This window comes from Ruegeria sp. YS9, from assembly GCF_024628725.1.
GTDB classification, from domain to species: Bacteria; Pseudomonadota; Alphaproteobacteria; order Rhodobacterales; family Rhodobacteraceae; genus Ruegeria; species Ruegeria atlantica_C.
The window spans coordinates 56452-113620 of sequence record NZ_CP102410.1; the positions used below are offsets into that span (position 1 = coordinate 56452).

51 protein-coding genes (2 of these 51 running past the window's edge) are annotated in these 57169 nt (G+C 59.2%); 21 read left to right on the forward strand and 30 right to left on the reverse strand.

Features of this window, described 5'->3' with window-relative positions; genetic code table 11:
• Positions 1-1539 carry the 3' portion of a Na/Pi cotransporter family protein gene (locus NOR97_RS16690; protein WP_170346848.1) on the forward strand. 126 nt of this gene lie to the left of the window's left edge, so only the last 1539 of its 1665 coding nucleotides appear in the window; its start codon lies beyond the left edge, outside the window; its stop codon occupies positions 1537-1539.
• Positions 1540-2088: 549 nt separating this feature from the next.
• Here NOR97_RS16690 and NOR97_RS16695 read toward each other — a convergent pair.
• On the reverse strand, positions 2089-2556 hold the full coding sequence (locus NOR97_RS16695; RefSeq protein ID WP_257601402.1) for an Lrp/AsnC family transcriptional regulator: 468 nt from the start codon (positions 2554-2556) through the stop codon (positions 2089-2091).
• A gap of 127 nt (positions 2557-2683) precedes the next feature.
• On the opposite strand from NOR97_RS16695, the gene NOR97_RS16700 reads away from it, so the two are divergent.
• On the forward strand, positions 2684-6139 hold the full coding sequence (locus tag NOR97_RS16700) for an indolepyruvate ferredoxin oxidoreductase family protein (protein WP_257601202.1): 3456 nt from the start codon (positions 2684-2686) through the stop codon (positions 6137-6139).
• 292 nt (positions 6140-6431) lie between these two features.
• Here the strand turns inward: NOR97_RS16700 and NOR97_RS16705 are convergent, their stop codons facing one another.
• The 15 genes from NOR97_RS16705 to NOR97_RS16775 all read right to left on the reverse strand — a co-directional run bounded on the left by NOR97_RS16705 (position 6432) and on the right by NOR97_RS16775 (position 21128).
• Positions 6432-7127 (reverse strand): RraA family protein, encoded by a 696-nt coding sequence (locus NOR97_RS16705; RefSeq protein WP_257601203.1) that lies wholly within the window; start codon positions 7125-7127, stop codon positions 6432-6434.
• Positions 7124-7819 carry an alpha/beta fold hydrolase gene (locus NOR97_RS16710; protein WP_257601204.1) on the reverse strand — a complete coding sequence of 232 codons (696 nt, stop codon included), beginning with the start codon at positions 7817-7819 and terminating at the stop codon, positions 7124-7126. The genes NOR97_RS16705 and NOR97_RS16710 overlap by 4 nt, the downstream gene beginning before the upstream one ends.
• Positions 7816-8940, reverse strand: coding sequence for a cobalamin-independent methionine synthase II family protein (locus NOR97_RS16715; protein ID WP_257601205.1), 1125 nt, complete (start codon positions 8938-8940; stop codon positions 7816-7818). The genes NOR97_RS16710 and NOR97_RS16715 overlap by 4 nt, the downstream gene beginning before the upstream one ends.
• Positions 8941-8950: 10 nt before the next feature.
• A complete protein-coding gene (locus NOR97_RS16720) occupies positions 8951-9553 on the reverse strand; it encodes a trans-aconitate 2-methyltransferase (protein WP_170346854.1) in 603 nt (200 codons plus the stop codon).
• Positions 9550-10515, reverse strand: a complete 966-nt coding sequence (locus tag NOR97_RS16725) for a cupin (protein ID WP_170346855.1) — start codon at positions 10513-10515, stop codon at positions 9550-9552. Before NOR97_RS16725 ends, NOR97_RS16720 begins: the two co-directional genes overlap by 4 nt.
• A 191-nt stretch (positions 10516-10706) precedes the next feature.
• A complete protein-coding gene (locus NOR97_RS16730) occupies positions 10707-11696 on the reverse strand; it encodes an ester cyclase (protein WP_257601206.1) in 990 nt (329 codons plus the stop codon).
• Positions 11693-12736 (reverse strand): LacI family DNA-binding transcriptional regulator, encoded by a 1044-nt coding sequence (locus tag NOR97_RS16735; protein ID WP_216600343.1) that lies wholly within the window; start codon positions 12734-12736, stop codon positions 11693-11695. The genes NOR97_RS16730 and NOR97_RS16735 overlap by 4 nt, the downstream gene beginning before the upstream one ends.
• Complete coding sequence (locus NOR97_RS16740; RefSeq protein WP_257601207.1) at positions 12736-13500, reverse strand: SDR family NAD(P)-dependent oxidoreductase; 765 nt, start codon at positions 13498-13500, stop codon at positions 12736-12738. The genes NOR97_RS16735 and NOR97_RS16740 overlap by 1 nt, the downstream gene beginning before the upstream one ends.
• Positions 13500-14552 carry an ester cyclase gene (locus tag NOR97_RS16745; RefSeq protein WP_257601208.1) on the reverse strand — a complete coding sequence of 351 codons (1053 nt, stop codon included), beginning with the start codon at positions 14550-14552 and terminating at the stop codon, positions 13500-13502. Before NOR97_RS16745 ends, NOR97_RS16740 begins: the two co-directional genes overlap by 1 nt.
• Complete coding sequence (gene hisD, locus NOR97_RS16750) at positions 14549-15880, reverse strand: histidinol dehydrogenase (protein WP_170346860.1); 1332 nt, start codon at positions 15878-15880, stop codon at positions 14549-14551. The genes NOR97_RS16745 and hisD overlap by 4 nt, the downstream gene beginning before the upstream one ends.
• Positions 15881-15891: 11 nt before the next feature.
• Entirely contained in the window at positions 15892-16422 is a 531-nt protein-coding gene (locus tag NOR97_RS16755) for an ester cyclase (RefSeq protein ID WP_257601209.1), read from the reverse strand.
• A 127-nt stretch (positions 16423-16549) separates the two neighbouring features.
• The gene (locus NOR97_RS16760; RefSeq protein WP_171170237.1) at positions 16550-17704 is read right to left on the reverse strand and encodes a carbohydrate ABC transporter permease; all 1155 of its coding nucleotides are present in this window, start codon (positions 17702-17704) and stop codon (positions 16550-16552) included.
• Between the two features lies 1 nt (position 17705).
• The gene (locus NOR97_RS16765; RefSeq protein ID WP_257601210.1) at positions 17706-18728 is read right to left on the reverse strand and encodes a carbohydrate ABC transporter permease; all 1023 of its coding nucleotides are present in this window, start codon (positions 18726-18728) and stop codon (positions 17706-17708) included.
• A gap of 66 nt (positions 18729-18794) precedes the next feature.
• Entirely contained in the window at positions 18795-20006 is a 1212-nt protein-coding gene (locus NOR97_RS16770) for an ABC transporter substrate-binding protein (RefSeq protein ID WP_257601211.1), read from the reverse strand.
• A gap of 75 nt (positions 20007-20081) precedes the next feature.
• A complete protein-coding gene (locus NOR97_RS16775) occupies positions 20082-21128 on the reverse strand; it encodes an ABC transporter ATP-binding protein (protein WP_257601212.1) in 1047 nt (348 codons plus the stop codon).
• Between the two features lie 164 nt (positions 21129-21292).
• Here NOR97_RS16775 and NOR97_RS16780 point away from each other — a divergent pair, with 164 nt between their 5' ends.
• Both NOR97_RS16780 and NOR97_RS16785 read left to right on the forward strand, forming a co-directional pair.
• On the forward strand, positions 21293-22294 hold the full coding sequence (locus NOR97_RS16780) for a nuclear transport factor 2 family protein (protein WP_257601213.1): 1002 nt from the start codon (positions 21293-21295) through the stop codon (positions 22292-22294).
• The gene (locus NOR97_RS16785; protein WP_257601214.1) at positions 22291-23163 is read left to right on the forward strand and encodes an amidohydrolase; all 873 of its coding nucleotides are present in this window, start codon (positions 22291-22293) and stop codon (positions 23161-23163) included. The genes NOR97_RS16780 and NOR97_RS16785 overlap by 4 nt, the downstream gene beginning before the upstream one ends.
• A gap of 97 nt (positions 23164-23260) precedes the next feature.
• Here NOR97_RS16785 and NOR97_RS16790 read toward each other — a convergent pair whose 3' ends face one another.
• Genes NOR97_RS16790 through NOR97_RS16805 form a run of 4 tightly spaced genes read right to left on the reverse strand, consistent with a single transcriptional unit; the run spans position 23261 to position 28870 of the window.
• The gene (locus tag NOR97_RS16790; RefSeq protein ID WP_257601215.1) at positions 23261-24298 is read right to left on the reverse strand and encodes an ACP S-malonyltransferase; all 1038 of its coding nucleotides are present in this window, start codon (positions 24296-24298) and stop codon (positions 23261-23263) included.
• Complete coding sequence (locus NOR97_RS16795) at positions 24295-26484, reverse strand: thiamine pyrophosphate-dependent enzyme (RefSeq protein ID WP_257601216.1); 2190 nt, start codon at positions 26482-26484, stop codon at positions 24295-24297. The genes NOR97_RS16790 and NOR97_RS16795 overlap by 4 nt, the downstream gene beginning before the upstream one ends.
• Positions 26485-26495: 11 nt before the next feature.
• The gene (locus NOR97_RS16800; protein ID WP_170346870.1) at positions 26496-27698 is read right to left on the reverse strand and encodes an acyl-CoA dehydrogenase; all 1203 of its coding nucleotides are present in this window, start codon (positions 27696-27698) and stop codon (positions 26496-26498) included.
• A complete protein-coding gene (locus NOR97_RS16805; RefSeq protein ID WP_257601217.1) occupies positions 27695-28870 on the reverse strand; it encodes a pyridoxal phosphate-dependent aminotransferase in 1176 nt (391 codons plus the stop codon). The genes NOR97_RS16800 and NOR97_RS16805 overlap by 4 nt, the downstream gene beginning before the upstream one ends.
• A gap of 89 nt (positions 28871-28959) precedes the next feature.
• On the opposite strand from NOR97_RS16805, the gene NOR97_RS16810 reads away from it, so the two are divergent.
• Entirely contained in the window at positions 28960-29865 is a 906-nt protein-coding gene (locus tag NOR97_RS16810) for a LysR family transcriptional regulator (protein ID WP_257601218.1), read from the forward strand.
• Between the two features lie 44 nt (positions 29866-29909).
• Here NOR97_RS16810 and NOR97_RS16815 read toward each other — a convergent pair whose 3' ends face one another.
• Complete coding sequence (locus NOR97_RS16815) at positions 29910-30785, reverse strand: LysR family transcriptional regulator (RefSeq protein ID WP_257601219.1); 876 nt, start codon at positions 30783-30785, stop codon at positions 29910-29912.
• A gap of 131 nt (positions 30786-30916) precedes the next feature.
• On the opposite strand from NOR97_RS16815, the gene NOR97_RS16820 reads away from it, so the two are divergent.
• The 11 genes from NOR97_RS16820 to NOR97_RS16870 all read left to right on the forward strand — a co-directional run bounded on the left by NOR97_RS16820 (position 30917) and on the right by NOR97_RS16870 (position 40066).
• Positions 30917-31882: an NAD(P)-dependent oxidoreductase gene (locus NOR97_RS16820; protein ID WP_257601220.1), complete on the forward strand. Its 966-nt coding sequence runs from the start codon at positions 30917-30919 to the stop codon at positions 31880-31882.
• Between the two features lie 35 nt (positions 31883-31917).
• Entirely contained in the window at positions 31918-32130 is a 213-nt protein-coding gene (locus tag NOR97_RS16825; RefSeq protein ID WP_257601221.1) for a hypothetical protein, read from the forward strand.
• Positions 32131-32228: 98 nt separating this feature from the next.
• A complete protein-coding gene (locus NOR97_RS16830; RefSeq protein WP_257601222.1) occupies positions 32229-33260 on the forward strand; it encodes a sterol desaturase family protein in 1032 nt (343 codons plus the stop codon).
• Between the two features lie 237 nt (positions 33261-33497).
• Positions 33498-34244 carry a PaaX family transcriptional regulator C-terminal domain-containing protein gene (locus tag NOR97_RS16835; protein ID WP_257601223.1) on the forward strand — a complete coding sequence of 249 codons (747 nt, stop codon included), beginning with the start codon at positions 33498-33500 and terminating at the stop codon, positions 34242-34244.
• Between the two features lie 233 nt (positions 34245-34477).
• Complete coding sequence (pcaF, locus tag NOR97_RS16840) at positions 34478-35680, forward strand: 3-oxoadipyl-CoA thiolase (protein WP_170346877.1); 1203 nt, start codon at positions 34478-34480, stop codon at positions 35678-35680.
• 15 nt (positions 35681-35695) lie between these two features.
• Positions 35696-36673, forward strand: coding sequence for a 1,2-phenylacetyl-CoA epoxidase subunit PaaA (paaA, locus tag NOR97_RS16845; RefSeq protein WP_152460123.1), 978 nt, complete (start codon positions 35696-35698; stop codon positions 36671-36673).
• Positions 36674-36696: 23 nt separating this feature from the next.
• The gene (gene paaB / locus NOR97_RS16850; RefSeq protein WP_050604311.1) at positions 36697-36981 is read left to right on the forward strand and encodes a 1,2-phenylacetyl-CoA epoxidase subunit PaaB; all 285 of its coding nucleotides are present in this window, start codon (positions 36697-36699) and stop codon (positions 36979-36981) included.
• Positions 36981-37739, forward strand: a complete 759-nt coding sequence (gene paaC, locus NOR97_RS16855) for a 1,2-phenylacetyl-CoA epoxidase subunit PaaC (protein ID WP_170346878.1) — start codon at positions 36981-36983, stop codon at positions 37737-37739. The genes paaB and paaC overlap by 1 nt, the downstream gene beginning before the upstream one ends.
• 6 nt (positions 37740-37745) lie before the next feature.
• On the forward strand, positions 37746-38204 hold the full coding sequence (gene paaD / locus NOR97_RS16860) for a 1,2-phenylacetyl-CoA epoxidase subunit PaaD (protein ID WP_170346879.1): 459 nt from the start codon (positions 37746-37748) through the stop codon (positions 38202-38204).
• A gap of 13 nt (positions 38205-38217) precedes the next feature.
• Positions 38218-39291, forward strand: coding sequence for a 1,2-phenylacetyl-CoA epoxidase subunit PaaE (gene paaE, locus NOR97_RS16865; RefSeq protein WP_257601224.1), 1074 nt, complete (start codon positions 38218-38220; stop codon positions 39289-39291).
• Between the two features lie 13 nt (positions 39292-39304).
• Entirely contained in the window at positions 39305-40066 is a 762-nt protein-coding gene (locus NOR97_RS16870) for a Phenylacetic acid catabolic protein (RefSeq protein WP_170346881.1), read from the forward strand.
• A 254-nt stretch (positions 40067-40320) separates the two neighbouring features.
• Here the strand turns inward: NOR97_RS16870 and NOR97_RS16875 are convergent, their stop codons facing one another.
• The gene (locus tag NOR97_RS16875; protein ID WP_257601225.1) at positions 40321-41412 is read right to left on the reverse strand and encodes a zinc ABC transporter substrate-binding protein; all 1092 of its coding nucleotides are present in this window, start codon (positions 41410-41412) and stop codon (positions 40321-40323) included.
• A gap of 57 nt (positions 41413-41469) precedes the next feature.
• Between NOR97_RS16875 and NOR97_RS16880 the strand changes: the two genes are divergently transcribed.
• Genes NOR97_RS16880 through NOR97_RS16890 form a run of 3 tightly spaced genes read left to right on the forward strand, consistent with a single transcriptional unit; the run spans position 41470 to position 43522 of the window.
• On the forward strand, positions 41470-41982 hold the full coding sequence (locus NOR97_RS16880; RefSeq protein ID WP_170346883.1) for a Fur family transcriptional regulator: 513 nt from the start codon (positions 41470-41472) through the stop codon (positions 41980-41982).
• A 2-nt stretch (positions 41983-41984) separates the two neighbouring features.
• Entirely contained in the window at positions 41985-42725 is a 741-nt protein-coding gene (locus tag NOR97_RS16885) for a metal ABC transporter ATP-binding protein (protein WP_170346884.1), read from the forward strand.
• A complete protein-coding gene (locus tag NOR97_RS16890; protein ID WP_257601403.1) occupies positions 42725-43522 on the forward strand; it encodes a metal ABC transporter permease in 798 nt (265 codons plus the stop codon). Before NOR97_RS16885 ends, NOR97_RS16890 begins: the two co-directional genes overlap by 1 nt.
• 117 nt (positions 43523-43639) lie before the next feature.
• Here the strand turns inward: NOR97_RS16890 and NOR97_RS16895 are convergent, their stop codons facing one another.
• From NOR97_RS16895 to NOR97_RS16930, 8 genes are all read right to left on the reverse strand, one after another.
• Positions 43640-44713 (reverse strand): BMP family ABC transporter substrate-binding protein, encoded by a 1074-nt coding sequence (locus NOR97_RS16895; RefSeq protein WP_170346885.1) that lies wholly within the window; start codon positions 44711-44713, stop codon positions 43640-43642.
• A 31-nt stretch (positions 44714-44744) separates the two neighbouring features.
• Positions 44745-45665: an ABC transporter permease gene (locus tag NOR97_RS16900; RefSeq protein ID WP_257601226.1), complete on the reverse strand. Its 921-nt coding sequence runs from the start codon at positions 45663-45665 to the stop codon at positions 44745-44747.
• Between the two features lie 3 nt (positions 45666-45668).
• Positions 45669-46751, reverse strand: coding sequence for an ABC transporter permease (locus tag NOR97_RS16905; RefSeq protein ID WP_170346887.1), 1083 nt, complete (start codon positions 46749-46751; stop codon positions 45669-45671).
• A gap of 63 nt (positions 46752-46814) precedes the next feature.
• Positions 46815-48332: an ABC transporter ATP-binding protein gene (locus NOR97_RS16910; protein ID WP_170346888.1), complete on the reverse strand. Its 1518-nt coding sequence runs from the start codon at positions 48330-48332 to the stop codon at positions 46815-46817.
• Positions 48329-49264, reverse strand: coding sequence for a xanthine dehydrogenase accessory protein XdhC (gene xdhC / locus NOR97_RS16915; protein ID WP_257601227.1), 936 nt, complete (start codon positions 49262-49264; stop codon positions 48329-48331). The genes NOR97_RS16910 and xdhC overlap by 4 nt, the downstream gene beginning before the upstream one ends.
• Positions 49264-51666 carry a xanthine dehydrogenase molybdopterin binding subunit gene (xdhB, locus tag NOR97_RS16920; RefSeq protein ID WP_257601228.1) on the reverse strand — a complete coding sequence of 801 codons (2403 nt, stop codon included), beginning with the start codon at positions 51664-51666 and terminating at the stop codon, positions 49264-49266. The genes xdhC and xdhB overlap by 1 nt, the downstream gene beginning before the upstream one ends.
• Entirely contained in the window at positions 51663-53024 is a 1362-nt protein-coding gene (xdhA, locus tag NOR97_RS16925; protein ID WP_257601229.1) for a xanthine dehydrogenase small subunit, read from the reverse strand. The genes xdhB and xdhA overlap by 4 nt, the downstream gene beginning before the upstream one ends.
• A 180-nt stretch (positions 53025-53204) precedes the next feature.
• A complete protein-coding gene (locus tag NOR97_RS16930) occupies positions 53205-53369 on the reverse strand; it encodes a hypothetical protein (RefSeq protein ID WP_257601230.1) in 165 nt (54 codons plus the stop codon).
• On the opposite strand from NOR97_RS16930, the gene dnaE reads away from it, so the two are divergent.
• Both dnaE and NOR97_RS16940 read left to right on the forward strand, forming a co-directional pair.
• A complete protein-coding gene (gene dnaE, locus NOR97_RS16935; protein ID WP_257601231.1) occupies positions 53368-56871 on the forward strand; it encodes a DNA polymerase III subunit alpha in 3504 nt (1167 codons plus the stop codon). The genes NOR97_RS16930 and dnaE overlap by 2 nt on opposite strands.
• 85 nt (positions 56872-56956) lie before the next feature.
• Positions 56957-57169 carry the 5' portion of a hypothetical protein gene (locus NOR97_RS16940; RefSeq protein ID WP_257601232.1) on the forward strand. It continues 6 nt past the right edge of the window, so the window shows 213 of its 219 coding nt (coding positions 1-213); it begins with the start codon at positions 56957-56959; the stop codon falls past the right edge of the window.

Genomic DNA, 57169 nt, shown 5'->3' on the forward strand with positions numbered 1-57169 from the left:
CAGCGCAGTTACCTTCAGGCCTCGGTGGTCGGGTTGACGATGGCGGTCGTGCTGCAAAGCTCGGCGGCTGTTGCTCTGTTGACCTCGGGATTTGCGGCCAGTGGAATGCTCAGTTTTCCTGCCGGCCTTGCGATTGTACTTGGTGGCGATCTGGGTTCGGCACTTATCATCCAGATCCTTTCGTTCCGGCTGGACTGGCTTGTTCCTATGCTGTTGGCGGTTGGGGGGTATCTGTTCGTAAAGACCGAAGCCAAGAAGACGCGGCAGCTGGGGCGCATCCTGATGGGTGTGGCCTTTATCCTGATCTCGCTTCGGTTCCTTCGCGAGGCGATGGATCCCATTCGGGACAGCGCGTTTCTGCCCGCGGTGGCGGATTATCTGGCGCGCGATTACATCACCGCGTTTTTGGTCGGGGGCGCCTTGGCTTTCATCATGCATTCCTCGGTGGCGGCCATCCTCATGTGTGTGACCCTTGTTCAGATCGGAGCGATCCCGTTTGCCGCCGGGATGTCTTTGGTATTTGGCGCGAATTTCGGCTCTGCCTTCATTCCGGTCTGGCTCACCCGTGCCATGCCAGTCCAGGCCCGGCGCATTCCCTATGCCAACCTGGCATTGCGTGGCAGTTGGGCCTTGCTGAGTTTGTTTGCGGCCAACATGGCTCTGCGGACCGGGTTGTTAGGAGACCCGCAAGGCGGGCAGATGCTGGTCAATGTGCATGTTTTGTTCAACCTGTCACTGCTGCTTCTGGCCTTGCCATTTTGCGGGAAGTTGAAAGATCTGTTCGAAAGGTTCTTGCCGGATCAGAAGCAAGAACTGGTTCCGCAACCGGCACGACCGGCCAGCGCATTGGACATAGGCAATGTGGCCAATCCCAGCCAGGCCCTGCCAAGCCTCAAGCGAGAGCTGCTGCGGATGAGCGACCTTGTCGAAACCATGTTCCGGCCTTGTCTGGAATTGTATCGCAGTGGCGACAAACAACAGATTCGAGCGGTGCAAGCCATCGACGAGGACGTGAACAATTGCCTGTCCGGGATCAGGGCATTCGTTTCGGCGATTCCACCGGATGTATACGAAAAAAAGGATGAAAAATCCGCGCGCGACCTTATGGAATTCGCTATCCGGCTGGAGACGGCCGGTGATGTCGTGGCCAAACGCTTGACCGTGTTGGCGGGTGAAATGCGGGCCAAAGGCTCGAGCTTTTCGCAGGAAGGCTGGTCGGAACTTGTTCAGATGCACGAGGGCATTCTGGCCAACATGAAGCTGGCATCAAACGTGCTTATCTCGGACGATCTGGAAAGCGCGCGCCTGCTGAGCCTTGAGAAGACCGAAATCAAACGGGTGGAACGTGAAAGCCGTAAACGACATCTGCGCCGATTGCAGCACGGGTCACGCGAGAGTTTCGAAACCAGTGATATTCATCTTGAGACCTTGCGGGCGTTCCGGGAGTTCAACAGCCATATCGCATCTATTGCGTACCCGGTGCTGTACCAGAATGGCCAGCTTCTCGAGACGCGGCTGATCGACGAAATTGCGAAATAGCCGGAAGGTTCTCTGACAAAAATCTGAAAAAGAAAAGGAACGATGCTACACTCGGGATGACGGCAGCGAACAGGAGCCGGACCCGATGCAAGCCCGGGAAAAGAAAACAGGAAAAACGAAATTCGAAGCAAAAAAGTGGCCTCAGTTTCGAAACTCGGTTTTGAGGCTGTTCGGCGTCGAGGAAAGCGTCCGTCCAAGGCGCGGGGCAGGAGATCACCTCGATTCCGGTGAACCGGTTCGTTCCACAGTCGAGGCCAGTTCTTCGGGGGCCCGATCGAACAGACCAGAGCGCGGCGCAGAAGGCGGAATCCAAAACGTTGCGGTCGAAAAGGCAACCACGTTTTACCTGCCTTGATGATGAAGCCGGCGACGGTTTTTTGGGGGCGTTCCCAAACCTGATCCGGGAAAAAACCAATGAACGGCGACGCCGTGGGGTTTCGCGGGCCTCATCGTCGCTTCGGAACCTGTTCGAATGGATCTTTCGCTTGGTGCGTTCAAAGTTTTGCAACAAAGCCGATACCAGACGGCAAGTACCCCCGGGAACCGATATCAAAAGGAAGGTATGGGCAGGGCGTTGCTGCGTTTGATTTCGCGCAGAACGACATTTGTTTGCGCGCTTTCTACCGCCGGCAGGCGAAACAGGAATTCTTCCAGGAAAACGTTGTAAGCCCCGATATCTTTGCAGATCACCCGCATGTGGTAGTCCGCCTGCCCGGTCGTTGCGTAGCATTCCATGACTTCCGGGCGCTTCTCGATCGCTGCGATGAACTGCTCCAGATGTTCCGGATTGTGCCGGGTCAGATGAACATGCACCTGGGCCTGAAACGAAAGCCCGGCGTGTTCAGGCGACAATTCGGCCCGGTACTGCGAAATCAGGCCGGCCTCTTCAAACGCGCGGACTCGACGCCAGCAGGCAGAAGATGACATGCCCACCCGTTCAGCAAGGTCAGCGTTTGAGATGCGGCAATCATTCTGAAGCAGCGCGAGAAGTTGGCAGTCACGTGAGTCGAGAAGCATCCGAGAAAAATACCCCATATCGCGACAAAAGAAGAGAGGATTTTTCAAAAATATCCGGAAATGGCGGGAAGGTAGAACAGATTCCTCAGAAAATTCCGGTAAAATACCCAGAAAAGGCGAGGCATCCATGACTGACCAGTCCCTGAAATTCGATACTTACGCCCTGTCGGACCGATACAAGGCCTCGGAGGGTCGTGTTTTCCTGACGGGAACGCAAGCTCTGGTGCGCATCATGTTGGACCAGGCCCGCAGGGACGCAGCAGCAGGAAACAACACGGCCGGGTTCATTTCCGGATATCGGGGGTCCCCCCTTGGTGGTCTGGATCTGGAGCTGTGGCGAGCGAAAGAGGAAACCGAGGCGGCCAGGATCACATTCATGCCTGCTGTAAACGAAGACCTCGGCGCCACAGCGGTTCTTGGTGCCCAGCAGGCCTCGCTTGATCCCGATTGTGAGGTCGAGGGCGTGTTTTCGATGTGGTACGGGAAGGGCCCCGGAGTTGACCGTTCAGGGGACGCGCTGCGCCATGGCAATGCCTATGGCTCGTCGCCGAAAGGCGGGGTTCTGGTTGTCGCGGGTGACGATCATGGCTGTGTGTCTTCTTCAATGCCGCATCAGTCCGACGTCGCCTTCATGACCTGGTTCATGCCAACGCTGAATCCGGCCAACGTGGCTGAATACCTGGAATTCGGTGAATACGGGATCGCGCTGAGCCGGTATTCAGGCACCTGGGTCGGGTTCAAGGCGATTTCGGAAACCGTGGAAAGCGGGCAATCCGTGCAGTTGAGACCGGACCGTGCATTTACCATGCCGGAAATAGATCTGCCGTCGGGCGGCTTGCACGTGCGCAGCGCCGATTTGCCAAGCCCGGCCATCGAGACGCGGATCGAACACAAGTTGCGGGCGGTCGAGGCTTTTGTCGAAGCCAACCCGATCGACCGGCGCATCTATGATATCAAGGATGCCCCATTCGGGATTGTCACAACGGGCAAAAGCCATCTGGACCTGATGGAAGTGCTGCGTCTTCTGGGGCTGGACGAAAGCGGATGCCGCCGTTTGGGCATCGACATCTACAAGGTCGGGATGGTTTGGCCTTTGGCACGGCGCGATGCGCTGTCTTTTGTCCGTGGCAAAAAAGAGGTTCTGGTCGTCGAGGAAAAACGCGGGATCATCGAGAGCCAGTTCAAGGAATATTTCTATGACTGGCCGGGGGACAAACCCGAAAAGATGGTCGGAAAACACCGCGCAGCAGGCGATCCGTTGATTCCCTGGACCGGAGAGTTGAGCCCGTTGAACCTGATTCCGGTCGTTGCAGAGCGACTCAACCGTTTTTTTCCGGAAGAGGGATTCCTGGAAAAGGCGAAGGCGCTGACGGACGAACCGCCATCCGTGCTTAATGTTCCAGGTGCGGTCAGGGCTCCGTACTTTTGCTCGGGTTGCCCCCACAACACATCCACCAAAGTCCCGGATGGAAGCACGGCTGCGTCAGGCATCGGCTGTCACGTGATGGCAAGTTGGATGAATCGCAACACGGTCGGTTATGCGCAGATGGGCGGCGAGGGTGTGCCGCATGTTGTTGCCTCGAAATTCAATGGCAACAAACATATCTTTCAAAACCTTGGCGAGGGTACCTGGTATCATTCCGGGTCGCTTGCCATTCGCCAGGCCGTGGCGGCGGGCACGAACATCACCTACAAGATCCTTTACAATGACGCAGTGGCAATGACGGGGGGGCAGCCTGTTGATGGCCCTATCAGCGTTTCCGGGATCGCCCAGACCTGTCGCGCAGAAGGTGTGGACCGGATCGCCTTGGTTTCAGACGATATAACAAAGTTCGATTCCGGCGATTTTCCGGCACGAACCAGCTTTCACCCCCGGGAAGAGATGGATGCCGTGCAGCGCGAGCTGCGTGACATCCAAGGTGTTACGGTTTTGATCTACGAGCAGACCTGCGCCACCGAGAAACGTCGTCGCCGCAAGCGTGGCAAAACAGAAGACCCCAAGCGGTTTGCGTTCATCAACCCCGCGGTGTGCGAAGGCTGCGGCGATTGCTCTGTCGAAAGCAACTGTCTGAGTATTGAACCATTGGAAACCCCATTGGGCCGCAAGCGAAAGGTCAACCTGAACTCGTGCAACAAGGACTATTCCTGCCTGAACGGGTTTTGCCCCAGTTTCATTACGGTGGAAGGGGCGATGCGGCGAAAAGAACCCAAGCAGAAACTGGATATCCCGTCGCTTCTTGCCAAGGTTCCCGACCCGCAGCTTCCTGACCTGCACGCGCCGTACGATCTTTTGGTCGGTGGGGTCGGTGGTACCGGTGTCGTAACGGTGGGCGCCGTTCTGACGATGGCGGCGCATTTGGAAGGCAAAGGCGCCAGCGTGCTGGATTTCACCGGGTTCGCCCAGAAATTCGGTACGGTTGTCGGCTATGTTCGCATTGCCCGTACGCCCGACGAAATCAATCAGGTCCGAATTGAGGCCAAAAGCGCCAATGCCGTCATTGGGTGTGACGTGGTCGTGTCTTCGGCGCCCAAAGCCTCGGTTCACTATCGCAAGGGCACAAAAGTCGTGCTGAACCGTGCGGAAATGCCAACAGGCGATCTTGTTCTGCGCCGCGATGCCCAGCTCAAGGTCGATGAACGAGAAGCGTTGATACGCCGGACCGTCGGCGAAGAAAACGTTTTCGGTTTGGATGCAAACCAATTGGCCGTGGATTTGCTGGGGGATTCGGTCTTTGCCAATACCTTGCTGTTTGGTGTCGCATGGCAGTTGGGGAACATTCCGATCAGTGAAGTTGCGATCAAACAGGCGATCAAGCTCAATGGAACCGCGGTCGAGGCCAACATAAGGGCCTTTGATCTCGGGCGGGTGATCGCAGCAAACCCACAGATGCTGAATGCGAAGGAAAAGAGCTTCTCGCAAGAATCGGCGCAGCAGATAATCGATTACCGGTCCGACGAATTGGCGACCTATCACGATGACGCTTATGCGCAACAGTACCGGGATCGCCTGGCCCGTCTGTCCGCAGCACTGCCTGACCAGATTCGCGAGGAAGCGCTTTCGCTTGCGGCAAAATCCCTGTTTCGCCTCATGGCAATCAAGGACGAATACGAGGTTGCCCGGTTGCTGACATCGCGACAATTCGAGAAACAACTGCGGTCCGAGTTCGAAGGGGATTTTCGGATCAAATACCACCTCGCCCCTCCGGTTTTAGGTGGTCAGAAGGATGCACGCGGGCGACCGCGCAAGCGAAGCTATGGTGGTTGGGTGACCCCCGTTCTGAGGCTCCTTTCGCGTGCACGCAGGCTTCGCGGCGGCTGGCTTGATCCGTTCCGGTTTTCAAGGGACCGCAAGCTTGAAAACGAAACCCTGGCCTGGTTTCTGGGTGTCCTGGATCGCGTCGAAGACACGGACCTCGAGGCGGAAACCTGCCTGAAAATCCTGTCAGCCCCGCTGGATATCCGCGGCTTTGGCCCGGTGCGCGAAGCTGCAACACAAACCGTACGCGCGGATGTAGATGCCATGCTGAACGTGATCGGAGAACAGCGAAGGGATGCGCAGGGCGCCGCGTCTCAAAAGGCCTGAGTGCTTTTTCCGGAACCTGTCCGGAAACGCGGATTTCAGGCGGGGCTGAACGGATCTGAACCCCCGCACATCCCAATGAAATGGGCTGCTGTCTGCGTAATGGCGCGACATAATTCTGATCACGTTCGGACGCCACCGGCAGCGGCGCGACGCCGCCACCGGATAGACGGATGTGGGTAACCCTTCGTCACGGGCATTGCGTTGGCAGAGGCTGTCTTGCTCTGGGTTGACGAGCAAGGGACCTGTGGGTGCTTTTCACCCAGCCGGCTTTCGGTGTCTCCGACCCCTGCGATCAGACCCTTGCTTTTTCAAAGGCGGCCCAGGCGGTTTCGAATGCTTCGAAATCAAACGTGGGCTCGCGGGCTGCGTCCAGAACAATACGTTCTGTCGCCAAAAGCTTTTGGATTGCACCTTCCAATTGATCGACGACATCATTCGGTATGACCAATGCGCCATGACGATCGGCGTGAACCAGATCACCGGGCTCAACTGTCAGACCAAAAACCGAAACCTGAGTGTCAATCTCGCGGATGTGGACGAAACCGTGGCTCGGTCCGATGGAACCAGCGACAACCGGGAACCCTTGGGGCAAATCCCCCAGATCCCGCATGACACCATTGGTCAGAGCACCCGACATGCCGAAACCCTTGTGAACCGTCGTATTGATCTCACCCCAATAAGCGCCGATGCATTCGGGATAATCCAGATCCTCGACAACGGCGATTGAAGGGCCCGGTGCCTCGGCCATGTACTTGTAATAGGCCATACGTCGGGCTTTGATGACTTCGGGCGGCTCGGTCGGGGGATTGACTGCAGCGATCTTGGCAGTGCGCGCATAGCCGACGATGGCAGGCCCTTCGGGGGCCGAGCTTAGCATGGTGCCACGCGTGAACCTGTCGAACCCACGCCTGCCCTGTGCCACCTCGATGGCATTGCAGACAGTTGGCGTATCGACCTTGCGAAGCAAAGACAAAAGGGACGGTGTCATGTGTCCTCCAGCCAGCGGGACAGCGCCGCTGTTGTTTTTTCAGGTTGTTCCAATGTCGGGAGATGGCCCGCGTCGCCGATGATCTCAAGCGCGCTTCGTGGCAGCAGGTCATGCATAAGTCGGTGGCGTTCAACAGGGCAAAGCCGATCTTCGCGCCCACACAAAACCAGAACCCTTCCGGTATAAGCCGTCAGAGTCTTGCTTTGGTCCGGTCGGTTCATAAGTGCCTTGGACTGACGTATGAAAACGTCAGGGCCCAGGTCGGTGGCCATTGCCATGCACAGATCCAGGACCGCCCCCCGGTTCGGTCCGTCAGCCAGATAACCGGGCTTCATCTCGTCACGCATCACGGTCCTCAGCTGGCCGTTGCGCACGGCGGACATCTGCGGCGTTCGACGCGCTTTTACCTCTGGCGTTTCAGCCAGTGGATTGGTGTCAAGCAAAGCCAGACGCGAAACACGTTCGGGGGCTTGGCGCGTGACTTCCATCGCCACGATACCCCCCATGGACAGCCCGGCCAGCGCGAAGACCGGTGGCGCATTTCCAAGGATATCCCGGGCCATGGCCTCTATGCTGTCGTGATGAGACAACGGAAAGGTCATCACGGGCATTCTGCCCGACAGAGCATTAATCTGGGGGCCAAAAAGCCGGGCATCACACATCATGCCCGGCAACAAAATCAGAGGTTTCATGCCGAGGCCAGCTTTGCCCCTTCGGACAACGCCGCCAGCTTGGCATAGGCGATCTGGGGATCGACGGCGCCGAATCCCGCAAAAGTGCCAAAGCCGCAATCGCTGCCCGCGATCACCCGGTCCGGCCCCACGATTTCCGTGAACCGGTCAATCCGTTGGGCCACAAGTTCGGGATGTTCGACGAAATTGGTCGTGGTGTCGACCACGCCGGGCACCAGAACCTTGTCATCGGGAATCTCGGCCTTGCGGTCCCGGAACACTGTCCATTCATGGGCATGCCGCGGATTGGACGTTTCGAACAGGACATAGCGCGACTTGGTCGCCATCAGGGTGCTGAAGACCTTGTCCATGGCGATGTCACAGCAATGCGGGCCTTCGTAGTTGCCCCAGCATATATGTACCCGTACGCGATCCTGCGGGACGTTCTGAAGCGCGTGGTTCAGGGCCTCGACATGCATGTTAGCAATCTTGATGAACTCATCGTCCGACAGGTCGGTGAACAGCATGTGGCGCGACAAGGCGAGATCGGGGCAATCCAGTTGCAGGTCCAAACCGGCGGCGACGATGGTTTCGTATTCGTCCTTCATCGCGTCGGCCAATGCAGCTAGGTAGGCCTCGCGCGTTGGGTAGAAATCATTCTGCAAAAACAGCGAGATCACTCCGGGAGACGCTGCATTCATGAAACCGCGCTCGGCCCCGTGCCGCGCCATGGCCGCCTTGAGGTTGGCGATGTCCTTTTGCAACTCGCCTTGCCCTTTTGATCGCACCTCACCCGTGCACATCGGCCTTGCGTATTGTGGCGTACCGCCGTCATCGGCCAGTCTTTGCAGAAAGCCGGGGAACATTTTCAAGTCTGCCGGCGCGTTACGAGGGCTGTCGCCCGAAAACCCGGTGTAGCGATCCTTGACATAGGTCGCATAGGAGATTTTCGAAGTTTCGCCGTCGCTGACGATATCAACACCGGCTTCGACCTGTTTGCGCACCGTTTCGGCCACGGCGTTGGCCATGCAGGCATCAAAGGCGCCTGTGTCATAGGGTTCATCGTTTTCGCGGGCAAAAATAAAATCCACGACGTCCTGCGTTCGGGGCAGAGAGCCAACATGTGTTGTTTTTACGGTCATGGGGACCTCCTTAAATTTTTCGTGCCATCAGGATCGTGTGGCTTTGGGCTTCTGGGTCCTCGGCCAGGTATCCGGTCATTTGCAGCCCGTTTTCTTCGAGACACCCAGCGTAACCGGCCGGGGACAGCGAGGCGTGGTAGACAAGCTCTGATCCGACTGTGCCGCTGACCTCTCCGGCACGAGGTCCGACGGTCAGCATGAGCATTCCCTTGGGCCGCAAATGGCGCGCCATCCGGGCGATACAGTCTTTCTGCTCATCCGCCGTAAGGTGGAAAAAGCTGTTCCAGGCGATGATGCCGTCGAACTGTTGATCCAGTTCAAAGTTCCGCATATCTGCGTTGCGCCAGTCCCCATCGGGCCAACGGTCGCGTGCAATGGCAAGCATTGCGTCGGAAAAATCGATACCCGTGACGTCAAACCCTTCGGCCATGAACCAACGTGCGATGGGGTCGCCCGAACCACAGCCCAGGTCTAATACGCGGTCACCCGGTTTCAGGCTGGCCGTGAAGCGCGCCAGCCAGCGCGCTTCGAACAGGGCCTTGGAACGGCGCCTGTCATATTCGGTGGCCTGCCGTTCATAAACCGCGTGGGTGTCATTCGGGTCCGCGTTCATCCTGTCCAGGTCGCTCCTGCCGGGTCATCGGTTGCGGTGATGCGGTACAGGCCCGCCTGTCCGGTCATCGACGGTTGAATGCCGTAGGTTTCGCCGGGAAGAACCAAGGCCGTGTCGCCCACCGAGATTGTTGTCTCGTACCCGTCGATCGCAACACGCCAGTGACCGCTGGCCGGCATCAGAACCACTGGTTTCTCGGCAGCGATCGGTTGCGTCACCGCGGACCCGCGCCCCAGAAAATCGACCTCGAATCCGGGTTTGTCCTTGATCAACGCGTTTTCGCCAATCACCTTCGCGGGCTTATTGGCCGACAACGCCATCAGATCCCAATACCGCGCAACGTATTTGCCAACCACGTCCTCGACAGGAACTTCGGGATAGCTTTTCAGTTGTTCTTCGGTCAGCACAGGCATCGGGCGGACATTGTGGGGCAGGTCCTGGCCCAGTTTGGAGTCGTACAGAACGCCATTGTCGCCCAGCATCAGACCATGTGCCTGCGCATCTTCGATCACCTGAGGCGCCCATGTGACGCCGCCGCCCGCATCGTCTCCGCCCAGGATCGACATGATCATTCCGTAATCCTGTCCGACATTCTCAAAGCCCCGGAAAATCCCGGTTGGAATGTTGAAGATGTCTCCTTCCTCGGCGATGAATTCCCCGGCCGTGCCATAGCGGCCCCAGAAAAACCGCCAACGACCCTTGGCAACGAAAAAGACCTCGGCCGTGGTGTGGCTGTGCAGTGAGTTGCGGCATTTCGGCGGCTGCCCGGCCGCTCCGATGTTGAAGCCGATCTTGTCGGAGATGTGGACATGCTGGTCCGGAGATTCCGAGACGCCGCCGCCGATTATCGTGAAATTCTCTTTCTGATCGCTGCCGGGAGTATGGGCATCGATGAAAGCGGTTTTACAGGGTTGAAGCTCGCCATAGCGGACGATGCGGGAAGGGATGGGCGATTTTGTCATGACGTAGGATCCGATATTACGTTTTTGGAAAGAAAGCTCGTGTGCCCAAACAGGACACGCCCTTGCTTTCCGGGCGGGCGCAGGTTCAGTCGCCGCGCCCTCAGGCTTTGACGGTACATATGGAAACGCCGAATGGCCCGCGGCTCGGACAGACCGCCCGACAGGATGCGATATGAGACCGGGCGGCCCACTCAGACCTCGCCGTTCTGCAACAGGATCTGCTTCCAGACCGAGGTTTCATCGAACAGGGTGTATTCACGGCGCAACTGCGGCTGCCCCGTTATAAGCGCGCCGAATTCAGCGTGGCTGATCCCGAGGACATAAACCTGTGCACCAGTCGGCGCCCCGAACACACCCCAGCCGTCATGCTTGCCCCAAAGGCTCCAGCGAATGGCCGCGCGCGGAGGCATATCAGGGTCATCTCGCCCGATCTGATGCTCGATCTTGAATTCTGCATTCGGAAAACTCGCCCGCAGACCCATCCAGAAACGGTCGACGGCATCCCGGCCATGCCCTGTTACGCCGCCCACATATTCTGACTGAACAGCGCGGTCATATTCTGAACCGATCACGCCCATATCTGCGTTCATGATCCGCGTCAGAATGTCGGCGTAGCGCTTCCCCCATTCATTCTCGTTGCCGCGACCTTTGTAGGGACCAGGCTGATCGATTTCGGGGGTCAGGGGTTTGACGCAGTTTTCCTTGCCGCCTTCCCGGGCAATCAGATCGGCGGCGTATTCCTTGGGATCCCAGCCCATCTGGCGCACAATCGCGCCCTGATCGCGGATCAGCCATTCATCGTTGATCTGATTGTCGATGGCGTGGCAATCCGCAAGAATCCGGTAACGCAGCTTGGTGCCGGTGGGCTTGCCATAGACGCCCTCGGCCAAATGCGTGGCCGTTGAAATGATGCGGTGAGAGCTCAGCATGCCCTTTTCCGGCGTGCCGGACCAGATCACGTCTTCGCCCAGAAGCTGCCGGTCCGGAAACTCGGCCAGCGTTGCCATGGTTGCGCCGATCACACTCTGATTGCCCAACACCACCGAACCGGGTGAACGGACCACGATGTCATCGCTGTAATACTCATGCAGCGTGGCGATCCCCCGGTCTTCCCAGATCTCCTTGGTGATGCCGATGATGTAATCCGGAAAATCACGGAATTTCGGATCGAAGCCTTTCATGTCTCTGTCCTTTGTGGGGCCCATCCCTTGGGCAATCGAGCCGATGTGCGCACGATCAGCGGCCCATCAATGGCGACTTTGCGCGGTTCGGCTTTCGCCGGGGTGTCGATATGTTCGAAAAGGGCGGCAACGGTTTCGGCCACCATAAGGTTGGCCCGCTGCCGGATCGTCGTCAAATTGTAAGCTGGCCAACCGGCCGGCGGCACGTCGTCATAGCCCACGACCGAGACATCCTCGGGGACGCGCAGGCCAAGTTCAAAACGGATCACATCCATCGCCGCCAATGCCATGTGATCATTGGCCACAAATACGGCATCCGGCCGTCGTTCAGGGGCGACATCGAACATCCGACGGGCTGCTGTACGGGCGTTTTCCGTGTGAAACTCCCCTACTTCGTGTGCAAACAGTTCCTGCCCGGCCTCGGCCAGTGCGGCGCGATACCCGGCTTCGCGGTCCCGCTGCGTCGAGGCCCCTTGCCAACCTGCGATATAGGCAATCCGTTGGTGCCCACCGGCTAGCAGAAATTCCGCGACTTTGCGGCCCCCGGCATAGTTGTCGGACGTGACCGTGGTGATGCCCTCGATGTCCTGGCTGCGGTTGAACAGCACCACTGGCACCCCGGCCTGTTGGCAGCGCATGGCGATATCCGACGACATGGGCACCGAGGCCAGGATGACGCCATCCACCTGGTAATCGAGAATCTCTTCCATCACATCGTCGATGTTCCCGGCCGATCGTGAGGCCATGAAGATCAGCACGTGATAGCCTTGCTCCTGAAGGGCGTTTGACAGCTTCTCGAGCGCTTCCGGATAAAAATAGTTATCAAGGTAGCCCACCACCAAACCGATAATCCGGCTTTTCCCGGACACCATGGCGCGGGCCAGAACGTTTGGACGATAGCCCAGTTCAGCGGCGGCTTTGCGCACTTTCTCCTCGGTCTTTTTACTGACCGAGGCGCCGGGCGTGAATACGCGGCTGACGGCGGACTGGCTGACACCCGCCAGTTGGGCGACCTGAAGGGATGTAACTTTTTCCGCCATCAATCTGCCGTCCAACCCCCGTCAATCAACATCGAAGTACCGGTGACCAGAGCAGAGGCGTCTGACGCGAGATACCGCACCGCGCCCATGATGTCTTCGACCTCTCCGACCCGGTTCAGCTTGATCTTTTCCATGATCCACGCGGCACGTTCAGGATTGTCGAATGTGGATTGGGTCAGCGGCGTTCTGATGAAAGTCGGGCAGACAGTGTTGATCCGAATGCCTTGTTTGCCCCATTCGATGGCCATGGATTTGACCATGCCTTCCAGCCCATGTTTGGTCGCACAGTAAAGCGCCCGGTCGACCCCGCCGACATGCCCCATCTGGCTGGAGATGTGGATGATCGATCCCGGCTTTGCTGCCTTGATCAAAGCGCGGGCGGCGTAGGCGGACAGGAAATAGGCGGAACGCAAATTGACATTGGTGACAATATCGAAGTCATCGGGCGTGGTTTCGATGGCCGGGCTGTGGCGTGCGATCCCCGCCGAATTCACCACGATATCAAAGCAGCGCGATGCAAAAAGCTGTTCCAATGCGCGCAGATCACCCTGATCCATCACAAGCGCTTCGGCAGACCATCCCTTCTCTTTCAGAGCGGATACTGTCTCATTCAACCGATCCGCCCCTCTGGCCGCGCAAACAACATGTGCACCCGCCTCGGCCAAAGCCACTGCACAGCCCTGACCTATGCCAGACGAGGCTCCGGTAACGAGGGCGGATTTCCCGTTCAGGGAAAACGAAGGGGTGCGTGGCAATTCCGTCATCAGCTCATTCCATCCGGTATTTCAATGCGGCCCATATTCCGGGCCTTGTTGAATTCCCGCAGGCGGGCAAAAACGTCAACGCCAAGCTGCCGGTAGGCATCCAGCAAATCAACCAGCACCCAGTTTTCCCGGATCCTGCCGTTTTCCAAACGCCAGAAATCGAGGCTGCGCATGGTGATCTTCTTGCCTGACGGAGCGATGCCCATCCAGCCATCATCGGTGACGGTCTGGATCATGTTGGGCCAGCCCGTCACGGCCGCGTAATCCCCATCCCCGAAAAAGTGATAGGTGATGTCGTCCACGAACTGCCCGCGATCCGGCATTCCGTTCAGGAACGGGATCTGGTGCCAGTTGCGGAACCCTGCATACCCGCGCCCGGTGCCGATGCCCGAAGGGCCGTACCAGTTCATGCGGGGGTGCCAGAACCGCTCCATCTCCATCACTTCGGGGCCACCTTGGGACGGGTGTTTCTTGAGATGCTCCAGCATGTCGATGATGTGCTGGCAGGTCCGTTTGCCCTTGGCTTCATCATAAGGGCCGGGGACAAACCCGTCCTGGGTGGCAGGGCCGGGGACGTGCCATTCACGGCCCAGACTTGGCGCCATCGGCCAGGCATTTGCCTGCATCATGACTTCGGGGATGTCCCACAGGGCCTGCATCTCGACGATCTTGCCGTTTTCGAAGCGGTAGAATTCATGAAACCGCATCGTAACCTGATGACCCGTCGGTGGGATGTCCAGCCAGGGGGCGGTGAAAACACCGGTGTAATAGCCACCACATCCGATCCAATCTGCGCCGAACTCATCCGGGCCGGCCATGACGATATAATCCCGCCGTTCAAGATCGGGCCAGGCCGCCAGCAAGTCTTTGTAGCCAGTGTCATAGAAAGCATCACTGCCGATGCTGTCCCCAAAGGGATGACACAGACGGAACACGGCATCCGGTGACGTGATATCCGCGAAAGCCCGACGTACATCCGCCTCATTGAAATCGTACATCGCAGCCCTGAGCGGTTCGATCAGGGCTTTGTGATGCGTGTGTTTGTCACTCATTCAGCAGCGTCCCGGTAAGGCGCCGGCGCACCGTAGGGAACATTGATTCCGCCATATCGGCGCACACGAAGGTTGCACTGTTCAGCGTGACCAACGAACCCTTCGAGCATGCACAGGCGCGATCCATACTCGCCGATCAGCGTTGCGGCCTCATCGGTCAGAACCTTTTGATAGCTGTGCGTCTTCAGGTATTTACCAACCCAAAGACCACCCGTGTATCGCCCGGCCTTTTTGGTCGGCAGCGTGTGGTTGGTGCCAATCACCTTGTCCCCGTTCGAAACATTGGTGCGCGGCCCAAGGAACAACGCCCCATAGCAGGTCATGTTTTCAAGGAACCAGTCGTCTCGGTCGGTCATCACCTGCACATGTTCCGAGGCGATGTCATCGGCCACTTGCAGCATCTCATCATAGGTGTCGCAAACGATCACTTCGCCGTATTCTTCCCAAGACACCTTTGCGGTATCCGCGGTTGGCAGGATGCCCAGCAGCCGGTCGACCTCGGTCATGGTGTCATTGGCCAGATTGCGTGAGTTGGTCAGCAGAACGCAGGGGCTGTTGTATCCATGCTCGGCCTGCCCCAGAAGATCGGTTGCGCACAGTTCAGCATCTGCGGCGGTCTCGTCGGCAATGACCATCGTTTCGGTCGGCCCTGCAAAAAGATCGATCCCGACACGACCGAACAACTGACGTTTGGCTTCCGCGACAAAGGCGTTGCCGGGGCCAACAAGCATGTGAACCGGATCGATTGTTTCGGTGCCCAATGCCATGGCCCCGATGGCCTGAATGCCGCCCATGACATAGATCTCATGCGCGCCACCCAGGTGCATGGCGGCAATTACCGCTGCATTGGGTTTGCCCTGAAACGGGGGCGTGCAGGCGATGATGCGCGGAACACCGGCGACCGAGGCGGTCGCCACCGACATATGCGCCGAGGCGACCATCGGGAACTTGCCGCCCGGAACGTAGCATCCAACCGATTGCACCGGGATGTTCTTATGCCCCAGAATGACGCCGGGCAGGGTTTCGACCTCGATGTCCAGCATTGAATCCCGCTGCGCCTGCGCAAAGTTGCGCACCTGTTCCTGCGCGAACTTGATATCGGCCAGCTCACGATCGGACAATTGCCCGATCAGGTCATCAATTTCCCGCTGGCTCAGGCGGAACGAGGCTGGCGAGTAGTTGTCGAACTTCTCACTCAACGCACGCACTGCGGCATCCCCACGGGTTTCGATGTCTTTCAGTGTCGCTTCAACCACGGCGCGGGTCTTGGCATCATCCTCTGCCCGATCCGCATCGGATTTGCCGCGTTTAAGATACTCGATTGCCATCTTTCCAATCCTCAGTTTTCCGGCCGGGGCGGAGTCTTCTCGCCCCGGTCAAATGCTTCCCAGCCTTCGCCGTTGAACAGGTCCACGCCCAGCTGAGCCGCAACGTGGGCAAAGTCGACATTCACCCAGTTGTCGACGATCTTGCCGTCGACCACTTTCCAGAAGTCCATGTACCTGATCTCGACACGCCTGCCCGTGGGGGCGATGCCCAGAAACTCGCCGGAATGCGTGGCTTCCTGACGGCCAAACGCGGCGGCCCATTCACCCATGTAAAGGCGCGCTTCGTCAACGCAGACCTTATCCGAAAACGCGGCTTGAAACGGGCGCTGCCAATTGTCCTGAAACTCTTGCAGGCCGGTCTTGGTGCCGCAGCCCTGATTGCCCATCCAGCGAAAACCTTCGGCGAAGAATTCACCGATGTCATCGATGCGGTGGTCATTCAGACCATCCACCATTGTTTCGATCACGCGGCGCGTGTCGTCGGTTTTGCTCATGTCCGTGTCGCGGGTCAGAACCGCTTGTTCGGGACGGGAACCTTTCATCTTTCTATCCTTTCAGGTTGCCGAGGGAAGGGATTGGGACGTGCGGCCCCAATGCTCAGAAAGTCCCTTGGCATCCTGTTCAGCGCCGGGTGGCGCGACATGGCGTTATGTCGGGCGTTCTTGCTCATCAGCCTTTCACCGCCCCGGCTGTCAGACCGCTGACGATCTGGCGTTGGAAAATCAGGACAAGGAAGATCAGTGGCGCGGTGATCGACACGGCAGCGGCAACCGCAACGACCTGATCGGTTGTCGTGGTCTCGCGGTTGAACATGCCGACGATGGCGGGAACCATGGTCTGGTTCTGCGCATCAAGCAGCAGCGCGGTGACCAGAAAATCGTTGTACGCCAGCAGGAAGCTGAACAGCCCTGTGGTTATGACACCCGGCCACATCACCGGCATGATGACACGGCGGAAGGCCTGAAAGTGGCTGCACCCATCCACGCGGGCGGCCTCGTCCAATTCGGCCGGGATGTTCTGGAAGAACGAGCGTAGCATCCAGATCGTGAAGGGCTGATTGATCGCGACCAGCACCGCGATCACAGCGAAGGGTTTGCCGTACAGGGTTGGTGCGTTTTCCCCCAGGATCGGGCTGAGCCATTCGGCCGAATTGATGAAAACCGGCAGATAGCCCGCCACCAGAACCGAATGTGGCAGGGCTCGGAACACCAGTGCAACGATCAGGATCCAGAAGGCCAAAGTCGACCCTGACCGGGCCAGACCGTAGCCTGCCAACGTGCCCACGGTCAGCGACACGGTCACCACGCCCGTTGTGACAATCAGCGAATTCTTGAAGTTGTTCGAAAAGCCCCGGTCGATCCAGACGGTTTTGTAATGCTCGGTCGTCAGACCAAGCACATCCCGTCCCAGCGGGCCAAACAGCGGGTTCAACACGTTCAGGAGTGCAGGCAGGACGACGAAGAACACCAGCAGGAAACCCACCAGCACGGCCAGCACACCGATCAGCCAGCCGAACCATTCCTGTCCGGGTTTGCTGTAGGACCTGACCATTGAAGGTAACGTTCGGGTCGCCACGAGGATCGTGCCCCAGATGACCGCGATGCCCAGAATGATATCCAGCAGTGACAAGCCCTTTCCGACGCTCAGCGTGGCCGGCCCGAAGATCACGTTCAGCGCGTTGCCGTCGAACGCATCGACGGGTGATTTGAAGCTCATCACCACGATCCAGAAGATCGGGAAGGCCGCGATCAGGCACCAGAGCGCAAGGAAGATGTTCGAGGTCAACCGCAGGCTGAAGGGCTGGCGAAGCGCACGCGAGGACATGTCAGTGACCTCCTTTATGGTCGCGCCACGTACGGCGCAGCGGCAGGATAAGCAGGATGACGACACCGATCATGGTCAGCATCGAGTTGGCGGACGCCCGGCTGATCGACCGGTTGCCGGCCTGATCCGGCGTCAGATAGTCGAAGGTCAGCCATTGCAGCGAGATGACGTAGCCCTGGCTTGAAAAACCGACGATCTCTTCGAACACGCGGTAGCTGTCCATCAGGTGGATCATCGACACGAAGATGATCAGCGGCATCAGGTGTGGAATGACGATGTATTTCAGGCGCTGCCATCGGGTCGCACCGTCAATCACGGCACTTTCCAGGCTGTCCTGATTGACCGTTTGCAGCCCGGCATAGAAGACAATGGCGGCAAAGGGTGCCACGTGCCAGACGCGGTAGAGCATCATCAGTAACTCGATGGTCCAGGCTTGGGCGAACAAGGCGATGTCCCGGTTCAGCCACCATTCCATCATAGCGGTCAGGATACCGTCGCCCCGAAACAGCCAGTTGATCGACAGCACACCGATCACGGGTGTGATGATGAAGGGCAGCAGGGACACAAAGATCACAGGCCCGCGGATGGACCGCGCGGCATTGTTTATCAGGATTGCTATTCCAAGCCCGCACCCGACCACCAGCGGCAGAGTGATCAAGGTGAAGGTCAGGGTGAACCGAAGCGCCTTCCAGAAGTTGATCGTAGACAGCACATGCCAACTGCCGTCGCTTATGGCGCGCCATGCGCGTTCAGGCTCCAACACGTTGCGATAGCTTTGCAAGCCGACATATTGGGTTTGGGTAATGACCTCGCCATGTTCGTCGAGCTTTGGCTGCGAAACCATCTCGGTCACGCAGGTCTGCGTCAGGAAACCGGGCGTGCAGGTTTCCTTTTCGACAGTCTCATAGATCGGCTGGGTGACATAGAAACTCTGCTTGAACACGCTGATCAACGGGAACGCGATGAAGAGAAGCATCATAAAGACAGAGGGGCCGACAAACGCGGCAAATGTCCGGTAATTCATGGCTCTGCCTTTCTCATGACTCTCGAGGGGAAGGGGCGGGAGGGCCGTAGCCCTCCCACGGGAGGATCAGTTGCTGATCAGACCTGCTTCTTTCGCGGCAGTGATGTAATCCGCCTCGATATCGGCCAGCGTTGTCTGAGCATCCTTGGCGCCGGTCAGGTAGTCGGCCAGACCGTTGCCCAGGGCAGTGTGCATGATGCCCATCGGGCCAGATGCCGGGTACGCCTTTGCACCCGCTTCAGCCGAAGCTGCTGCTCCTGCCGCCAAAGCACCCGCTGAATAGGCAGGGCTCAGCCAAACAGCGACGTCGTTGTTTGCGCTGACCATCTCGCTGTCCATGCCCTCAAGCGCGACGCGGAATGCGGCATCTGCTTCTTCGTCGCTCATGTTCGACGCCAGAACGATGCCATCCCACCAGATGGTGGTTGCCGGCGCTGCCGAACCCATAGGAGCGGCTGCCATGGTGACTTTGCCAACGACCTGGCTTTCGGCCTCGTCATTCATCGCGGCTGCACGGCTGGCCCAAAGGTTCGCCATGGCGATCTTGCCCTGCTGGAACTGTTGCTGAACATAGGTCGAGTCAGAAACCAGATATTCCGGATCCATGTACTCGGTCATGGCTTTCAATGTCTCAAGTGCCGCAACGCCCTGTTCGTTGTTGATCGCGGGCATGTTGCCATCGCCAAAGAACGAGCCGCCTTCGCCAAGGTACATGTTGACGAATTCCTGGCCGAGGTTCCAACCGGTCTTGAACGTCCCACCAATGGGATAGTCCATGACACCGGCTTCCTTGATCTTGGCAGCCGCGGCCAAGACGTCATCATAGGTTTTTGGTTCTTCGATGCCCAGTTCAGCCAGAACATCATCGCGATACATCAGGTGCTGCGCATTCACCATCATCGCAATGGCCATGGTCTTGCCATCGACCTTGATCAACTGGTTGGGCAGCAAATCCTGACCGTATTTTTCAACCAGATCATCCAGCGGGCGGATCGTGCCTGCGTTCAGCAACGGCACCAGGGTCGCGTTCGATACACCGCCAATCTGATAAAGTGCGGGATCCGCAGCAAATGCTTCGGGTTGCTTTTCGCGGAATTCCTGATCCAGCGATGCGCTGAAATTGCCGCATTCTGCCATCGCATCGGTGACCGCCTTCCAGGCTTCAAAACCGGCGGACAGTGATTTTAGCGGCACATAGTTTTCAAAGGCGCAATCTGCCCACGCGCCGGTGGCGGCGATGGACATGGCACCGGCCATGAGGATCGTCTTGAGTTTCATAGGTTTCTCCCTGTCAGGATCGGTCCGTCGTCGACGTCCGGACCGGCGTTATGCCCTTGCGGGCCGTTTGTGGGGTCAGCCCCCGATCCGCGCACCGCTTCCAGCTTCGAAGAGGTGACAGATTTCCGTCGGCACCGAGAACGAGACCGTTTCGCCAATCTCGGCGCGGAATGCTTTGTCTGCTTTCACCGAAACCAGAGCTCCGCCGACCCGAACCGAGATCATGGTCGCGTCGCCCAGCAATTCCAGCGTATAGATCGGAGCGGTGATCTGACCTTTGCCATCGGCAAGGCTGGCATCTTCGGCCCTGAAGCCCAGTGTCATTGGGCCATCCGGTGCGTCCACAGCAATTTCGACATGCTCGGCGCGGAATATTCCGCCGGCAACTTCGCCATCCATCAAATTCATTGCAGGTGAACCGATGAAGCTGGCGACGAACGTATTCGCGGGACGGTCATAGATTTCGGTCGGGCTTCCGACCTGCTGAACCACGCCCTGTTTCATCACGACGACGCGGTCGGCAAGGGTCATGGCCTCGATCTGGTCGTGGGTGACGTAAATGGTGGTGACGGCCAGCTCATGGCTCAGGTTCTTGATCTGGGCCCGGGTGGAAACCCGCAGCTTGGCGTCCAGATTGGACAACGGCTCGTCCATCAGGAACACGTTGGGTTCGCGAACGATGGCACGCGCAAGTGCCACACGCTGTCTCTGACCACCCGACAACTCGGCTGGCTTGCGATGCAGAAAATCGTCCAGTTCAACCATCGCGCTGGCGCGGCGCACTTTTTCGTCGTGGGTTGCCGGGTCGATACCACGCACTTTCAGCGGAAAGCGGATGTTCTCGTAAACGTTCATGTTGGGATACAGAGCGTAGCTTTGGAACACCATCGCCACGTCGCGGTCCTTGGGCTCCAGATCATTGATCACGTTGCCGTCGACAAGGATTTCGCCCTCCGTCACGTCTTCAAGGCCGGCAATCATGCGCATGGTGGTTGTCTTGCCGCAGCCGGATGGGCCAAGCAGCACCAGAAACTCGCGATCTGCAATCGTCAGGTCGAACTTGTGAACCCCAACGAATGAGCCCCATCGCTTGCCGACGTTCCGCAATTGAATTTCCGCCATGGTGCCCCCTGCAAGGAATCGTTTTGCATACGTTTGCAAAACTGTAATTCGCATGTATCAAATCAGGCAAGACTTTTTTGCATACGTATGCAAAAATGGCGGGGGAAATCCGACTCAATCTGGCTTCACGCCGCTCGCAAAACTATGACTACAATGGTAAAACCGTGAACTTTCAGACAGAAAAAAAACTGGTCTCTGCGTTTCACACCGCACTGGACTCCGCCACAGTGACGGAAACTCCGAAGGTGATGAGCCAATTCTGCGCTTCGGATTTGAGGTGGCGCGGCTTTCACCCGTTCAACGAAATCAACGGCGCCGAACAGGTTGCCCGGCAATTCTGGCAACCGCTGAAGGGCAGCCTTGCTCACGTGCAGAACCGAGTGGATATTCTGTTTGCGGGGCAAAACGCGTTGCGCAAGGAAACCGACGTTTGGGTTGTTGCCATGGGCCATCTGATGGGGCTGTTCGACCGACCGTGGCTGGGTATTCGCCCGACCGGCAAGATGGCATTCCTGCGCTATTGCGCGTTCTACAAGGTGGCCGGCGGCAGAATTGTCGAAACGGCGATGTATTTCGACATCCCGCACCTGATGGTCCAGGCTGGCCAGAACCCGTTCCCGCCCCAGACCGCGGCACATCTGGTGCAGCCCGGACCGAGGTCCCATGATGGTTTGCTGCTTGATGAGCAACCCGCAGACGAAGGCGAAAAGACGCTGGCGGTCATCAACGCGATGATTGCGGATCTGGGTCGTTGGGACAGCGGACTGTCGCTGGAAGAAGAATTGGCGCGAACGTGGCATCAGGACATGATCTGGTGGGGCCCCGAAGGAATTGGCGCGACCTACACGATAGAACGCTATGCCAGGCAACACTCTGGCCCGTTTCGCGCCGCCTTCACGGACCGGTCAAAGACCAATCACGTCTGCCGTCTGGCCGAAGGGCATTACGGTGGCTTCTTTGGATGGCCCAACTTCACTGCCACACCCACAGGGGGTTTCATGGGGATGCCAGCCACCGGCAAACCCGGCGAATTCAGGGTGATCGATATCTATCGCCGCGTCGAAGACAAGCTGGCCGAAAACTGGATCTTCATCGACTTGCTGCATTTCTGGAAAGGGCAGGGTGTGGATATTCTGGCGCGCACCACCGGGATCGAAGCATCATGAAGATAGATGCGCATCACCACCTGTGGGACCTTTCCGCCGTGCACTACCCCTGGCTTACAGAGAAAGGTATCGTTCGGTTTTTCGGCGATCCGTCTTCCATCCAGCGGGACTATTTGCTGCCGGAGTTTCGCGCGGACGCCGAAGCCATGGGGTTCGGCGCTTCGGTTCACATTCAGGTCGGCGCCGCTGACCCTTGGGCCGAGGCGCAGTGGGTACAATCCGTTGCCGACCAGTTCCCGGACTGGCCGTTGGTGCAGGTGGCATTCTGCGATCTGACATCGGATGATCTGGATGCACAGCTCGACCGTCTTCAAACCCTGCCTTCAGTGCGTGGCGTTCGTCAGATAATTGGCCGGGCTCCGGGTGAAGACGCGCTTTCAGGGACCAACGTCCTGCTGCAAGACCCAAAATTCTTGGAAGGTCTTGTGAATCTGGGTGCGCGCGGTCTTTCCTTTGATCTTCAACTGCTGCCTGAGCTGATGGGGCAAACCGCGAATGTCCTTGCACAGGCTCCGGAGACCCGGATCGCTCTTTGCCACGCAGGGTCACCATACGACCGGACTCCGCAAGGGTTGCGACGGTGGGCAGATGAATTGACGGCCTTGTCAAACCTGCCACATGTCTTTTGCAAACTCTCCGGCCTGGGAATGTTCGACCACAACTGGAACGCTGAAAGTGTCTCGCCGATCGTTTCAACTTGCCTGTCCCAGTTTGGCGCCGATCGCTGCATGTTCGGATCGAATTTCCCGGTCGACAGCCTTACTTCGACCTACACGGAAGCCGTTTCCCGGCATGAGAAACTCATCCCGGGGTCGATGCTGGACGACGTCTTTCGCGGTACGTCAGAACGTTTCTATCGCATTGAATAGCGACGGTCGTGACAACTGGACTCCCTGCACCGGTTTTCTGAGACGGCTTGGCAATCCCGGCGCGCAGGCTCAGAGGCTGACCGGCGGGCCCGCAGGTTCATGTCACCTGTTTCCTTTGATCATCCATTCCCATCGAACACAGAATCGGGCTGTTTCTTTGGCGAGACTGGAATGTCGACTTGTCCGACAGTCCGGACCAATTGGTCAGGATCAGGCTTTGTGCGACGGCTCCGCCCAGCGTGGTGCCGGGACCGGTCACAATGAACAGATCCGGTGCGAACTCATGCGCGGCTTGCGCTATGGCATGGGTGAAATCATAAGTTTCGGTCACTTGGTGGCCCAATGTGTAATCCCAAAGCGCATTCGGGTCGCACGCTCCGGGCCACCATATCCGGCCGCGACCGTCGATCAGGGGCAGGTCCGGTTGCCGAAACAGGCCAGCGCCCAGTTGCGTGCGGCCCTGCGCCGAGACCGGAGCCTGAAGATGCGAATGGAACCCGGCATGGTTGGCCAGTCGCATGGGAAAACGTTCCTGAACCACCGGTACGGCCTTTTCGAACGCGGCCAAACCGGCGTCATCGCCTGCAAGCACCAACATGCCGCCCAGATCAATCGACAGCGTCAGCGTTGCATCGGTTCGGTCAATGTCATCCACCAAGGCAAGCAGCTCTGCCTTGCGGACCCGGTCAGGATGCCAGTCGGAATCCATGAAGGGATAGATCAATTGGCCGCCGATCATGTTTTCCTGCATCAGAGTGCCCATGGTGTTGACCACCTCGAACCCTCCTTCGGCTGACAGCGCACCGCCGCAGGCCAGCGCCGAATACCAGCCCATCGAATTCCCCGTCACCGCAACCACTTCGATTTTGTCAGGGTTGATGGCGCGGAAATCGCCCAGAGTAGCGGCATAGATCAAAGCAGATGCATTGTCGCCGCGCGTGTGCTTGGCAATGGAATATCGGGCGGCACCGTCCAGTTCGCTGAGGGTATCTTGTCCCCGCGCGCGCCGCATGTCATCAAAGCGCCGCAGCAGGGCCTTGTCGCTGAATTGCCGGCTCAAGATACCCAGTTCGGGTTTGTTGTAAGTACCCCGGCCAGGGCAGATGACGACGGCAGTCTGTTTGGCGGAACTCATGTGCCGGCCTCCATCAAGGATCGCGCGGCGGCTTCGATACTGTCTTTCGATGGCATGGTTGCAGCATAGGCCGGGCCTGTTGCGATAAAGCTGTCTTCGGCGGTAATACGAGCCAGCGGCACATCGGTGGTTTCGTGGAAATGCGCCATCAAAGCTTCGGCCACGCCGCCATGGTGGCGGGTTTCGTCGACGATCAGGATGCGTTTGGCCCCGGTTACGGCCCGTGTCAGTGCCGCTTTGGGCAAAGGGGACAACCAGCGCATATCGATGATCCGTGTCTTGATCCCGTCGGCCTGCAAGGCCGTGCGCGCCTGATGGCTGAGATAGACGCCATTTCCAAAGGTGACGATGGCCAGATCGTCACCGTCACCGTCCACGCCCACCTCGCCGAAGCCGATCCTTTCAGAAGGATCGGGATAGGTTTGCATCCAGCGGCCATCCCCGGCCTCGTGCAGGTCCCGCATCGGGTAGAGCGCGATGGGTTCGAGGAAGACGACCAGCCGCTGTTCTTCACGCGCGAGGCGCACGCATTCACGCAGCATCCGCGCGGTGTCGGCACCGTTCGACGGGCAGGCCAGGATCAGGCCCGGAATGTCGCGCAATACAGCGACCGAGTTGTCGTTGTGGAAATGTCCCCCAAACCCTTTTTGATACCCCAGCCCGGCAATGCGCACGACCATCGGGTTGGTGTATTGACCATTCGAGAAAAAGGGCAGGGTGGCGGCCTCACCACGCAGCTGATCCTCGGCATTGTGAAGATACGCCAGAAACTGGATTTCCGGCATTGGCGTGAACCCGTTCTGAGCCATGCCGATCGCCAGGCCCAGGATCGACTGTTCGTCCAGCAACGTATCGATCATCCGGTCAGGGCCAAACCGTGTTTGCAGCTTTTGGGTCACGCCGTAAACGCCGCCTTTGCGCCCTACATCTTCGCCCATCATGACGATCTCGCCATGTTCCAGCATCAGATCGGTCAGGGCCCAGTTGATCAATCGCGACATGATCTGCGGTTCGGAATGGGCCTTGAGATCTCCGCCGAACACCTCGGCCCGACGCTCGGGGGTTGGGCCGTTGGTCGGTGGGCAGGGGCGTGCGGGCGGGATCAGGCTGGCCATCACCTCTTTTGCGTTTTGCAGGCGCGGGCGTGTGATGGCCTGATCGGCCACGCGGGCGACCCGGGCGCAGGTATCATTGTAGACGCTCAGCGCCTGGTCCGGGCTCATCGCGCCGCACTGATCCAGCAGGCGCACGGAATGCAGCAGCGGGTCGTTGGCCTCTTCGGCCTCAACCTCGGCCTTTGGCATATAGGTGGTTGGCATATCGGCCCCGGCGTGACCGTACAAACGAACAGTCCGAACATGCAGGAAGGCGGGTTTCTTTCGGCTGCGCACATAGTCGGCCGCCTGTTGCGCGACGCGGTAGGTGTCGAACAAATCCAACCCGTCGCACGAGAAATACTTCAGGCCCGGACGGTTGGCGAAAGTGGCCGCGATCCAGCCTTTCGGCGTTTTGGTCGAGATGCCGATCCCGTTGTCTTCGCAGCAGAACATCAGGGGCAGAGGCACAGATTGAAAGGACGTCCACTGCGCCGTGTTGAACGCGCCCTGTGCGGTGGAGTGGTTGGCCGAGGCATCCCCGAAGGAACAAAATACGATGGCATCCTCGGGCATGTCTGCATGCTCAGGGCGATGACGCCGTGCAGCGGCGACGGCATATGCCGCGCCGACCGCTTTGGGAAGATGGCTGGCGATGGTCGAGGTCTGCGGCGGAATGCACAGCGCTTTCGATCCCAGAACCTTGTGACGCCCGCCACTGATCGGGTCCTCGGAAGACGAGGCAAAGGACAGCAGAATATCCCATGTCGGGCTTTGGCCCGGCACCTGATCCGAGCGGGCAATCTGAAAGGCCGCATCGCGGTAGTGCAGAAAGGCCGGATCGGTCGGGCGCAGGGCTGCGGCAACGGCCGCCATGCCCTCATGTCCGGACGACCCGATTGTATAGAACCCCTGACCGGCCTTCTGCATCGCGCGGCTTTGCCGGTCCAGCGCCCGGCTCAGGCATTGCGCCCTGTAGAGCGCGACGGCTTCATGACCGCTCAGCGGTCCGGCCGGTGCGGACCCTTCGGGAAAGTCCCGCGCCGCAACACGGCGCAGGAAATTGTCATGCACGATTGCGGCGCGATCCATGTCTGATGTCCTTAGGCGAAGGCTTGCAGACCTGTCTGCGCACGGCCCAGGATCAGGGCGTGCACATCATGGGTGCCTTCATAGGTGTTGACGGTTTCAAGGTTCACCATGTGACGGATCACGTGAAAGTCCTGACTGATCCCGTTGCCACCATGCATGTCGCGGGCATGACGGGCGATCTCAAGCGCCTTGCCGCAATTGTTCCGTTTGATCAGGCTGACCATCTCGGGCGCGGCGCGGGCCTCGTCCATCAGGCGACCCACGCGCAGCGCGGCTTGCAGGCCCAGCGTGATCTCGGTCTGCATGTTGGCAAGCTTCAGCTGGAACAGTTGTGTCTGCGCCAGCGGACGTCCGAACTGTTTGCGGTCCAGCCCGTATTGCCGGGCCGCGTGCCAGCACGCCTCGGCGGCCCCCATCGACCCCCAGGCAATGCCGTACCTCGCACGGTTCAGACAGCCGAACGGGCCCTTCAGACCTTCGACATTGGGCAGCAGGGCGTCTTCGCCGACCTCGACATTGTTCATCACGATCTCACCGGTGATCGAGGCGCGCAGAGACAGCTTGCCTTCGATCTTGGGGGCCGACAATCCCGCCGTTCCCTTATCCAGAACAAAGCCCTTGATCTTGCCGCCATGCGCCTCGGACTTGGCCCAAACGACGAACACATCGGCGATCGGGGCGTTCGAGATCCACATTTTGGACCCGTTCAGCACATAGCCGCCCTCGGTTTTCCTTGCGACGGTCTTCATCGAACCGGGGTCGGAACCGGCATCGGGTTCCGTCAGCCCGAAGCAGCCGATAAATTCGCCGGTTGCCAGTTTGGGCAGGTACTTCTGGCGCTGCTCTTCGGTGCCGTATGCGTAAATCGGATACATCACCAGACTGGACTGCACCGACATCATCGAGCGATAGCCGCTGTCCACACGCTCGACCTCGCGCGCGACCAGGCCATAGGTCACATAGCTGGACCCAATGCCGCCATATTCCTCGGGGATGGTTGTCCCCAGCAAACCCATCTCACCCATCTCGCGAAAGATGGCCGGGTCGGTTTCTTCATTGGCAAACGCGGCAGTTACCCGAGGCAGCAGCTTGTCCTGCGCGTAGGCATGTGCAGCGTCACGAACCATGCGTTCGTCTTCGGCCAACTGGTCTTCCATCAGGAACGGGTCGTCCCAGGTGAAGGGGCCAAGGTGCGGGGCGGATTGAGGTTTCATGCAAGTTTCCTTTCCACAGCGGTTTTCAGACGTGCAAGGCCCGCTGCAATTGTATCTTCGGCATAAGCGAACGACAGGCGAAAATGGCCCGGCATCCCAAAGGCGCGGCCGGGCACCAGGGCAACGCCGGCATCTTCCAGCAACCACGTGCAGAATTCCGCGTCGCTGTCAAATGGCCCGCCTTGTTCCTTCAGCAGGCCAGCGCAGGACGGAAAGGCATAAAACGCCCCGTCCGGGGTGGAACAGCGCAGCCCGGGCACGGCATTCAACCCGTCGACGACCAGATCGCGGCGCGCGACAAACAGGGCGCGACGCTCCTCCAGCAACTCGGGTTCGCAAGGGATCGCGGCCAGCGAGGCCCATTGCGAGATCGAGCATGCCCCCGATGTGACCTGACCCTGAACAGCGATCATGGCGCTTATCAGATCGGTCGGTCCGATCCCCCAGCCGATGCGCCATCCGGTCATCGACCACGCTTTGGCCACACCGTTGACGATCAACACGCGATGGGTCAGCGCCGGGGCGGCCTCGGCTGCGGACGTGAAAGGTGCAAAGCTGAGATGGCGATAAATCTCATCGGCCAGAACCCAGACCTGCGCGTGGTGCTCCAGCACTTCTGCCAGCCCCGCAAGTTCTGCCTTCGAATAAATCGCGCCCGACGGGTTCGAGGGCGAGTTCAGCATCAGCCAGCGGGTGCGCGGCGTGATGGCGGCCTGCAATTGTTCAGGCAGCAGTTTGAAGCCCTGCTCCATCGGGCAGGGCAAAACCACCGGCACCCCACCTGCCATCCGGACAATATCGGAATAACTCGTCCAATAAGGTGCAGGCATGATCACTTCGTCGCCGGGGTTAAGGCTGGCCAGCATGGCATTCGCGATCACCTGTTTCGCGCCTGTTGAAACGATGACCTGAGCCATCTCGGCCCCCGCTTGTCGGGCGATTTCCGTGCGCAGCGCAGGCACACCCGCAGTGGGCGGGTACTTGGTTTTGCCCTCCAGTGCCGCTGAATGCGCAGCTTCGACCACATGGGGCGGTGTCGGCAGGTCCGGTTCGCCGGTTGACAGCGCCAGAATATCAAGCCCTTGGACGCGCAGGCGGGCGGCGGTCTCTGAGATCTGGACGATTTCCGACAATTCGATACCGTTCAACCGGTCAGCGCGCTGGAACACCATGAACCTTCCTCTGCAAACAGGTTCGGTTCTAGCCAGAAAGTCACTTGATAAAAATACGCCAATAAGTATCCTTTCAGTGACTAAAACTCATGAATGTCATGCCCCGGATCAATTCACTTCCATCTCTTGCGCTCATGCGCAGTTTCGAAGCCGCCGCGCGCCATGAAAGCTATACCATGGCGGGCGAGGAGCTTGGCGTGACCCAAAGCGCGATCAGCCGTCAGGTCCGAGAGCTTGAGGCCGCGATTGGCGTTACGCTGTTTCGGCGGGTCGGTCGGGCCGTGCGCCTGTCGAAAGCGGGGCGGGCCTTGCGGGACGAGCTGGCAGGTGATCTTGAGCGTCTCAGTGGTACGATCAACCGTGCAATTGCAGCCGGAGACGGTGCGTCGCTGTTGACCCTGGCCGTCCTGCCCACCTTTGCGACACGGTGGCTGGTGCCGCGCCTTCCGGATTTCAAAACGCGCCATCCCGGGATCGAACTGGATCTGCATTCCTACACGACTCCTTTCAGCCTTGAAGAACGACGCATGGATCTGGCCATCCATTTCGGGCAGGAGGATTGGCCGGGTGCGCAACTGCGCAGGTTGTTCCCCGAGCATCTGGTGGTCACGGCAGCACCCGCGCTGCTGAGACGTCACAGGCTGGACACCCGCGCGCAAACCTTTGATCTGCCGCTTTTGCATCTGACCTCGCGCCCCGAGCTGTGGTCCACCTATCACTCTCAGCTCGGGCTGGATCCGGGGGCGGTTTTTCCGGGGATGCGGTTTGACCAGTTCTCGATGCTGATCGAGGCCGCCGTCGTCGGTTTGGGTGCCGCCATTCTGCCCTCTTACCTGATAGAAGAAGAGCTGGCGTCCGGCGTTCTGACCGAAATCGGCCAGATCACCAACACGTCGAACAGCGCCTATTACATTGCGACGCCAACTGGTCAGAAGAACGACGCGGTTCAGGCTTTTGCAAACTGGATCAGCAAGCAGACGCGGGCACGCGCGTAACTGGGCAAATACAGAAGATCGAACTCATTGCCCGCAGGCACGTCTCAGGCAAAAACCTGTTTGAGCCAGGTTTCAAACATCTGTTTTGCCGCAGAGTTCGCGTTCGATCTCTGGCCATCGACAAGGAAATGGCTCTGTTCGATTGGAATGGCGTCCCCGACAATCGCGATGGATCTTCCGGCCTCGATTGCCGTTCTGGCAAAGCGCTCAAGGATTACCGCGTATCCTCCACCTTCCGCCACGATGTCCACGGCGGCAATTGTCGTGTCCACGGTGAAGGCAGACGCCGCAGGAGAATACTCTGTGCCGAAAGCGGAAAAATACCGGTGCCACATGTCCTGAAATCCCAAGATCTGTATCTGGGGCTTGACCAGCAGTTCTTCCGTCGAAGGCCATTTCCGTTCTCGTGATCTGGCAGCAACCGGAACGATGCGCTCATCCGAGATCTTGCTGAACGGCCCGTCGTTCCATTCCCCGTTCCCCAAACGCAGTTCGACATCGACGTTTTCCCTGCCTGCGGATTCTGCCCAGATATTTGAAACCAACCTGATCGACACACCCGGGTGTGTGCGTGAAAACTCGGGCAATCTGCCGGCAAGGAACAAGCTGGCCGTGGAAATCGGCACACGCACGACCAGCTCGTGCTTTTGACTGGAGCCAAACAGGCTTGCGGTTGACAGGTCGATATCGCCCAAGGCGCGCCGAACTGAAAACGCATAGGCCTGCCCGACCTCTGTCAGGCTGAGGTTGCGCGCGGCGCGAAAGAACAAAGGACAGCCCAGCTGAGCTTCCAATGAGCGGACGTGCAGGCTCAAGGCCGTCTGTGTGATGCCAAGTTCTTCTGCCGCAGCAGTAAAGCTCATATGCCGTGCGGCACAGTCAAAAGACCGCAGCCAGACCAGATTGGGCGATTTGGACATTTCCAGCACCAAAAAATTTTATGGATACCGGCGATGTTTATTCGTTTTACACGCTGCATTCAACGCCCGTAAATTTCATCAGGGAAAACAGTGCTGGTCCTCTGATTGGCCACCGGAAAGGGAACGCAGGTATGAAAGTTGGATTCATCGGCCTTGGAAATGTCGGCGGGAAACTCAGTGGCAGTTTGCTGCGCAATGGCGTTGATCTGACCGTACATGATCTGAGCTCTGACCTGGTGTCAGGTTTCGTCGACCGCGGGGCAAAGGCTGCCGAGAATCCGGGACAACTGATGCGAGATTGTGATGCGGTCATCACCTGCCTGCCTTCTCCGGCGGCTTCGGACGCCGTGATGCAGGACATGCTGCCCGAAGTGACCGAGGGCAAAATCTGGATGGAAATGTCCACGACGGATGAAGCAGAGGTCAAGCGTCTGGGTGCGATGGTGAAGGAACGCGGTGGCGCTGCCGTCGATTGTCCGGTTTCGGGCGGGTGTCATCGGGCGGATACCGGCAACATTTCGATTTTTGCCGGATGTGATCGCGCCACGTTCGAACGTATTCTGCCCTTTCTGACCACGATGGGGCGTCGCATCCTTCATACCGGTGAGCTGGGATCTGCTTCGGTGCTGAAAGTGCTGACCAACTATCTGGCCACCGCAAACCTGATCACCTGTTCAGAGGCGCTTGTCGTCGCCAAGGCCGCCGGAATGGACTTGAACACGGCGTATGAGGCAATGAAGATCAGTTCGGGGACATCCTTCGTGCATGAAACCGAAAGCCAGGTTATCCTAAACGGATCTCGCGATATCTCGTTCACGATGGACCTGGTGTTGAAGGATATCGGCCTGTTTCAGGAGGTCGCGGATCGCGCCGGGGTGCCGCTGGAGATCAATCCGCTGATGATCGAGATTTTCAGGGACGGGATCGAGAAATACGGCCCTCGTGAGTTTTCCCCCAACATCATCCGCCGGCTTGAAGACAAAACCGGGCTGGATATCCGCGCGCCGGGGTTCCCATCGGAAATGCGGGACGATGAACCGGAAGAGCCCGGTTACGAAGTGATCCCGCAAGGATCTGACCTGAAGGCCGCCGAATAGGGCGGTGCGCGGCGGGCAGGAAACGGGTCTACGCCATGGCGGGTCGTCATTCTTGCGCCATTGCATTCGCCGACATGGGCGGATCCTGCATCACGCCTGAAGCAAATCGGCTGGAACGTCTGGCCGTTTTTCGTGCCGCCGTTTCTGAGGGGAGCGGTTCGTTTTCCGGTGCCGGTGTCCGCAAGAAACCGGATGGGCGGGGCAGGTCGCGCAAAGCGGTCGACAACCGCCGCCCGTCCCGCGAATAGGTCACATCATGTATCGCCGGCCATCACGCAAACATCCTTACGAGCCGCCTCCGGCTTGGTCCTGAAAAAGGCGACTTTATTCAGGAAAGGACAATCACGTGACGACCCCAGATGGGAACCCTCAGGACACCACCAAAGCACCCCCCGAGCCCGGCCCCATGAGCCGCGAATGGCATTGGCACCCGAACTTGCCGGTGAAATACGCCCCGTACTGGAACTGGCCGCCGAAAACCGGCGTCCTGGCGAAATGGGTTTGGCAGAACTGGCTTCAGTTCTCGGACCGCTCGATCTTTCTGGCCTTGGCCTTCCTGGTGGCCTTCTGGGTACAACCCGTCGGTGTCGGGCAGGCCTCGTTTGCCCCGGGCTGGGTGTCATGGGTATTCATTCGGAACTGGGTGCTGCTGTTGATCATCGCCGGTGGCCTGCGCATGTGGTTCTATGGGGTCGACGGGCAGGGAAAGCTGCTGAAATACGACCCACGGCCTTACATGAAGCGCAAGAACGCTTTGTACAAGTTCGGCTATCAGACGTGGGACAACATCTACCATTCGATGGTCTTTGGCGCGACATTCCTGTCGATGCTGGAGTGCTTTCTGCGCTGGATGTATGCCAACAACTATATCGCCACGCTCAGCTTCGCGGCGCATCCGGTCTGGTTCGTGTTGCTGTTCCCGACCCTGGCGATCTGGCAGAGCTTTCATTTCTACGTTGTACACCTGCTTCTGCACCAGCCATTCATCTACAAGCATGTTCATGCCGTGCATCACCGCAACGTCAACACCGGCCCATGGTCAGGCATGTCGATGCACCCCGTCGAGGCTTTCGGGTATCTCAGCGCCATCCTTATCGTGTTGGTATTGCCCAGCCACCCGGTGCACATGATCTTTCTGGGCTATTGGCTTATGCTGGGCGCCGCCTCGTCTCATTCCGGGTACGAGGCCATCTGGGCGCGCGATCGTCAGGCGTTGTTGATCGGGGCGTTCTTCCACCAGTTGCATCACCGGTATTACGAATGCAATTACGGCAACGCGGAAATGCCCTGGGACAAGTGGTTCGGAACCTATCACGACGGCTCGGAAGAGGCCACGAAACGAACACGCAACCGCAAACGTGACATGCACGCCAAATAGAGCGGCGCGCAACGCGGGCGGAGCACAGGTGGCACCACTTTGGCGGATCACTTGTTTTGCCCGACAGCGCTTGACTGAACCGACCCCGTTGGCGAAATCCTGACCCTGTACGAAACTGGGCGTGCGGGGCCGGATGGCATTTCCTTCGGGCCCGATTATACTGGGCAAATGAAAGATACTGCTCCAGATTGGTTTGAATCCTGTGTCAGCCGGCTGACTACGACAGGCACCCAGCGGGTGTGGTCAGTTCTGGTCACGATTTTCGGCGATCTGGCGCAGGATGGGTCGGATCAGATCAGTGGATCACTCATCACGGCGCTTACGCGTCTGGCGGGGATCAGGGCCGAGGCCACACGGGTTGCGTTGCATCGGTTGCGCAAGGAAGGCTGGATTGAAAGCACGCGCGTCGGTCGGAACAGTGTGCACAGGCTGACCAGCTTTGGTCGCCGTCAAAGCGTTGCAGCCGCACCGCGTATCTATTCCCGCGACTCGAACATGCCGGATATCTGGCATGTTCTTATCGCCAGCAACTCGGAAAGTTCCCGGAAGGAATTGTCGGATCTGATGCTGACAGGGGATTACTTCTCGCTGAATGCGTCCACGGCCATGGCGCCCGGGCCGATGCCGGATGATCTTGAGGAGCTTCTGGGTTTCGAGAGCGACACGATCTCCGTCCCGAACTGGCTTCGCGACCTGTGCGGGCCGGAGCCGTTGAAAACCGCCTATGATCAATTCTGGGACGCCATTCAGGTTGTTGAGCGGCTTTTGCCCGCAGAGGGGGCGGGCGATCCGATGCGTTCGGCGGTTCTGCGTGTTCTGGTCGTGCACGCCTGGCGACGCATCGTTCTGCGCCATCCAAGCCTGCCGCCGGTTTTCCTGCCGGACGACTGGAAAGGTGCGGCGTGCAGAGAAGCTGTCTCGCACTTGTTGGAAAGGCTGCCGCGCCCCTCGCTATCGAACTTGGAAGCCGAGCTGATGGACTGACCCACAGCGGGGCAAAGCTCGGGCGAGCTGTTGGGTTTCCTGCCATAATCAAAAAGTGACTGCGCTGTTTTGTGCCGTCGCAAAAACCGCTTCGGTCAGAAGGCACCTTTAATGTTACAGGATGTGCGACATGTGAGAAGATTGAGTAACATAAGTCTTGCATCGAATCAGGGGAGGATTTATTAACCGACCAGACGGTTGATATTGTTCCGTGGGAACAGGAGTACTCTAAGATGGACGCTTTCATTTGTGACGCGACGCGCACTCCGATCGGACGGTACGGAGGGGCGTTATCGTCGGTCCGCACAGATGATCTGGCTGCTCTTCCGTTGGCGGCATTGAAGGCGCGCAACCCTCAGGTCGACTGGGCCAGTGTTGACGACGTGATCTATGGCGATGCCAATCAGGCGGGCGAGAGCAACCGAAACGTTGCGCGTATGGCTGCTCTTCTGGCGGGTTTGCCGATTGACGTTCCGGGAACGACGGTGAACCGTCTATGTGCCAGCGGCATGGATGCTGTGGGAATGGCGGCGCGCGGCATCAAGGCGGGCGACTACGATCTGGCCATCGCGGGGGGCGTGGAAAGCATGTCACGCGCGCCGTTCGTGATGCCCAAGGCAAGTTCGGCGTTTACCCGCAGCAATGCGGTGTACGACACCACGATCGGCTGGCGTTTCGTGAACCCGAAGATGAAGCAGGCATACGGCGTCGATTCCATGCCGCAAACGGCTGACAATGTCGCCGAAGACTATGGTATCAGCCGGGAAGACCAGGATGCCTTTGCCGCGCGCAGCCAGTCCCGCTGGGCCACCGCGCACGCGGCTGGGGTGTTCAAGGATGAAATCACCCCGGTTTCGGTTCCCCAGCGCAAGGGCGATCCGATTGTCGTTGATACGGATGAGCACCCGCGCCCGGGAACAACGGCCGAAAAACTCGCGGGTCTGAAAGGTGTGAACGGGCCCGACAAGACTGTGACGGCGGGGAATGCGTCTGGTGTGAATGATGGTGCGGCGGCGATCCTGATGGCGAATGAGGCCGCAGCAGCCAAGAACGGTCTGACCCCGATGGCCCGAGTGGTTGGCATGTCGGTTGCGGGTGTTGCGCCACGTGTGATGGGCATCGGTCCGGTACCGGCCAGCCGCAAGGTGTTGGCCCGGGCAGGGCTGAGCGTTGATCAGATGGACGTGATCGAACTGAACGAGGCGTTTGCGTCTCAGGGCCTTGCCACATTGCGCGAGCTGGGTCTTCCCGACGACGCGGCCCACGTGAACCCCAATGGTGGTGCGATAGCGCTGGGCCATCCCCTTGGCATGAGCGGTGCGCGTCTTGTGCTGACCGCGGCCTATCAATTGAAACGTACCGGCGGGCGCTATGCCCTGTGCACCATGTGTGTGGGTGTCGGGCAGGGTGCGGCCCTTATACTTGAACGCGTGTAACGGAGGAGACGGGACATGTATGCTCAGATGGTAGAATCCGAAGCGTCGAATGAAGATCCGGACAAGCTTGCTGAATTCCAGGCGCGGATCGACGCGGATATCAAGATCGAGCCCAAGGACTGGATGCCTCACGGGTATCGCAAGACGCTGATCCGTCAGATTGGCCAGCACGCTCATTCCGAGATTGTGGGTCAATTGCCCGAAGGCAACTGGATCACGCGCGCGCCGACACTGGAGCGGAAGGCGATCCTTCTCGCCAAGGTGCAGGACGAGGCCGGGCATGGTCTTTACCTGTATTGTGCCGCCGAAACGCTGGGTGTCAGCCGCGATGAGCTGACCGAGATGCTGCTGGATGGCCGCATGAAATACTCGTCGATCTTCAATTACCCGACCTTGAACTGGGCCGATATCGGTGCCGTCGGGTGGCTGGTTGACGGCGCGGCGATCATGAACCAGGTGCCGCTGCAAAGAACGTCCTACGGGCCGTATTCGCGCGCGATGATCCGCATCTGCAAGGAAGAAAGCTTTCACCAGCGCCAGGGGTACGATGCCATTCGCAAGATGGCCGAAGGCACGCCGGAACAGCGCAAGATGGCCCAGGATGCGATGAACCGTTTCTGGTACCCGTCACTGATGATGTTTGGCCCGTCCGACAAGGACTCGGTGCATTCGGCCCAGTCGATGGCGTGGAAGATCAAGATCAACACCAATGACGAGCTGCGCCAGAAATTCGTCGACCAGACCGTGCCGCAGGCTGAATATCTGGGCCTGACGATCCCTGACCCGGATCTGAAGTGGAATGAAGAGCGGGGGCATTACGACTTTACGGAACCCGACTGGTCCGAGTTCTTTGACGTGATCAAAGGCAACGGCCCCTGCAACGTGGACCGGCTGGCCGCGCGCAACAAGGCATGGGACGACGGCAAGTGGGTCCGTGACGGGCTGTTGGCCCACGCCCGCAAGAAAAAGGCCGGCAATCTGGCTGCTGAATAAGCTTACCCTGAGGAGGATACCCGATGAATACCGAATGGCCCCTGTGGGAAATCTTCATCCGCGGTCAGCATGGGATGAGCCACCGACATGTCGGTTCGCTACATGCCCCTGACGCGGAAATGGCAATCAAGAACGCGCGCGACGTCTACACCCGCCGCAACGAAGGCGTCTCGATCTGGGTGGTCGAAGCCAACAATATCTCGGCGTCATCGCCCAGCGACAAAGGCCCGCTGTACGAACCAAGCGAAAGCAAGGTGTACCGGCACCCGACCTTCTTCGACATTCCCGATGAAGTGGGGGCAATGTGATGACCCGGGATGAGGCATTTCTGCAATTCCTGCTGCGGATGGGGGACAACACACTGATCCTCGGGCATCGTGTCAGTGAGTGGTGCGGCCATGCGCCGGTTCTGGAAGAAGACATAGCGCTGGCCAACACCGCGCTGGACCTGATTGGCCAGACCCAGATGTGGCTGGGCCTTGCAGGAGAGGCCGATGGTGGCAAAAGCGCCGACGATCTGGCTTTCCTGCGCGACGCCTGGGATTTCCGCAACGTGTTGCTGGTCGAGGTGCCGAACGGCGATTTCGGCCGTACGCTGATGCGTCAATTCCTGTTCGATGCGTGGCACTCGATCATGCTGGGACGCCTGATGGCATCTTCGGACCAGCGGGTTGCGGCAATCGCCGCCAAGGCCAGCAAGGAAGTTACCTACCATCTGGAACGTTCGGGCGACACGGTCGTGGGGCTTGGTGACGGAACCGAGGAAAGCCATGCCCGGATGCAGGACGCACTGGATTACCTGTGGCCCTATGTGGGCGAGATGTTTGCCAGCGACGAGGTTGACGCCCAGATGGTCGCCGCAGGTATCGCGCCGAACCCGGCGGATTTGCGAGAGGAATACGACGCGCTGGTTGAGCGGGTCCTCAATCAGGCAACGCTGAGTATTCCGGAAAGCCGTTTTGCCCATAAAGGCGGCCGCGACGGGCGCATGCATACCGAACATCTGGGCCATCTGCTGACGCAGATGCAATGGCTGCAACGCGCCTATCCCGGAGCAAAGTGGTAAAAGCGGATGCGGGTCTCGACTGACCAGATATGGAGCTGGCTGGATGCCGTGCCCGATCCCGAAATCCCGGTGATTTCCGTCGTGGATTTGGGCATAGTGCGCGATGTGCGCTGGGATGCTGACACGCTGGTCGTAACCGTCACGCCAACGTATTCCGGTTGCCCGGCGACATCCATCATCAGTCTGGATATCGAAACCGCGCTGCGCGATCACGGCATCGGGGATCTGCGCATAGAAACCAGCATTTCACCCGCCTGGACCACCGATTGGCTCAGCGAAAAAGGCCGCGCCAAGCTGGAAGACTATGGAATTGCGCCGCCGCAACCCGCGGGCGGCCCGGATCGCTGCCCGCATTGCGGCAGCAAAGCAGTCGAAAAGGTCAGCCAGTTCGGCTCGACCCCGTGCAAGGCCCATTGGCGCTGCACGGACTGTCTGGAACCCTTTGACTATTTCAAGTGCATCTGAGGAGGAGCACCGGATGGCACGTTTTCACGACCTGAAAGTCACCGACATCCACAAAACCATCCGCGATGCGGTTGTTGTTACGCTTGAACCCGTTAACGGCGCAGCGGATCAGTTCGACTTCGCCGCCGGCCAGTACCTGACGTTCCGGCGCGAATTCGACGGCGAAGAACTGCGCCGCTCCTACTCCATCTGTGCCGGCAAGGATGACGGTGTTCTTCAGGTCGGCATAAAACGCGTCGAGGGTGGCGCGTTCTCAAGCTGGGCAAATGAAGAGCTCAACATAGGTGACGTCGTGCAGGCGATGCCACCAATGGGCAATTTTCACGTACCCATCGATGCGGATGCGGAAAAACACTACCTTGGCTTTGCCGGCGGATCGGGGATCACGCCTGTTCTGTCGATCCTCAAAACCACTTTGGCCCGCGAACCCAAATCCCGTTTTACGCTGATCTATGCCAACAAGGGCATCAACACGATCATGTTCCGTGAAGAACTGGAGGATCTGAAGAACCTCTATATGGGCCGGCTGAACGTCATCCACATTCTGGAAACGGACGCGCAGGAGATTGACCTGTTCACCGGTCTGGTAACGCAGGAAAAATGCCGCGAGCTGTTCAAGCACTGGATCGATGTCAAGACTGCCGACACCGCATTCATCTGCGGACCAGAGCCGATGATGCTGGGTATTGCCGCCGCTCTGCGGGAACACGGTCTTGAGGACAGCCAGATCAAGTTCGAACTCTTTGCCAGCGCCCAGCCGGGTCGGGCCAAGCGCGAGACAAGTGCGGCCGACGCAGGCACGCAGGCAAACCAGACCAGCGCTTTGATCACATTGGATGGCGCGACGCAGACCGTGACCTTGCCGAAAGATCAGTCCATTCTGGATGCAGCCTTGGAAAATGCCATGGATGCGCCTTACGCCTGCAAAGCCGGGGTTTGTTCGACCTGCCGCTGCCGTGTTCTTGAGGGCGAGGTCGAGATGCTCGCCAATCACGCGCTGGAAGATTACGAGGTCGAAAAAGGTTACGTGCTGAGTTGTCAGGCTTACCCGGTGACCGACCGCGTGGTCGTGGACTACGACCAGTAAAGGGAGAGGATCAATGACCGACGCCATGACACTCGACAGCTACCTGGCCGCAGGCGGAGTGCTGACCAATCCGACCAACGTACCGCCGCGTTACCGCGCCGAGCTGATGAAACTGATGGCTACGTTTGTGGACAGCGAACTCGCAGGTGCCGCAGGCTTTGCTGATGTCATCAACCAGGGCCCTGGCATAAAGGAACGTATCGCGGCGGCGAAGATCGTGCTGGAAAAGACGGACCACGCGGACCGGGTTCTGAAAATCATGGGTGAGTTCGGCGCCGACACGGATCGTTATGCCACGCATCACCCCTGGACTGCCCGGTTGGATCGAAAAGCGGATATCGGCGCGACCCGCAGCGAACATGACATGCGGCTTGCGGTGTTCAATTATCCGATTGCCGGTTGGACTGACGCCGTCGTCATGAACCTGCTGATGAGCCGTGCCGTGGCAGAGCAACTGGCGGAGTTCTCGACCGTCTCTTATCAACCACTCGCCGAGGCTTTCCGGCAGATCGCGCCGATCGAGGCGCATCACGGCGAACTGGCGTTGGAAGGTGCTGTGAAGCTGGTTGAAAACGGAGAGTCGCAAGATATGCAAGACGCTGTGGACTATTGGTGGCCCCGCGTAGCTGTGTCTTTCGGGAGGGATGACCCGAAACGATTTGAGCATCTGAGATCACTTGGCTTGCGCCACAGCACCAACGCTGCCCTTCGGGAAAGGTGGACGCGGGCAGCGGATGCAGCCCTGAAAAAGCTGGGATTGAAATCACCTTCCTAAAAGCACGTCTCAAGGAGTGAGACCAATCCGTTTCCGAGGCGATCTGACAAGCGCGTTGGCGATTGAGATGTGTTCCTGAAGGATCGTTTGGTTGCAACACGTTGGGTCAGAGAAGCGGCAGTGTCAGGTTTCCCTGACATTGCCGTCGGACATGATGCAGCTGCTGGTTATTTCGGTCTGCGAGCTGATCCGCCCTGTCTCCTGAAAGGTTGAACCCGGCCGGTTTCTCAACCCGAGCCGGGTTTGCAACGGGGTTAGAGACACTCGGCCAGAGTTTTTGCCATGTTGAGAATGACTTGCGGGTAGAGATCCGCTCCGGGTTCCAGATCAGAGCCCAGCGGATCGATGACGCCCGTTTTGGCCTCGGTCCCGTCCAGCACGGTTTTGACGATGCCGGGGTTGAACTGTGGCTCGGCCAGAACGCAGCTGATACCTTCTTCGCGGATACGGCTTTGAATCTCGGCGATACGAGCCGGGCTCGGGTCCGAGGCGTCGGCGATGGAAATCGCACCTGCGGCTGGAAAGTCAAATGCGTCTTCGAAGTACTGGTAGGCGTCGTGGAACACGACGAAGCTTCCTCCGCGAACCGGTCCAAGCGTCTCGGCCACTTGTGCAGACAGCGCGGCCAATTCCGCGCGCGCGGCTGCGGCATTGGCAAAATATGCACCTGCATTGTCCGGATCGGCAGACGACAGCTGTGCGGCGATCAGGTTCAGCCAGGTTTCTGCATTTGCGGGTGAAAGCCATGCATGTGGATCGTGCTCGCCATGCGCGTGATCGTGATGCTCATCATGCTTTTCTTGATCGGCATGTTCTTCGTGATCGTGGTCATCATCCTTGGCGTGGTCGTCGTGATCATGCTCGTGGTCATCATCCTTTGCATGATCGTCGTGACCATGTTCATGATCATCATGATCGTGCCCGTCTTCTTCGACGTGCTCATCTTCATGATCATGTTCCTCTTCGCCGGCATGATCATGTGCCTCGAAAACGGCGCTTTCGCGGAACTCCAGAAGAACCGTACCATCGGCGTCAAGTAGGGACGTGACCGTGGCACTGTCGGCAAGGGTTTCGATGGCACTTTCCATCCAAGGTGTCAGGTCTTCTCCCACCCAGAACACCAGATCGGCATCCTGCAATGCGGCCGCCTCGGACGGGCGCAGGTTGTATTCATGAGGCGAGGCACCTGGTGCGACGATCAGGGCCGGTGTTCCGACGCCGTCCATAACCCGGGAAACAAGCGAGTGGATCGGCGCGATATCGACCGCAACGTTCGGAACGTCCGCGATGGCGGTTCCTCCCATCAATGCAACCGTGATCGAAACTGGAAGAAGCTTTCTGGACATCAGACCCTCTGTGTGATTTTATAACGTTACGAGTGGCAATACATGATATGAAATAACATGACAAGTGATACGAATCCTGTCTCTGTCGATGAGGCGGCCCCGGTCGGGTTTCAGGAACATGACCACCAGACTTGCGTCAAAACGGCGTTGTTATCCGCCGAGGCACGGTGCAAGGGCGAGGGGCTGCGCCTGACGCCGGTTCGCCGCAAGGTCTTGGAAATGCTGCTGCAAGAGCATCGGGCCCTTGGTGCCTATGCCATCCTTGACCGATTGCGAGAGGAAGGGTTCGGATCTCAACCACCGGTCGCCTATCGGGCGCTTGATTTCCTTGTTCAAAACGGGTTCGTTCACAAGATCGAGCGCCTGAATGCGTTCGTCGCCTGTTCTCATCCCGGCGCGTCGCATTCTCCGGCATTCATGATTTGCAGGAAGTGCGATGCGGTTGCCGAGGCGCAGTCCGCGCCGGCTAAAGGTGTTCTTGGTGCTGCTGCGCGCGCTGCGGGTTTCGAGATCGAGCGAACGGTTGTAGAAGCCGAGGGACTTTGCCCCGACTGCACCGAAAAGGCCTGAAAATGACGCTCGTCTGTGTCGAGAATCTCAGTGTGCGCTACGGCGCCAATACTGTTCTGAGCCATGTGGATATGGCAGTCGAACCTGGTGAGATCGTCACCATTGTCGGGCCAAACGGATCGGGTAAAACCAGCCTGTTGCGCGCCATCATTGGCGCGACCAGGCCATGTGCCGGGCATGTATCACTGAAACCCGGATTGAAGATCGGATACGTGCCGCAGAAACTGCATGTGGATCCCACCTTGCCAATCTCGGTCGAGAGGTTCATGCGCCTGACGGATCGCGTTTCACGTCGCCAATGCGTCGAGGCGCTGGAAACGGCGGGCGTCCCGGATCTGTTGAAACGTCAGATGTCGCAACTGTCGGGCGGTCAGTTTCAGCGTGTGTTGCTGGCGCGGGCGCTGATCAACAAACCTGACCTTCTGCTGCTGGATGAGGCGACCCAAGGGCTGGACCAGCGCGGTTCGGCGAGTTTCTACCAGCAAATCGAGGCCGTACGCCGCGAAACCGGATGTGCAATCCTGATGATCAGTCACGAATTGCACGTGGTCATGAGCGCCTCGGACAGGGTGATTTGTCTCAACGGGCATGTCTGCTGTGAAGGATCGCCGGCGGTGGTCGCTTCGGCACCCGAATACCGGGCCTTGTTCGGAACGGGAACAGGCGGTGCGCTTGCCCTGTACCGGCACGAGCATGATCACAATCACGACCATGATGCAAACCCTCAGGAAGCGGCGGAATGATGCTTGACGATTTCATGATGCGGGCAACGCTTGCAGGTATTGGTGTTGCGTTTGCGGCTGCTCCTCTTGGGTGCTTCGTGGTGTGGCGCCGCATGGCGTATTTCGGTGACGCAACCGCACATGCCGCAATTCTGGGCGTGGCCCTGTCGCTGACATTTCAGATGTCGATCTTCACCGGAGCGCTGGCCGTTGCACTGATTATGGCGCTGACGGTCACCTTGTTGGCCGGTCGTGGCTATGCGATGGACACGCTGCTGGGGGTCCTGGCGCATTCCGCTTTGGCCTTCGGTCTGGTTGCTGTCTCGTTTTTGTCCGGCGTCCGCATAGATTTGATGGCGTATCTGTTCGGGGATATTCTTGCGGTTTCCCGATCGGATCTGCTGGCGATCTGGGGCGGCGCCGCGCTTGTCGTGGCGCTGATCGCCTGGCGATGGGCTCAGCTTTTGACGGCCACATTGAATGAGGAACTGGCCTATGCCAGTGGTTTCGACCCGAGACGGGAACAGTTGATCCTGACCCTGTCTCTGGCGGTAACCGTGGCTGTTGCGATCAAGGTCGTGGGGGTATTGCTGATTGCGGCGATGCTGATCATTCCCGCGGCGGCGGCACGAAATCTGGCCCGATCGCCCGAATCAATGGCATTGATAGCGGCCGCAATAGGCGCGTTTTCCGCGATTGCGGGGCTCAGAGCGGCTTATGTGTTCGATACTCCGGCGGGGCCTTCGATAGTCTGCGTGGCCGCTGTTTTGTTTGCCTGTCTCAGCCTGGTGGGGTGGCGAACGCAGGGCAGGGCTTGATCGACCCGGGCGGTATGCGAACGTCATTCACGCTAACCAGATGTTGCCCGATGCCGGTGCGCATAAAAAAGGCCCGCAGACCAGGTGCGGGCCTAATTCATTCCTTGATGAAAGAGCTTACTGCGGAATCTCGCCTTCCAGCCCTTCAACATAGAAGTTCATGCCAGCCAGCGTGCCATCGTCAGCGGTTTCGCCTTCAGCCAGCCAGTCGCTTCCGTCCTGCTTCTTCAGCGGACCGGTGAACGCGTGATAGCTGCCATCTGCAAGCGCCGCCTTCAGGGCCAGCGCCTCTTCTTTGACATCTGCGGGAACCGCGTCCGAAATCTCGCCGATTTCAACCATTCCTGCTCCGATACCGTCCCAGGTGTTGGAGGATGTCCATGTCCCGTCCATTACCGCTTTAGTCCGCGCGATGTAATAGGGGGCCCAGTTGTCGATGATCGATGACACACGCGGGAGCGGTGCGTATTCGCTCATGTCCGATGCCTGACCGAAGGTGATCACGTTGCCGGCCTCTTGCGCCGCTGCTTGCGGTGCTGTCGAGTCGGTGTGTTGCAGGATTACGTCCGCGCCCTGTTCGATCAAAACGGTGGCGGCGTCAGCTTCTTTCGCCGGGTCGAACCACGTGTAGGCCCAGACGATCTTGAACTCGACATCCGGGTTCACCTTCTTGGCGTGGATATAGGCCGAGTTGATGCCGCGGATCACCTCGGGGATCGGGTAGGACCCGATATAGCCGATGATGTTCGACTTGGTCATTTTACCGGCAATGTGGCCCTGAACCGCGCGGCCTTCGTAGAAGCGGGCCGAGTAGACCGAGACGTTGTCGGCGGTTTTATAGCCGGTTGCATGCTCGAATTTAACGTTCGGGAATTTCTTGGCCACGTTGATGGTCGGGTCCATGTAACCGAACGAAGTGGTAAAGATCAGATCCGCGCCTTCCAGCGCCATCTGCGTCATCACACGCTCGGCGTCCGGGCCTTCGGGAACCGATTCAACGAATACGGTTTCAACCTTGTCGCCGAACTCTTTTTCAACGGCCTGCCGGCCCTTGTCATGTTCATAGGTCCAGCCGCCATCGCCGACCGGGCCGACATAGACGAAACCGACTTTGGTCTTGTCTTCGGCCATGGCCCCCGAGGCCAGACCCAGCGCCATGGCGGCGCTCGTCAGAAGTGCGGTGAATTTCATGTGTTACTCCCCAAATTGGTACTGTTGGCCCCTAGTGTGAGGCATGGAATATCCGGCCCAGCGAAGCAGGCGCGCTGCTCTTGTCGGCCGAAAGGATCACAAGCACAAGGATCGTGATGATATAAGGCGACATTGCCAGATACTCGACGGGAATGGCAACGCCTGCGGCCTGCAAATTAAGCTGCAACACGGTAATGCCGCCGAACAAATAGGCACCCAGCAGGACCCGCCACGGTTTCCAGCTTGCAAAGACAACAAGGGCCAATGCGATCCAGCCGACACCGGCGGTCATGCCCTCGGTCCACTGCGGCACGCGGATCAGGCTGATATAGGCCCCGCCCAGACCGGCGCAGGCGCCGCCGAACATGATGGCCAGAATGCGGATCTTGATCACCTTGTAGCCAAGCGCATGCGCGGCATCGTGGTTTTCACCGACGGCCCGCAGGATCAGACCAACACGCGTGTATTTCAGCACCGCCCAGACGGCCGCCGTGATCGCGATGCCCAGGTACAGGATCGGGTCATGTTGGAACAGGATCGGGCCGACAACCGGGATATCGCTGATCAGCGGAATATGGATGTCGCCCATACTGGGGGGTTTGATCCCCACATAGCTCTGCCCGATCAGTGCACTGAACCCAAGGCCGAACAGGGTCAGAGCCAGACCGCTGGCCACCTGATTGGCCAATGCAAACTGCGTCAGCAAGACGAACAGCAGCGAAAGAACAGCGCCGCCGATGGCGGCAGCGACAAAGCCCAGCCAGGGCGAGCCGGTCTCGACCGAGATGGCAAAGCCGCTGATCGCACCCACGATCATCATGCCTTCGACGCCCAGGTTCAGAACACCTGACTTTTCGACGACCAGCTCTCCGATTGCTGCAAGCAGCAGGGGCGTTGCGGCCACCATCAGTGAGGCGACCAGAAGTACGGGGTTGATTTGGCCAAGATCCATGAGTCACGCTACCTCTTTTCGGGCCGCACGGATGCGGTAGTTGGTCAACAGGTCTAAGGCCAGCAGGAAGAACAGAAGCATGCCCTGGAACACCTGAATGGCAGCGGCTGGCAGGCCCAGCTGAGACTGCGCGATTTCACCGCCGATATAGGTGAGCGCCATCAGAAACCCGGCAAGAAGTATGCCTACCGGGTGCAGGCGGCCCAGAAAGGCCACGATGATTGCTGTGAAACCATAGCCGACGTTGAAATCAATGCTGACCTGACCCGAAGGCCCGGATACTTCGAACATCCCGGCCAGACCGGCCAGAGCGCCGGACATCCCAAGACAGAACAGGATCAGGCGGGCGGGGTTTACACCCGCAAACTTGGCCGCACGGGGTGCTTCACCCGTCAAACGAATGTGGAAGCCCAACATGTGACGATTGAGCAGCACATAGGCAAAAATCACCGCGATGAAAGCCGCGACCACACCCCAGTGCATCCCGGAACCGATGATCAATTCAGCATTGTGAGCACTTTCATAAGATTGCAGGTTGCGCGATCCCGGAAAGCCGAACCCCTCGGGGTTTTTCAGCAACCCCAGCGAAACCGAGGCCAGCATCTGCTCGGCCACGTAAACCAGCATCAGCGACACGAGGATTTCGTTGGTGCCGAAGCGTACTTTCAGAACAGCCGGGATCATTGCCCACAGCCAGCCACCGAAGGCACCTGCGATGACCATGATCGGGAATATGTACCATGCCTCAAGCGGGTAGAATGCCAGCCCGGCACCCGCACCGAAGATGGCGCCCATGATATACTGGCCTTCGGCCCCGATGTTCCAGATGCCTGCCCGAAACCCCAACGAAAGGCCGATGGCGATCAGCACCAGCGGCGCGCCTTTCACCAGCAGCTGCGGGCGGTAATAAAAGGCGAATTCACCAAAAAGAGGTTCCCAGAAGATGGTGCCGATGGCCTCGACCGGATTCTTGCCCAGTATGGCGAACAACAAACCACCAAAAAACATCGTCGCCAAAACTGCAACCAACGGCGTCGCATAAGACCAGACCCTGGAAGGCTGAGGACGTTTCTCCAGCACAATCATCAGCTCGTTCCCCTGACTTCTTCATCTTTTTTCAAATACTCTCGCCGAAGGCGGCCCAACAGATCACACATGCGCCACCTCCATTCCGTGGGCACCGCCCATCATCAGACCGATCTCGTCCACTGTCAGTCCGGTCGTCGGACGTGGCGCGCTCAGGCGGCCCTCGTTCAGCGCAGCAAAGCTGTCCGAGATTTCCATCAACTCATCCAGATCCTGAGAGATGCAGACAACCGCCGTTCCCTTTGCCGCCAGGTCGAGGATTGCCTGCCGGATCGACGCGGCCGCTGCGGCATCCACGCCCCAGGTTGGCTGGTTCACCACCAGCACATCCGGGTTTTGCAGCACTTCGCGTCCGATCACGAATTTCTGTAGGTTCCCCCCGGACAAAGACCGTGCCGCGTTGTCCGGGCCGGGTGTCCGGACGTCAAAAACCTCGATGATCTTCTCCGCAAAGCTCCTGGTCTCGGTCCATTTCAGAAAGCCGTTGCTTTCCAGACCCTCTCGAACCGAACCGGTCAACAGGGCGTTTTCGGTCAGGCTCATGTTCGGGGCAGCGGCATGGCCCAGCCGTTCTTCGGGCGCGGTCAACACGCCAAGTTTGCGTCGCGCGGTCGGACCCAGCTTGCCGATCGCCTGACCGTTGAATTTGATCGCATCGGCCGTCGTCAGGATTTCACCAGATAAAACGCCCAGCAATTCATCCTGCCCGTTGCCCGCAACACCACCAATGCCCAGAACCTCGCCCTTGCGGACGGTCAAATGCACGTTGCGCAATGCGGTACCGAATTCTGACGGAGAAGGCACCGACAGCCCGCTGACATCCAGCGCCACTGCGCCAAAATCACGCCCGGAACGTTCCGGGGTTTGCAGGGCCGTTCCCACCATCAGTTCGGCCATGTCGCGGGCCGAGGTCTCAGAGGGGACGCACTCGCCGACATTTTTCCCAAGCCGCAGGATCGTGGCGTGGTCACACAGGGTCCGAATCTCTTCCAGCTTGTGCGAGATATACAGGATCGACGTGCCCTCGGACCGCAACTTGTTCAGCGTTTCGAACAGGATCTCGACCTCCTGCGGGGTCAGTACCGAGGTCGGTTCGTCCATGATCAGCAGTTTCGGGTCTTGCAGCAGGCAACGGATAATTTCGACACGCTGGCGTTCGCCGGCGGACAGATCGCCCACAGTGCGGAACGGATCCAACGGCAGGCCGTAGGTTTCGGACACTTCGCGGATGCGCGAGGCCAGATCACCCATGGCGGGCGGGTTTTCCATCCCCAAGGCGATGTTTTCGGCCACGTTCAGGGCGTCAAACAGCGAAAAATGCTGAAACACCATCGCAATTCCGTCAGCCCGCGCGGCGCGGGGTTCAGGCGGCGCAAAAGGCTGACCGCGCAACAGCATGGTGCCACTGTCAGGTTTCACCAGCCCATAGATCATCTTGACCAGCGTGGATTTCCCGGCCCCGTTTTCCCCCAACAAGGCGTGAACTTCGCCCTCACCGATGTCAAAGGACACCTGATCATTGGCCACGACACCGGGATAGGCTTTGGTCAACCCTTGCAGGCTCAGCAATGGAGTGGTCACGCGCTCAGGTCCTTCTTCAACTCGTTCTGCCGGGCCGGACGCAGCAGTTGCGCTGCGACGCCCACGGCGATCATCTGCGGGTGTTTGCCCAGCGACGGGTCACCAATCGGGCAGGTTATCCGGCTTATCCGGTCGGGCGGATGCCCAAGGGCCGCCAATCGCGATCGGAACCGCGCCCATTTGGTAGCCGAGCCAATCAGCCCCGCAAAGCGGAAATCGTGCAAAAGCAGCCTGTTGCACAGTTCCAGATCCAGATTGTGTGAATAAGTCAGCACAAGGTGCTCGGCATTGGCCGGTGCATGTCGCACAAGGTCGGCCGGTTTCGTCGCTGGCAGATCGGTCACGCCTTGGGGAATCACGTCGGGAAAGCGCTCGGGGCCGGTATCGACCCAAGTGATCGCAAGATCGGGCAGGGGGGACAGAACATCCACCAGCGCCCGCCCGACGTGACCTGCGCCCCAGATCCACAGGTTTCGCGCCGGTTTATGCACCGGTTCGATCATCCAGCCGTCGATCAGGCGCGGTTCGGGTGCAATGCCCTGACTGCGTGCCGCCGCCAGCATTCGCTTGACGGAAAGAGGCATGGCGCCCCCCGAAGCTGATCGTGCAATGATCGTATCATCCAGCGTTTCAACCGTCTTGAGATCATAGACCACGCTGAACAAAGAGACTGCTCCGCCGCAACATTGCCCCATGTCCGGTCCCAGCGTGTGATGCGTCAGGCGCGTGGCCACTGTTTGCGTTCGTGCGGCCTCTGCGGCCTGGTATTCCAGCGTTCCACCGCCGATGGTTCCGCTTTGCCCGTCTTTCCAGACCAGCATTGCAGCACCCACCTCGCGCGGGGACGACCCTTTGATCCCGGCGATGACCACCCGAACCACTTTCCCGTGGGTTTTGACCGCCTCCCTCAAAGCCTCAAGGTCAAATCCCATCAGATGCCTCCCTTCATCCTCTGGACCCCGCGCCAAACCTCTTCGGCCGTGGCCGGAGCGTTCAGGGCCGGGTATCTGTCTCCGCAGGCGGCAACTGCGTTCGACAGAGCCAGCCATGCGGAAATACCAAGCATGAAAGGCGGCTCGCCCACAGCTTTCGAGCGATAGATCGTGTCCTCGCGGTTTTCGCCATCCCAAAGCGTGACGTTGAAGATGTCCGGCCGGTCCGAGCAGGCCGGGATCTTGTAGGTCGAGGGCGCGTGCGTGCGCAGGTTTCCTTTGCCGTCCCACACGAGTTCCTCGGTCGTCAGCCACCCCGCGCCCTGCACATAACCGCCTTCGACCTGACCTATGTCCAGCGCCGGGTTCAGCGACGCGCCCGCATCATGCAGGATATCCGTTCGCAGAATGCGGTTTTCACCGGTCAGAGTGTCCACCGCCACCTCGGTAACGGAAGCGCCGTAGGCAAAGTAGAAGAAGGGGCGACCGCGCCCGGCGATCCGGTCCCATTCGATCTTGGGTGTTTTGTAGAAGCCCGTGGCCGACAGGCTGACGCGCCCCTGATAGGCCAGTGCGGCGGCTTCGGCGAAGGTGTAGCGTTCTTCTGAAACCGAAACATGTCCATCCGTGAACGTGACCGTCGATGGATCGGCCTGATGACGCTCTGCAAGATAGACGGCCATCCGATCACGGATCGTGTCGCAAGCGGCCTTCACCGCCATACCGTTCAGGTCACTTCCCGAAGATGCCGCCGTCGCAGACGTGTTTGGTACTTTCGCCGTGTCGGTTGCGGTGATTTTCACCATCTCCAGCGGTATGCCAAAGCGCGACGCGGCGACCTGAGCGACCTTCTGGAACAGGCCCTGGCCCATCTCGGTGCCACCGTGATTCAAGTGGACTGATCCGTCCTGATAGACATGTACCAGCGCACCCGCCTGATTGAGGTGGGTCAGCGTGAACGAGATACCAAATTTGACTGGAGAAAAGGCGATGCCCTTTTTGATTACGCTGTTCTCGGCGTTCCATTGCGCGATGGCCGCCTTGCGCGCGGCATAGTCGCTGGATTTCAGCAACGCCTCGGTCATGCCGTGCAGTTCGAAATCGCTGACCTCCATCCCATAGGGTGTAGTGTTGCCGCCGGCGGGCAGAGGACGCACCGGTGCGTCGCCCATTTCAACGGCGCCGCGGCTGGTCAGGTCTTCGTGCGGATCGGGATGCCCCAGTGGTTTTTCTGTCGGTGTGCTCTCGGCCACGGCGTGCGCGGGTGCATAGTAATTCCGACGGCGCAGCTCAACGGGATCCAAACCCAGTTCATGCGCGGCATGGTCCATGACCCGTTCGATGCCGACCATGCCCTGGGGGCCGCCGAACCCGCGATAGGCCGTGGCAGATTGGGTGTTGGTCTTCAACCGGTGGCTTTCGATCCGGGCGTTCGGCAAAAGGTAGGCGTTGTCCGAGTGCAGCATCGCCCGGTCCGCCACGGGCAACGACAGGTCCTGCGCCCAGCCGCAGATCGCATAGTGGTGGAGTGAGACGCCCTGTATATGGCCATGCTCATCGAACCCGGCCTTGTACGAAATGCGGAAAGCGTGGCGCTTGCCGGTGATGATCATGTCATCGTCGCGGTCATAGCGCATCTTGCACGCCTTGCCGGTTGCCCGCGCGGCCACCGCGCAGGCCACGGCCAGCGCATTGCCCTGGCTTTCCTTGCCGCCAAATCCTCCGCCCATGCGGCGGGTCTCGACCCGGACGGCGTGCATAGGAACGCCCAGAGCGTCGGCCACTTTGTGCTGAATCTCGGTCGGGTGCTGGGTCGAGCTGTGCACCAGCATATCCGCACCTTCATTCGGCACGGCCAGCGCGGCCTGACCTTCCAGATAGAAATGCTCCTGCCCGCCCAGTTCAAACGAACCTTCGATCACATGCGGTGCATTGGCAATGGCCGCATCCGCATCGCCCTTGGCATAGATGCGTGGACCGTCTTCAAACCGGCTGTCGGCGGCCAGCGCCTCTTCGATCGTCAGGATCGGCACGTCTTCGGCGTAGTCGACCTTACCCAATCGCGCCGCTTTGCGGGCTGCCAGATGGCTGGTGGCAACGACCAGGAACACGGGCTGACCGATATAGTGCACCGAGCCGTCCGACAGCAGCGGCTCATCGTGGATCGAGGGCGAGACATCGTTGGCAAATGGCAGATCCTGTGCCGTCATGACCATCACGACACCCTCGGCGTCTTTGACAGCCGACAGATCCATTGCGGTGATCTTGCCCCTGGCGATCGGGCTCAGGCCAAAGGCCAGGTGCAGCGTGCCCTTGGGTGTCGGGATGTCATCCACGTACCGCGCCGCGCCCGAAACGTGCAATGGGGCGGCGTCGTGGGGCAGGGCTTGCGTCACACTCATGCCGACACCTCCAGCACATTGGTGATCTCACCCTGATCTTCCAGGAAAAACCGTTGCAGCATCGCCTTGGCGGTTTCCAGACGATACAGGGCCGAGGCGCGCATATCCGTGAGTGGCGAAAAGTCGTCGGCAAAGGAAGGCAGCGCGGCGTCAACGGTCGCGCGAGTCCACGGTTTGCCGATCAAAGCGGCCTCGACATGGGTTGCCCGTTTCGGAGTACCGGCCATGCCACCAAACGCGATGCGCGCCTGTGTGACGCTGCCCTCCGAAACGGTTATGTTGAAACAGCCGCAGACGGCCGAGATATCCTGATCGAACCGTTTGCTGAGCTTGTAAACCTTCAGGCGATCTGGTTGGCGCGGGAAGCTGACGGCTTCGACAAACTCGCCCGGAACCCGATCCTGTTTGCCGTAGTCGATGAAGAACTCTTCCAGCGGGATCGACCGCCGATCGTTGCCCTTGCGCAGGTGCAGTGTCGCGTTCAATGCGATCAGCGCGGGCGGGTTGTCCCCGATGGGCGAGCCGTTGGCGATGTTGCCTCCGACCGTGGCCGCATGGCGAACCTGAACGCTGGCATAGCGTCGGATCATCTCGGCATAGGACGGATGCAGATCGACCAATGCATCTGCCATGCGATTCATGTCGACCATGGCACCAAAGCGGACTTCTTCACTGCCGAGCGTGATATTCTTCAAATCATCACAGCGGTTGAGGAAGATCGCCGGGTCAAGCTCGCGCAGTTGCTTGGTGACCCAAAGGCCCACATCGGTCGCACCAGCGACCAGAGTCGCATTCGGGTTCTCGGCATACACGGCGGCCAATTCGTCGGATGAGGTTGGCAGCATGCGCGAAGCGGCAATCGTTGCAGGTGGGCTATCTTTGACCCAAACCGGAACGGGCTGTTCCTCGGCCGCTTTCGCCGCGCGAATGATCGGCGCATAGCCGGTGCAGCGGCAAAGGTTGCCTGCAAGCAAAGTGTCATGGTCCGTTGCACCATTCGTGTGCCCGGCCACCATCGACATGACGAACCCGGGTGTGCAGAAGCCGCATTGCGAGCCGTGCAGATCGACCATTGCCTGCTGGACCGGGTGTGCTTCGCCATTCGGGCCACTTGCGCCTTCAACTGTTCGGACGGCCTTGCCATGCAATTGCGGTAGAAACAGAATGCACGAGTTCAGGGCCTTGGCGCCTTGGTCATCCGTCACCATCACGGTGCAAGCCCCGCAATCGCCTTCGTTGCAGCCTTCTTTGGTGCCGGTCAGACCGCGATCTTCGCGCAGCCAATCCAGCAGGGTGGCTGTCGGATCAACACCAGCCAACTCCACTGTCTCTCCGTTCAGAAGAAACGTGATGTTCATTCGAGAAACCCGTCGCCTTACCCAGTTGCGCCCCTGCGGCCCTCCTTCGATGCGACGTAGAAAGAGTGGCGGGCGAATTGCTTGCCATGAGATGTTAGAAACAGCGCGGCTTGTCTGGCAAGAAAAACCGCCTCTGTTATACACCATTAGACGTATACGGCCTGTTGCCGTCTTGTCTGATTAATGGGCAGCCACTTGTAAATAAAGCGGTTTTTGATTGCGGCGCCCAGTCAATCCCGAAGCACCTTCTGAAAAAGCCGAATAATCAATGGCGATATTTTTGCGGCATACGTGGCGCGGTTCCGCCTTTTGTCGCGCAGCCGGCTGGGGTAGCTTGGGCGTCATGAGCAGCTCTCCACGATTCATCCACCTCCGCGTTCACACTGAATATTCCCTTCTGGAAGGCGCCGTGCGGCTGAAAAAGCTGCCGGGCCTGTGCGAGAAGATGGAGATGCCAGCCGTTGCCGTAACGGATACCAATTCGATGTTTTCGGCGCTGGAATTCGCGGTCACCGCAAGCGGGGCCGGGGTGCAGCCGATCATGGGGTGCCAGGTCGATCTGACCTATGTGCAGGCCCAGCCCGGCGAGAAGCCGAAGACACCCGCGCCTCTGGTGCTGCTGGCGCAGTCCGAGACCGGGTACGAAAACCTGATGAAGCTCAGCACTTGCCTCTACGTGGACAAGGGCGGGCAACTGCCTCAGGTCACTTTGGAAGAATTGGCTGAGCGATCCGAAGGGTTGATCTGCCTGTCCGGTGGACCCGACGGCCCGGTCGGGATGCTGCTGCAACAGGGTCAGCGTCCGGCGGCCGACGCGTTGGTCGATCGGTTGGCGGCAATGTTCCCCGATCGGTTTTACATCGAGCTCCAGCGTCATCCGGGTGAGGATGGCCAGCCCGAGGCCGAGCGCCTGACCGAACGTGGCCATGTCGAGATGGCCTATGCCAAGAACCTGCCGCTGGTCGCCACGAATGACGTCTATTTCCCGACGCCGGACATGTACGAAGCTCATGACGCGCTGATCTGCATATCGGAAGGGGCCTATGTCGACCAGCAGGAAGGCCGCCGTCGCCTGACGGCTCAGCACTATTTCAAGTCGCAACAAGAGATGGCGACCCTGTTCGCGGACTTGCCCGAGGCCATCGAAAACACTGTCGAGATCGCCAGACGCTGCGCTTTCATGGCCTATCGGCGCGACCCGATCCTGCCGAAATTCGCGGATGACGAGGTGGCCGAGCTGCGGCGCATCGCCAATGAGGGCTTGCAGAAACGTCTGGCCGTGATCCCGCATGCGGTGACGCCCGAGGAATACCAGGAACGTCTGGATTTCGAACTGGGCATCATCGAAAGCATGGGTTTCCCCGGCTACTTCCTGATCGTCGCGGATTTCATCCAATGGGCCAAGGATCACGACATTCCCGTCGGGCCGGGGCGGGGCTCGGGCGCGGGGTCACTGGTGGCCTATGCGCTGACGATCACCGACCTCGATCCGCTGCGCTACAGCCTGCTGTTCGAACGCTTCCTCAACCCCGAACGGGTGTCGATGCCCGACTTCGATATCGACTTCTGCATGGACCGCCGCGAAGAGGTGATCCGCTATGTGCAGCAGAAATACGGGCGCGACAAGGTGGGGCAGATCATCACCTTCGGTGCCTTGCTGTCGAAGGCCGCCGTGCGTGACATCGGGCGGGTGCTGCAAATGCCGTATGGGCAGGTGGACCGCCTGTCCAAGATGATCCCGGTCGAAGGCGTCAAGCCGGTCTCGATCGAAAAGGCCCTGAAAGACGAACCCCGCCTGCGCGAGGCCGCGCGCGAGGAAGAAGTGGTCGACCGCCTGCTGACCTATGGCCAGCAGGTCGAGGGGTTGCTGCGGAATGCTTCGACCCACGCGGCGGGGGTGGTGATCGGCGACCGGCCTCTGGATGCGCTGGTGCCGATCTATCAGGACCCGCGTTCCGACATGCCCGCGACCCAGTTCAACATGAAATGGGTGGAACAGGCCGGGCTGGTGAAGTTCGACTTTCTGGGTCTGAAGACCCTGACCGTGATCCAGAACGCGATGGACCTGATCTTCAAATCCGGGCGTCCCTTGCACATCGCCGCCGATGGAACCGAGCTTTATGAACCCGCCGAGGGGGCTGAAAACCAGATCAACGCCATCCCGCTGGATGATGAGGCGACCTATAAGCTTTACTCAGCAGCCAAAACCGTGGCGGTGTTCCAGGTTGAAAGTTCGGGCATGATGGATGCGCTCAAGCGCATGAAACCCACCTGCATCGAGGACATCGTGGCCCTTGTGGCGCTGTATCGTCCCGGCCCGATGGAGAACATCCCCACCTATTGCGAGGTCAAGAACGGCCAGCGCGAGATCACCTCGGTCCACCCGCTGATCGACCATATCCTCGAAGAAACGCAGGGCATCATCGTCTACCAGGAGCAGGTGATGCAGATCGCGCAGGTCATGGCGGGATACAGCCTTGGCGGCGCCGACCTGCTGCGCCGCGCCATGGGCAAGAAGATCAAAGAGGCGATGGACGCCGAACGCCCGAAATTCGAGGCCGGCGCGGCCAAGAACGGGGTGGACGCCAAGAAGGCCTCCGAGGTGTTCGACCTGCTGGAGAAATTCGCCAATTACGGCTTCAACAAATCCCACGCGGCGGCCTATGCGGTGGTCAGCTACCAGACCGGCTGGCTCAAGGCGAACCACCCGGTCGAGTTCATGGCCGGCGTCATGAACTGCGACATCCACCTGACCGACAAGCTGGCAGTATATTTCGAAGAGGTCCGCAAGGGGCTGGGCCTGCCTTACGTGCCGCCCTGCGTGAACCGCTCGCTGGCGACCTTCGACGTGGTGGATGGTCAGCTGGTCTATGCGCTGGGCGCGCTCAAAAATGTCGGCGTCGAGGCGATGAATCTGGTGGTGCAGGGCAGGGGAGACAAGCCGTTCGTCAACCTCTTTGACTTCGCCCGCCGGGTCGATCTTAAAAAGGTCGGCAAACGTCCGCTGGAAATGCTGGCGCGTGCCGGGGCCTTTGATGAGCTCGACAAGAACCGCCGCCGCGTGTTCGAAAGCCTTGACCGCCTGGTGCAGTATTCGGCGGCGATCCATGAACAGAAAAACTCCAATCAGGTGTCTCTGTTCGGCGAGGCCGGAGATGACCTGCCCGAACCGCGCCTGTCGCCGACGCCGGACTGGCTGCCGGCCGAGCGCCTCAGCGAGGAATTCAAGGCCATCGGTTTCTACCTGTCGGGGCACCCGCTGGACGATTACATGCCCGCGCTTAAACGTAAAGACGTTATGACGCTGGACGAAGTGATTAATGCTGTCCGAGCTAGGGGAATGATGGGAGTGAAGATGGCCGGGGTTGTCGCCGGTCGGCAGGAGCGGAAATCGGCCAAGGGCAACCGCTTTGCCTTCGCTCAGCTGTCTGATCCCACCGGCGCCTATGAGGTCACGCTGTTTTCGGACACGCTGGAGAAGTGCCGCGAGTTTCTGGAAACCGGCGCGCAGGTTGTCCTGACTGCCGAGGCGACGATGGAAGCCGATCAGCTCAAGCTGCTGGGCCGCTCGGTTGGCCCTGCGGATTCCCTCGTGGCCGAGGCCGGGGCAACCGGGCTGCGAATTTACGTTGACGAAGCGCAGGCTGTGCCAACGGTCGCCAAGGTGCTGGAAGACGCCGCCTCTGCCGCGAAAGGGGCCGCACGGGGGCCAATCCAGTTCATGTTGCTGGACCCAAGCCTGCCCGGCGATGTCGAAATGGATCTGGGGCGCGAATTCCCGATCAACCCGCAGATCAAGGGCGCGATCAAATCCCTTGAAGGTGTGATGACCGTCGAAGAGATCTGACACCGCTTTATTGCCAGTTGATTAGCGCCTCGCTAGGCTGACCTGACAGAGATGTCATTAGGTCATGCCACGGGAGGGCGTTGTTATGGCAATAGCAGGTCTCAAGTTCAGAAAGAGTGTATTTGTAACAGCGGCATCGCTGGCCTTGGTTTCGGCCTCAGCTGGGCTGGCGGATGACAAGAAAAAGGAAAACACGATCAAAGGCGCTGTGATCGGCGCAGGTGTCGGTGCCCTGATCGGCGACGGCAAGGGTGCTGCCGCAGGTGCAGTGGCTGGTGCGCTGATCGGCGCGAATTCC

What these genes read in the sequence shown, in the direction of transcription:
- NOR97_RS16695 (WP_257601402.1), bottom strand. Translation starts at nt 2,556, where the DNA reads ATGCTTCTCGACTCACGTGACTGCCAACTTCTCGCGCTGCTTCAGAAT.
- NOR97_RS16700 (WP_257601202.1), top strand. Translation starts at nt 2,684, where the DNA reads ATGACTGACCAGTCCCTGAAATTCGATACTTACGCCCTGTCGGACCGA.
- NOR97_RS16705 (WP_257601203.1), bottom strand. Translation starts at nt 7,127, where the DNA reads ATGACACCGTCCCTTTTGTCTTTGCTTCGCAAGGTCGATACGCCAACT.
- NOR97_RS16710 (WP_257601204.1), bottom strand. Translation starts at nt 7,819, where the DNA reads ATGAAACCTCTGATTTTGTTGCCGGGCATGATGTGTGATGCCCGGCTT.
- NOR97_RS16715 (WP_257601205.1), bottom strand. Translation starts at nt 8,940, where the DNA reads ATGACCGTAAAAACAACACATGTTGGCTCTCTGCCCCGAACGCAGGAC.
- NOR97_RS16720 (WP_170346854.1), bottom strand. Translation starts at nt 9,553, where the DNA reads ATGAACGCGGACCCGAATGACACCCACGCGGTTTATGAACGGCAGGCC.
- NOR97_RS16725 (WP_170346855.1), bottom strand. Translation starts at nt 10,515, where the DNA reads ATGACAAAATCGCCCATCCCTTCCCGCATCGTCCGCTATGGCGAGCTT.
- NOR97_RS16730 (WP_257601206.1), bottom strand. Translation starts at nt 11,696, where the DNA reads ATGAAAGGCTTCGATCCGAAATTCCGTGATTTTCCGGATTACATCATC.
- NOR97_RS16735 (WP_216600343.1), bottom strand. Translation starts at nt 12,736, where the DNA reads ATGGCGGAAAAAGTTACATCCCTTCAGGTCGCCCAACTGGCGGGTGTC.
- NOR97_RS16740 (WP_257601207.1), bottom strand. Translation starts at nt 13,500, where the DNA reads ATGACGGAATTGCCACGCACCCCTTCGTTTTCCCTGAACGGGAAATCC.
- NOR97_RS16745 (WP_257601208.1), bottom strand. Translation starts at nt 14,552, where the DNA reads ATGAGTGACAAACACACGCATCACAAAGCCCTGATCGAACCGCTCAGG.
- hisD (WP_170346860.1), bottom strand. Translation starts at nt 15,880, where the DNA reads ATGGCAATCGAGTATCTTAAACGCGGCAAATCCGATGCGGATCGGGCA.
- NOR97_RS16755 (WP_257601209.1), bottom strand. Translation starts at nt 16,422, where the DNA reads ATGAAAGGTTCCCGTCCCGAACAAGCGGTTCTGACCCGCGACACGGAC.
- NOR97_RS16760 (WP_171170237.1), bottom strand. Translation starts at nt 17,704, where the DNA reads ATGTCCTCGCGTGCGCTTCGCCAGCCCTTCAGCCTGCGGTTGACCTCG.
- NOR97_RS16765 (WP_257601210.1), bottom strand. Translation starts at nt 18,728, where the DNA reads ATGAATTACCGGACATTTGCCGCGTTTGTCGGCCCCTCTGTCTTTATG.
- NOR97_RS16770 (WP_257601211.1), bottom strand. Translation starts at nt 20,006, where the DNA reads ATGAAACTCAAGACGATCCTCATGGCCGGTGCCATGTCCATCGCCGCC.
- NOR97_RS16775 (WP_257601212.1), bottom strand. Translation starts at nt 21,128, where the DNA reads ATGGCGGAAATTCAATTGCGGAACGTCGGCAAGCGATGGGGCTCATTC.
- NOR97_RS16785 (WP_257601214.1), top strand. Translation starts at nt 22,291, where the DNA reads ATGAAGATAGATGCGCATCACCACCTGTGGGACCTTTCCGCCGTGCAC.
- NOR97_RS16790 (WP_257601215.1), bottom strand. Translation starts at nt 24,298, where the DNA reads ATGAGTTCCGCCAAACAGACTGCCGTCGTCATCTGCCCTGGCCGGGGT.
- NOR97_RS16795 (WP_257601216.1), bottom strand. Translation starts at nt 26,484, where the DNA reads ATGGATCGCGCCGCAATCGTGCATGACAATTTCCTGCGCCGTGTTGCG.
- NOR97_RS16800 (WP_170346870.1), bottom strand. Translation starts at nt 27,698, where the DNA reads ATGAAACCTCAATCCGCCCCGCACCTTGGCCCCTTCACCTGGGACGAC.
- NOR97_RS16805 (WP_257601217.1), bottom strand. Translation starts at nt 28,870, where the DNA reads ATGGTGTTCCAGCGCGCTGACCGGTTGAACGGTATCGAATTGTCGGAA.
- NOR97_RS16810 (WP_257601218.1), top strand. Translation starts at nt 28,960, where the DNA reads ATGAATGTCATGCCCCGGATCAATTCACTTCCATCTCTTGCGCTCATG.
- NOR97_RS16815 (WP_257601219.1), bottom strand. Translation starts at nt 30,785, where the DNA reads ATGTCCAAATCGCCCAATCTGGTCTGGCTGCGGTCTTTTGACTGTGCC.
- NOR97_RS16820 (WP_257601220.1), top strand. Translation starts at nt 30,917, where the DNA reads ATGAAAGTTGGATTCATCGGCCTTGGAAATGTCGGCGGGAAACTCAGT.
- NOR97_RS16825 (WP_257601221.1), top strand. Translation starts at nt 31,918, where the DNA reads ATGGCGGGTCGTCATTCTTGCGCCATTGCATTCGCCGACATGGGCGGA.
- pcaF (WP_170346877.1), top strand. Translation starts at nt 34,478, where the DNA reads ATGGACGCTTTCATTTGTGACGCGACGCGCACTCCGATCGGACGGTAC.
- paaA (WP_152460123.1), top strand. Translation starts at nt 35,696, where the DNA reads ATGTATGCTCAGATGGTAGAATCCGAAGCGTCGAATGAAGATCCGGAC.
- paaB (WP_050604311.1), top strand. Translation starts at nt 36,697, where the DNA reads ATGAATACCGAATGGCCCCTGTGGGAAATCTTCATCCGCGGTCAGCAT.
- paaC (WP_170346878.1), top strand. Translation starts at nt 36,981, where the DNA reads ATGACCCGGGATGAGGCATTTCTGCAATTCCTGCTGCGGATGGGGGAC.
- paaD (WP_170346879.1), top strand. Translation starts at nt 37,746, where the DNA reads ATGCGGGTCTCGACTGACCAGATATGGAGCTGGCTGGATGCCGTGCCC.
- paaE (WP_257601224.1), top strand. Translation starts at nt 38,218, where the DNA reads ATGGCACGTTTTCACGACCTGAAAGTCACCGACATCCACAAAACCATC.
- NOR97_RS16870 (WP_170346881.1), top strand. Translation starts at nt 39,305, where the DNA reads ATGACCGACGCCATGACACTCGACAGCTACCTGGCCGCAGGCGGAGTG.
- NOR97_RS16875 (WP_257601225.1), bottom strand. Translation starts at nt 41,412, where the DNA reads ATGTCCAGAAAGCTTCTTCCAGTTTCGATCACGGTTGCATTGATGGGA.
- NOR97_RS16880 (WP_170346883.1), top strand. Translation starts at nt 41,470, where the DNA reads ATGACAAGTGATACGAATCCTGTCTCTGTCGATGAGGCGGCCCCGGTC.
- NOR97_RS16885 (WP_170346884.1), top strand. Translation starts at nt 41,985, where the DNA reads ATGACGCTCGTCTGTGTCGAGAATCTCAGTGTGCGCTACGGCGCCAAT.
- NOR97_RS16890 (WP_257601403.1), top strand. Translation starts at nt 42,725, where the DNA reads ATGCTTGACGATTTCATGATGCGGGCAACGCTTGCAGGTATTGGTGTT.
- NOR97_RS16895 (WP_170346885.1), bottom strand. Translation starts at nt 44,713, where the DNA reads ATGAAATTCACCGCACTTCTGACGAGCGCCGCCATGGCGCTGGGTCTG.
- NOR97_RS16900 (WP_257601226.1), bottom strand. Translation starts at nt 45,665, where the DNA reads ATGGATCTTGGCCAAATCAACCCCGTACTTCTGGTCGCCTCACTGATG.
- NOR97_RS16905 (WP_170346887.1), bottom strand. Translation starts at nt 46,751, where the DNA reads ATGATTGTGCTGGAGAAACGTCCTCAGCCTTCCAGGGTCTGGTCTTAT.
- xdhC (WP_257601227.1), bottom strand. Translation starts at nt 49,264, where the DNA reads ATGGGATTTGACCTTGAGGCTTTGAGGGAGGCGGTCAAAACCCACGGG.
- xdhB (WP_257601228.1), bottom strand. Translation starts at nt 51,666, where the DNA reads ATGAGTGTGACGCAAGCCCTGCCCCACGACGCCGCCCCATTGCACGTT.
- xdhA (WP_257601229.1), bottom strand. Translation starts at nt 53,024, where the DNA reads ATGAACATCACGTTTCTTCTGAACGGAGAGACAGTGGAGTTGGCTGGT.
- dnaE (WP_257601231.1), top strand. Translation starts at nt 53,368, where the DNA reads ATGAGCAGCTCTCCACGATTCATCCACCTCCGCGTTCACACTGAATAT.
- NOR97_RS16930 (WP_257601230.1), bottom strand. Translation starts at nt 53,369, where the DNA reads ATGACGCCCAAGCTACCCCAGCCGGCTGCGCGACAAAAGGCGGAACCG.